This window comes from Sphingomonas sp. (assembly GCF_035910975.1).
GTDB lineage: Bacteria > Pseudomonadota > Alphaproteobacteria > Sphingomonadales > Sphingomonadaceae > Sphingomonas.
Genome location: NZ_JAMHWM010000022.1, coordinates 1 through 55,486, shown reverse-complemented (window position 1 = coordinate 55,486; position 55,486 = coordinate 1). Strand labels below are relative to the sequence as shown.

Here is a 55,486-nt window from a genome sequence, read left to right as displayed (position 1 = left end):
CCAGCCGAGCGCCGCCGCGCCGTCGCCGCCGGAAAAGCCCGTGTCGGCCAGTGCGGCCTGTTCGTCGGCCGTCAGGCTGTCCAGCTTCACGGCGGGGTCGGCGTCACCGCCGAACTGATCGTCAGCCACCACCTGCAGCGGTTGATGATGATCGACCTCGCGCACGGCGATTCCGCCCATCACGTCCGCCGCTTCGCCGAAGCGGCCTGAACCACGAAGGACCGACCCATGAGCCTGATCCGCGTCGAGGTGGAAGATTTCGTCGCCGTCGTCACGATGGACAATCCGCCGGTCAATTCGCAGCCGATGGAGTTCGTCGAACAGCTGACCGCGGCGTTCGATTCGTTCAACGATCGCGACGACGTGCGCGTCGTGGTGCTGACCGGCGCCGGCAAATGCTTCTCGGCCGGTGCGGACCTGAAGAACCGCCCGGACCTGTCACAGCCGGGTGCGCGATGGAAGCGCAACCGCGCGGTGCGCGGCGTCAGCTATTGCATCATGGAATGTGACAAGCCGGTGATCGCAGCGGTCAACGGCCCGGCGCTGGGCGCGGGGTTGGGGCTGGCGGCGAGCTGCGACATCATCGTTGCATCGGAAAACGCGATGTTCGGCCTGCCCGAGGTCGATGTCGGGCTGATGGGCGGCGGCAAGCACGCCGCACGCATCCTTCCCCATTCGCTGGTGCGCCGGATGATGCTGACCGGATATCGTGCGCCCGCGGCCGAACTCTATCGCCGCGGCGTGATCGAGGCCTGTCTGCCCGCCGACGAGCTTATGCCGTGGACGCTGGCGATGGCGCGCGAGATCGCGGCCAAGAGCCCGCTGGCGACGCGACTGGCGAAGGACAGCATGCGCACCATCGAGACGATGACGCTGCGCGACGGTTACCGGTACGAACAGAACAATACCGCCCGCCTCGCCCAGTCGCACGACGCCGCCGAGGCCGTCGCCGCGTTCGTCGAGAAGCGCGCGCCGCAGTTCAAGGGCTGCTGACCCGTGACCGACTGGAATTTCGGCGACCTGATCGACGCCACCGCGCGCGTCGTGCCGGCCGCTCGCCCCGCGCTGATCCACGGGGATCGCGTGATCGACTGGGGGACGCTGGACGCGCGGACCAACCGGCTGGCCCGCGCCATGTTCGACCGCGGCCTGCCGGTCGATGCGCGGGTCGCGATCATGGCGCGCAACGTGCCCGAATATATCGAGATCGCCGTCGCCTGCGTGAAGGCGCGGCTGACCTATGTGAACATCAACTATCGCTATACCGAGAGCGAGGTCGAATATGTCCTGGCCGATTGCCAGGCGGCCGCACTGTTCCACCAGGCCGAATTCACGCCGGTTATAGGCATGCTGCCCGATAGGCTGGGCGGCCTGGCGGTGATGGTCGATATCGACGGCGACGCCTATGCCGCGATGACGTCGGAAGGCGATGGCAGCCCGCTGGGCATCGAGCGTTCGGGCGACGATGGCTATTTCCTCTATACCGGCGGCACCACCGGACGACCGAAGGGCGTGCGATGGCGCGGGCGCGATGCGCGACGGGTGCAGATGGAATCACCGACGATCCCGCGCCGGGCGAAAACCATGGACGATCATGTCGATATCGTCCGCAACGCGCGCGCCGGCCGCGTGATCCCGGCCTGCCCCTTGATGCACGGCGCCGGCCTGAACAGTTCGATGGCCGAACTGGTCGCCGGCGGCACCGTGATACTGCTGCCATCCGACCGCTTCGATCCGGTCGAGCTTTGGGAGCAGGCCGCGCGCCATAAAGCGACGCGCGTGCTGATCGTCGGCGACGTTTTCGCACGACCCATGGCGCGCGCGCTGGAGGACAACAGGGGCCGCTGGGACCTGATGTCGATGCGCGTCATATCGTCGGCCGGACTGATGTGGAGCGAGGAGGTCAAGGCGGCGCTTGTGCGCGAGCTGCCCCAGGTCACGCTGGTCGATGTGCTGGGCGCGTCGGAGGCGTCGGGCTTCGGTTACGCGATCACCACCGCGACCAGCACCACGCCGACCGGCCTGTTCGACCCCGGCAGCGAGACAGTGTTGATCGAGGTCGATACCGATCGGGTGCTGGGCGCCGACGAGGTCGGTCAGGGCTGGCTCGCCCGCCGCGGGCCGTTCGCCGCCGGCTATCACGGCGATCCGGTCAAGACCGCGTCGGTCTATCGCGAGATCGGCGGCGTCGCCTATGCGATCCCCGGAGACCTCGCCGCGCGCGAGCCCGATGGCCGGCTGCGGCTGCTGGGGCGCGACAACATGTGCGTCAACACCGGCGGCGAGAAAGTGTTCGTCGAGGAAGTCGAAGAGGCGCTGAAGCTGGCGCCCGGGATCGACGACGTGCTGGTCGTCGGCGTGCCCGATGCGACCTGGGGCAAGAGCGTCGCCGCGCTTGTCACGACCACCGGCGGCTTCGACGAGTCCGCCATCCGCGCCGCGCTGGGGCGGACGCTGGCTGCCTACAAGATCCCGAAACGCCTGATCCTGCTCGATGCCCTGCCCCGCCATGCAAGCGGCAAGGGGGACTATCGCGCGGCGACCGAGATTGCCGTCGCGCATGCTGCGGCCCCGGACCGGCTTTCGCATATGTGATTTGAAGCGCGCCACTGCCCGCGCGACGCGACCCGGCGTGATTGCGGGGTACGATTTCAGTCGTAGAGCGGGCACTCGCGATCATGGCGGTCGCGCCAGATGCCGCCAATCTGGGAGGAAAATCATGGCCGATGCCGCGCGTCTGAAGTCCATCTTTGCCGCAGGCGCCGCCGCCTGCGCACTGACCACGGCGATCGCCGCGCAGGCGCAGGTCGCCCCAGCCGGAACTCCACCCGCCGCCCCGTCAGCTGGCCATTCGGATGACATCATCGTTACCGCCCAGCGCCGGTCGGAATCGCTTCAGGATGTGCCGATCGCGGTATCGGCCTTCAGCGGCGATCTGCTCCAGGCGCAGAAGATCGATACCGGCGCCGACCTGCAGACCGGCGTCCCCAACCTGACCTTCTCAAAGGGGTCGCGCGGCGACAACATCACCATCCGCGGCATCGGCAACAAGCAATTTACGTCCAGCGGCGACACCACCGTCGGCGTGCATTTCAACGGCGCGCCGATGACCGACAACCGCCTGTTCGAGGCGGACTTCTTCGACGTCGAACGGGTCGAGGTGCTGCGCGGTCCGCAGGGCACGCTCTATGGCCGCAACGCGACCGGCGGCGTCATCAACCTGATCTCCGCCAAGCCGACCGGCAAGTTCGAAGGCTTCCTGGGCGCCGAGTTGCAGAACTACGACGGCCGCAAGTTCCGCGGGATGCTGAATGTGCCGATCCTCGACGACAGGATCGCGCTGCGCGTCGCGGGCTTCAGCTACAATCGCGACGGATTCGTCACCAACGTGCTGAACGGCGGCAAGTTGGACAGCCGCAACATCCATGCGTTGCGCGCCACGCTCCAGGTCAAGCCGACCGACACGCTGACCGCCTATGCGCTGTTTCAGCGGTTCCGCGAGGACGACGACCGCATCATGACCGGCAAGTCCGCCTGCGTGCGCGACAACGGCCCCGGTAGCGTGGGCGGGGTTGCAGTTACCAGCGCGGTTCTGCGCGGCTTCCTGAGCCAGGGTTGCGCCAACGTCCGCATCGATCCGAACACGACTACGGACGTACCAAATTTCCTGACGACACTGTTCGGCGTCCAGGGCTATCGCGCCGGCGTGACGCCGGGCGACGTGTTTGCCGGCAAGCAGCAGGTCGCCGGGGTCGACAACGTCGAATCGCAATATGATCCGATCTACATCGCCCAGCAGGATCATTACGAAGCCGGGATCACATGGTCGCCGGTATCGACGATCGACGTCAACTATCTGACCACCTACACGCGCGGCTATACCGACATCGGTCAGGACGGCTATCTCGCCAAGCCGACCCTCACTTTCACGCCGACCGCACTGGTGCCGAATGGCATCGTCAACGATCCGCAAATGGGTCCTGGCAACAGCTTCTATTACTATAACGAGCTACGTCGCACGACGAAGCAATGGTTTCACGAACTGCGATTTTCATCCGCATTCGATGGGCTTTTCAATTTCAGCCTCGGCGGAAACTATCTGCATTACAAGCTTAATCCAGACAATTACATCTTTTCACATGTGTTCACCGCGTTCGCGAACTCGCTGAACGGTGGAAATGCCTGCGCGCTTGGTGCAACAAATTGCGTATACATCGAGCCGAACGAGCGCGCGCTGACTAACGCCACTGGACACAATTATTATCGTAGCCTTACGCCGTATGAGCTGAAATCCAAGGCCGCATTCGGCGAAATCTATCTGAAGTTCAGCCCGGCGTTCAAGGTGACTGGCGGCCTGCGCTACACCGAGGACAAGAAGCGGCTGTTCAGCTTCCCTGTCCGGCTCGGCGCAGCGGGCAGCGGCTATGCAGCCGGAAACCCGCCCTATTTCGACGCCAAATTCGAGGCGGTCACCGGCCGTGTCGGCTTCGACTGGCAGGCCGACCTCGGCTTCTCGAATTCGCTGATCTACGGCTTCGCGTCGCGTGGCTACAAGGGCGGCGGAATCAACGGCGTCGTCCCGGGCGTCAGCCTGACGTACAAGCCGGAATATGTGAACGCGCTCGAATTCGGCATGAAGAATACGATGATGGGCGGGGACCTGGTCCTGAACCTGTCGGCGTTCTATTATGACTATCGCGACTATCAAATCTCCAAATACGTCAATCGCACAGCGATCACCGAGAATGTCGACGCGACAATCAAGGGGCTGGAGATCGAAGCGATCGCCCGTCCGGTCGAGGGGCTGCGGCTGAACCTGACCGGCGGCCTGCTCGACACGACGATCAAGAACGGCACGTCACTGGACTTCTTCGACCGAACGCAAGGCGACGCGTCGCTGACGCTGGTCAAGAACACCTCGGCCAGCACCTGCGTCGTACCGACCGCCGCGCTCGGCAACCTGATCGCGATCATCCAGCAGAACCCGGGCGCCCCCGTCATGGCAGGCGTTTCAGGCAATCCGCTTGCCCTGCTCAACGCCTGCGCGGGCACCTATGCGACGTCGCTTGGCATCACCCCGACGCAGGGCGTCGACGTCAACCTGAGCGGCAAAGACCTGCCCAACGCGCCACGCTGGACCGTTTCGTTCGGCGCGCAGTATACCGTGCCGGTGTCGGACAGCTGGAACGTCACGATGCGCGGCGACGTCTATCGCCAGGGCCGCAGCTATGCCCGCGTGTTCAACGGGCCGGTGGATTACATGCCCGGCTGGGGCAATATGAACCTCAGCCTGCGGGTCGAGAAACCCGGCGACGACGTCGCGATCGAGCTGTTCGTCAAGAACCTGGCGAACAACCGTCCGGTGACCGACTACCTCTACAACGACGATTCGATCGGTCTGCTGCCGCGCGCCTATGTGAAGGAACCGCGCGTCATCAGCCTGGGCGTCTCCAAGAAGTTCTGACGCCGGAAAGGGTTTGACATGATCGACGTCGCAGGAAAGGTCGCCTTCGTGACCGGAGGCGCCAGCGGGATCGGGCTGGGTATCGCGGAGGCGCTGCTCGAGGCGGGAATGAGGGTTGTCGTCGCCGATATCGACGCATCCGCGGCCGGCGCGGCCGCGGACCGGCTGGCCGGCGAGGGCCCGGAGGCGATGGCGGTGACGCTCGACGTGACCGACCGCGCGTCATGGGAGGCCGCGGCAGCAGCGGTGGAGGCGCGGTTCGGCCCCGTCGACGTGCTGTGCAACAACGCCGGGGTCGCGCAAAGCCGTCTGCCCGGCGGCCAGCCGCTGCTGATGACGGACATGAGCGAAAGCCTGTTCCGCATGGTCATCGACGTGAACGTGGTCGGTGTGTTCCTGGGCGTCAGGACATTCGGCCCCCGCATGATCGCGAGGGGACAGGGTGGATCGATCGTCAACACCGCGTCGATGGCCGGCTTCCTCAGCCCCATGGGGTCGAGCGCCTATGTCACCTCGAAGTTCGCGTGCGTCGGCCTGTCCGAGACGTTGCGCGCCGAACTGGCGCCGCACGGCATCGGCGTGTCGGTGTTCTGTCCGGGAGCGGTCAAGAGCAACCTGACCGTCAACTCGGCCGTGCGCCGCGCGGCGGTGGTGCACGACAGCGAAGGCAAGCAGACCCGGCTTGACGACACGCCCTCGACCAAGATCGTGATGCCGGCGATCGCCGCGGGTCGAAAGGTGCTGGACGGCATCCGCGCCAACGATCTCTACATCTTCAGCCACCCGGAATTCCGCGAACTGGTCGAGGAACGCTTCGCCGCGGTGCTGGCGTCGTTCGGCGCAGGCGCGCTCGACGGCTACCGCGATCCCGACGTCGTGCTGACGATGTCGCGCAATCCCGCACACGCGGAAATCCTGGCGCGCCGCGCCGGCTGAAGGGGAAACGGACCATGGACGCGATCGAACGGCTGCTGATCGAGAACGCCTGCAAGGACCTGATGACACGCTATTGCATCACGCTCGACACGCGCGACGTCGATGGGTTTCTTGGTCTGTTCGCAGAGGACGGCGTGTGGGAACTGGTCAACGACACGCCGCGCGCGCTGTCGGGCCGGGACGCGATCCGTGGCTATTTCGAGAAGCGCCAGACGTCACTTTACAATGTGCATCTGCTGCAGAACGCCCATGTCGAGGTGAAGAGCCCGACCGAGGCCGAGGGCTATTGCATCGCGCTCATCATCGACGGGCCGGCCGGCGACCTGCCGGTGCCGCTGCGCGGGACGGAGATGATCACCCAATATACCGACCAGTATCGCCTGTTGCCGGAAGGGTGGCGGATCGTGCGCCGGTCGATGACCAAGCTGATCGACAAGAAGTCGCCCAAGCCCGAGTGACAAGGGTATAGGCGGTGCGCGGCCCGGCGGCGTGCCGGACCGCGCACCGTCGTCAGCCCTCCCGCGCGACCGCCCGCGCCACCGCCGGACGGGCAAGCATGCGATCGTAGTGCGCCTGGCAGTTCGCCGGCAGCGCCTCGCCCAGCCGGTACGCCTTCCACCGTTCGCAATAGAACAGAGCGGCGTCGGCGATCGAGATGTCGCCGCAGAGATAGTCACGCCCGTCGAGCGCCGTGTCCATCGCGGCGAGCCCGCCGTCAAATATCTCACGCCCGCGGGCCTTCACCGCGTCATGATCCGCCTCGTTCGGCGTGAAGTTGCCGGGACGGACCATCCGGGTGAAGCCCATCATGTGGACGGTCGCAACCAGATAGTCGGTCGCTTCATACACACGTGCACGCGCGAACGGATCGGCGGGGATCAGCCGGGGGGCGGCAGCGATGCCGTCCAGATAGGTCGCGATCGCCGGCCATTCGGTCAGGATCGCGCCGTCGTCGAGTAGCAGAGCGGGCACCTTGCCCTTGGGGTTGATCGCCAGAAACTCGGCGGAGCGCTGTTCGCCGCCGGCGAGATCGACGGTCTGCACCGTGCAGTCGATCCCCAGTTCCTCGATCAGTACGACGATGCCCGTCGAACAGCTGTTGTTGCCGTGGAATAGCTTCATCTGCGCTTCAGCCTTGTGCCAGTGGTGGAAGAACCTTGCCGGGATTGAGAATCCCCCTGGGATCGAGCGCCCGCTTGACAAGGCGCATCGCAGCGACTCCGCTATCGCCATGTTCCAGCGCCATATAGTCGAGCTTGCCGCTGCCGATGCCGTGTTCGCCAGTACAGGTGCCACCGAGCGAGATGGCGAGCCGGGACAGCGCGCCCGTCAGTTCATGCATCTCCCCGCGCTCCGTCGCGGATGCGGGATCGATCGGGCAGATGACGTGAAAATTGCCGTCGCCGACATGGCCGACGATGGTTGCGGGGACACTGGTCGCATCGACTAGGCTGCGGGCCAACGCGACGCACTGGGCCAGCTGGGATACCGGCACGCAGACGTCGGTGATGAAGCCCTTCGATCCCGGGCGCTGCGCGGTTGTCGCGTAAAGCGCGTCGTGGCGCGCCTGCCACAGCCGGTTGCGATCCTCCGCGGTCTGCGCGGTCGCCCAGTCCGATCCGCCGTTGTCGAGCGCCAGCGCCTGAACCAGCGCCATCTGGTCGGGCACTGCGGACGCCGCGCCGTGGCATTCGAAGAATAGCGTATCATGTTCTGGATAGTCGGTCTTCGAATAGAGGTTGATCGCGCGCATCTGGGCGGCGTCGGCCAGTTCGACGCGGGCGATCGGGATGCCCATCTGGACGATCTGCGACACGGTGGCGACCGCGTCGTCGAGCGAGGTGAAGGTGCAACGGCCGACCTGGGTGCTCTCCGGAATGCCGTGCAGGCGCAGGGTCACCTCGGTGATGATCCCCAACGTCCCCTCGGACCCGACGAACAGGCGGGTCATGTCGTAGCCGGCCGAGGATTTGCGCGCCCGCCCCCCGGTCGTCACGATCGCGCCGTCGGCCAGCACCACCGTCAGTGACAGCACCGCATCGCGCATCGTGCCGTAACGCACCGCGTTGGTGCCCGATGCGCGCGTCGCCGCCATGCCGCCGATCGTCGCGTCGGCGCCCGGATCGATCGGAAAGAACAGGCCCGTATCGCGCAGGTCGCGGTTGAGCTGGAGGCGCGTGACCCCCGCCTCCACCGTACAGTCGAGGTCTTCGGCCGAGATGCGCAGTACGGCGTTCATCTCGCTCAGGTCGATGCAGACACCGCCGTGCAGGGCCAGCACATTGCCTTCGAGCGAGGTGCCCGCACCGAACGCAATGATCGGCACGCCTGCGCCATGGCACAGTCGGACGATCGCGCTTACTTCCGCGGTAGTGCGGGGGAAGGCAACCAGATCGGGCGGCATGTCCGCATGATAGGATTCGCCGCGACCGTGCTGGCGGCGCACCTCTTCGGCGACGGCGGTCCGGCCACCGCACGCCGAAGCGATCGCCGCCTTCATGTCGTCGCCCAGCCGCTCGTAACCCATCGCCCCGCCTTTCGTATCGGTCCAATACGGTGCCGCCTCGCCGCGGCGCCGGTTCGTGCCGGGTGCATCCGCTGATATCAAGCATGCGATATCCCGCGGTAGGAAGTGGCAGGCTTGGCAGATCACATCACAGCGAGAGATTGAGGCGGCATGGTGGAAGGATCGGCCGGTGTGGCGCGCTGGCGCCGGTTTCGCAACGAAATGGACGCGTTGCTCGACGCGACGCCCGCCGACGCGCGGCCGATGGATGGCGCCACCGCGGTTCTCGCCCGACTTGTCTCGAAAGACGACTGGTTGCCCGAAGCCTTCTCCGCGCCCCATCCGGGCCGATACCAGCAATATCTGCTCCACCGCGACGCGCGCGACCGGTACAGCGTGGTCAGCTTCGTGTGGGGGCCGGGTCAGGCGACGCCGGTCCACGATCACACCGTATGGGGCCTCGTCGGGATGCTGCGCGGCTGCGAGGCGTCGCAGCGCTTTGCTCCCGATGCGAACGGGCATCTGCAACCCGCCGGGGCTCCCCGCGTGCTGCAGCCGGGCGACATCGAACGCCTGGACCCCGCCGAGGGCGACGTTCACCAGGTCCGCAACGCCCGCGACGAGGTGTCGATCAGCGTCCATGTCTATGGCGCCGATATCGGCCGCGTTGCCCGCCACGCCTTCCGCCCCGATGGCAGCGTGGCGACCTTCATATCGGGATATAGCGCAAGCACGCCGCCGCCGGACTGGGAAGGCAATCTTACATGAAGCTTCGTACTGCCCGCGATGTGCGCGACGCTCTGATGACGCGTCGGGAGATCGCGATCCTCGATCTGCGCGGTGAAGCGCCTTATGCGCTCGATCACCCGCTGTTCGCCGCATCGCTGCCGCTCGGTCAGATCGAGGCGCGAGCACGGACCATGATCCCGCGGGCCGACGCCCCGATCGTGGTCTACGACGATGGCGAAGGGCTGGTGGGCCAGGCCATTACGCGACTGGTGGCAATGGGATTCACCGATGTCGCCGCGCTCGAAGGCGGGCTCGGCGGGTGGCGCGCCGCCGGGTACGAGCTGTTCCAGGACGTCAATTCGGCGAGCAAGGCGTTCGGCGAACTCGTCGAGAGCCGGCGCCACACGCCCTCCATCCCCGCCCCCGAGGCGAAGGCGCTGATCGAGAGCGAACCCAATCTGGTCGTGCTCGACGCGCGGCGCTTCGACGAATATCGCAACATGAGCATCCCGCGCGGCATGAGCGTGCCGGGCGCCGAGTTGGTGCTGCGCGCGCGCGCGATCGCCCCCGATCCGACCACGACGATCATCGTCAACTGTGCCGGGCGGACGCGCAGCATCATCGGCACGCAATCGCTGGTCAATGCCGGCCTGCCCAACCCGATTATGGCACTGCGCAACGGAACGATCGGCTGGACGCTGGCCGGCCAGGAGCTTGAGCATGGCCGGGAGGCGCGCTTCCCCGTGGTCGACGAGGCCCAGCGCGCGGCCGCGCGGGACGCGGCGCGGGCGGTATCCTATCGCGCTGGCGTGCGTCGACTGGACTTGGCCGGGCTTTGCACACTGGCGGCCGACACGACACGGACGCTCTATCGCTTCGACGTGCGCCAACCCGAAGAGTTCGTCGCAGGCCATCTGCCCCGCTTCGTCAACGCGCCGGGCGGGCAGCTTGTGCAGGAAACCGATGCCTTCGCCCCCGTACGCGGCGCCCGGCTCGTTCTGGCCGACGATCTCGGCCCGCGAGCCGACATGTCGGCCTCATGGCTCGCGCAGATGGGATGGGAGGTATATGTCCTCGACGGCGGTTTCGACGGGGCGCTGGAAACCGGCGAGGCGCAGCCCGACCGGCCGGCGCCACCGGCTGTCACTCTGATCGATGCCGATACGCTTGCGGCTACCCAAGGCCTACGGGTCATCGACGTCGCCACCAGCCCGACATATCGTCGCGGCCATATTCCGGGCGCGGCCTTTGCGATCCGCAGTCGGCTGGGCGAGATCGTCACGGCCATCGGGATGGCGGATGTCGTAGTCACCTCCGATGATGGCTATCTCGCACGGTTCGCGGCGAACGAGCTTGCCGAACTGCTCGGCCGCCGTGTCCGCGGCCTCGACGGCGGCACTGCGGCCTGGACAGCGGCCGGCCGCGCACTGGAAGCCGGTTCGGGGGAACAACTACTCGTCCCCGACGACGTCTATCGCCGACCCTATGAGGGCACGGACAATCCGGCGAGTGCGATGCAGGCCTATCTCGACTGGGAATATGGCCTGGTCGCCCAGCTCGAGAGTGACGGGACGCACGGCTTCTTCGTGATCTGACAGGCGCCTCAGCCGATCGCATGGGCGATCCCGCCATCGACGTAGAGTGTCTGGCCCGTGATGAAGCTCGCGGCGTCGGAAGCAAGGAACAGCACCGCCTCCGCGATATCGAGCGGGGTTCCCAACCGCCCCAGCGGGGTTTGCTCGGCGCGGGCGGCGACCCGCGCTGCACCCAGCATCGCGGTGAGCCCCTCGGTGGCAATCGTCGACGGCGCGACCGCGTTGACCCGAATCCCGACTGGTCCGAGCTCGACAGAAGCGGCGCGCGTCATCCCTTCGACCCCGGCCTTCACCCCGCAGTAAAGGAGTGCGTTCGCCATGCCGACGCGCGCTGCGACCGAAGCGATGTTGATGATCGCCCCGCCCCGCGCGGCCATGTGCGGCGTAACCGCCTGGATGCCCCAGGCGACCGCACCCAGCCCGGTTCCCAGCATGCGGTCGGCGGTGTCCTCGGTGATCGCGTCGAGCGGGTCGTAACGGTTCCACATCGCATTGTTGACCAGCACGTCTGGCGGCCCCAATTCCCGCGCCGTCCGCTCTACCGCGTCGTGCACGGCATCGCGCGACGACACATCGGCGCCGACCGCGATCGCGCGCCCGCCCGCATCGGTGATGGCCTGCGCCGTGGATGCCGCCCACCCCTCCTTCAGGTCAACCACCGCGACCGCAGCGCCGGCCTCCGCCAAATGCCGGGCGATCGCTGCGCCCAGCCCGCGCGAAGCGCCTGTCACTATGGCGACGCGGCCCGACAATGCGCTCATCGCCTGCCAACATGGCGGGAGACCAGGTGCTCGCCGCGATCGAGGATCAGCGCCTGGCCGTTGATCGAGGGTGCGGCGATCAGCGCCCTCACGACGGCAGCGGCCTCCGCTGCAAGCGAGGATGTCCGCCGCGCGCCATGGAGCGGTATCGCGACCAGGTTCGCCCGCGGCAAATCGGCGCGCGTCGCGATCGATCGCATCAGCGTCATCACCGCACCACAGGCCGCCGACTGCGGCGCCGCATCGGGCTCACCCAGCCATGCGTCGCCGGTCACGAGCAGCACCATGCCGTCCCGCCGCAGGCGGGACAGTGCATCGGCGATCGATCGCTCCAGTTCGAGCAGGGGATCGAGGCACAGACGGGTGAAATCGGCGTCGGTCAGCGCGTCGAAGGCGTGGTCTTCCTGCCGGGGAATGGCCGATATGATCGCGACGTCGAGCGGGGCTCCGCGCTCATGCTGTCCGGCCGCGGGGACGATCGCCTCGACCACCGGATCGACGGGGCCGAAGCTGGCGACACGGATCACCACGGCGTCATCCCTATCGATTTGCCGTCGTCGACAAGCAGGTTCTGTCCGCGAACGTGCCTTCCCTCAGGCGACGCAAGCCACGCGACTGCTCCAGCCATCACCGCGGGATCGAGCGGCGCCCCGCCGGGTTCGAGGGACGCCATGCGGGCGACATGATCGTCACCCAGCGACCGCAGGATATCGGTGTCTGTCAGGCCCGGCGACACCGCGTTGACGCTGATCCCCCGCCACCGCCACGCGCTCGCCATCGCGCGCGTGAGCGCAACCACGGCTCCCTTGCTCATCCCGTAGTGCACCGCGTTGGCGCTCGAGAGGTGGGAACGCGACGCGACGGTGACGATAGCGCTCCCCGCCATCATCCGCCGCGCCGCTTCCTGTGCCGTGATGAACACGCCGAGCAGGTTGACCCGCAGCACCTCGGCGAACGCCCCCGGCGGCAACGTGCCCGGCGGGCCGATCCGCCCGCTGATTCCGGCGTTGCAGACCGCGAGGTCGATTGTATCCATGCCGTCGAGCAGCGCGGCCACCGCCGGCCGGTCAGTGACGTCGAGCGGAGCAGGCGTGATGCCGGCGCGCACCACGCCGGCCAGCGGCGTTACGTCCCGGTCGGTGGCGACGACCTGCCAGCCTTCTTCCGCGAGCCGCTCGGCGATCGCAAGTCCGATGCCGCGCGCCGCCCCCGTGACGAGCGCGCGACGCACCTCGGTCATTCGATGCCCAGCACGCGCGCGGCGTTGGCGTAGGTGAACTTGTGCCACGCCTCGTCGCTCCAGTTCCACCGCGCGCGTACCTTGTTCATCGAATCGAGCGTCGCGAAGGGGAAAGCGCTTGCGTAGAGGATCTGGTCGGACAGCGATCCGTTCGCCGCGATCCACATCGGGTCGCAGCCCGGATTGATCCAGTAGATCGACGGTTCGAGGTAGACGTTGGGCCGGCGATAGGCGAGCGCCAGCCAGTCGAGCACCTGGGGCCAGACGGCGTGCGAATAGACGAACTTGACCGTCGGGAAATCCTGAGTCGGCTCGTCGAAATGATAGGGGTCGCCGAACTTGCCGACCAGCGGGCCGACGGTGGTGACGACGGGGATGCCGAGTTCCGCCGCCTTCTCGTAGACCGGATAGACGGCACGGTCGTTGGGATAGAGCTTGGCCGTGAACGGATCGATAGAGATGCCCTTCATCCCCAGCTCGGTCACCGCGCGCTCGATCTCGCGCACCGCCGCCTCGCCGGCACCGATGTCGATCCCCGCGAAGCCGATGAGCGTATCGGAATATTGGGCGACGCAGCCGGCGATCCAGTCGTTGGTGATGCCGAAGGCCAGGCCGTCGTCCTTCACCACCTGGCGTCCGGTAACCACCGCGCGGGTGACGCCGACACCGGTCAGGTTCGCCATGAATTCGTCCAGCTCGACCTTGGGCGGCGGCGGACAGTCCCACCGCTTCCAGTGAAACTCGCGACCGGGCTGGTCGTACAGCGACATGATCTCCTTGGTGTTGGGACGGGCGCGGAAATCGATCAGGGGCATGTCTGGCTCTCCGGTTGAGGATCAGGCGAGGACGGCTTCCGCCGCCTTGGAATAGGGAAGCACTGCGTCGAACCGCCCTTGCCGCGCCTTGCGGCCCCAGGCGGGGTCGGCGATCAGCGCGCGGCCGACGGCGACCAGGTCGATCTCGTCACGCGCAAGCATCGCGTCGAGCAGGTCGAACCGGCTGCGGTCGTTGGTGGTGCCGACCCCGGTGCGGCTGACCAGGAATTCCTGATCGAGGCCGACCGAGCCCACAACGATCACCGGTCGCCTGGTCAGCCGCTTTGTCCAGCCGGCCAGGTTCATCGGCGACCCGTCGAACTCCGGCGTCCAGAAGCGGCGGCTGGAGCAATGGAACATGTCCACCCCGGCGTCGGCGAGCGGCTTCAGGAACGCCTCCAGATCGGCCGGCGTCGCGAAGGGCCGCGCGTCGTAGTTCTGGAGCTTCCACTGCGAGAAGCGCAGGCAGATCGGAAAATCACGGCGAGTCCGGCGACGGCATTCCCGCACGATCTCCGCGGCGAAGCGGGTACGGTCGCGGCCCCATATGTCGTCGCGCAGGTTGGTTTCGCGCCAGAAGAACTGGTCGGCCAGATAGCCGTGGGCGAAATGCAGTTCGATCCCGTCGAAGCCGATCGACAGCGCGTCCGCGGCGGCCTGACCATAGGCGTCGATCAAGCCGGCGATCTCCGCCTCATCGAGCGCGCGCCCGGCCGGCTGCCCTGGCCCGCGCAGACCCGACGGCGACACCGCGACCCGCCCGGGATCGGCAAACTGCGCCGGATCGAACGCGCCCCCCACGTGCCACAGCTGCGGGAATATCCGCCCGCCCGCCGCATGGACTTCGCGCACGACCGCGGCCCATCCCGAAAGCGCCTTTTCGCCGTGAAAGCGCGGAATCGCCGGATTGCTGACCGCCGAGGGGTGATCGACGGCGGTGCCTTCGGTGACGATCAGCCCCACCTCGTTTTCGGCGCGGCGGCGGTAATAGGCCGCGACGTCGTCGCCCGGGACGCCGCCGGGCGAGAAGCCGCGCGTCATCGGCGCCATCACCAGCCGCGTGCGCAGATCGAGCGCCCCCGTCGAGAAGGGACGGAACAGGGTCGCGAGCGTCACGAGACCTGTGCCGGCTGCTCGATCTGCAGCTCGGCGACGAGCGTGCGGCGCCCGATCCAGAAAAACAGCCCTGCCACCAGATTGGCCGGCGCGGTCATCAGCATCGCCCAGCGCAGCCCCTCGCCCGACCCCATCGATCGGCCGAACAGATCCGACAGGCCGCCGATCAGCAACGGTCCGAAACCCAGGCCTGTCAGCGTCAGAATGAACAGCAGGATCGCCGCCGCCGTCGCCCGCGTCTGGGGCTGCACCAGCGTCTGCACCGCCGCGAAGGACGGGCCGAAGATCAGCGTGCTGAAGAACACCGGCAGGATCAGCAGCGCGACGCCGGATACGAACCCCGGCGCGAACATCACCAGCACGAACGTCGGTGACGCCAGCATCAGCGCGATGGCGGGAACCGTGCAGTATCCGCGCAGGTCGCGTCGGACGAGGCGGTCGGTAATCATTCCGCCGGCAACCGCGCCGACGATGCCGGCCAGCCCCTTGACCAGCCCCAGCGAGATGCCGACGACCGCAAGCGGCCCCATCGCCCAGCCCATCGCCTCGATATCCGCACCATAGTTGCGCAGGAAGAACGAGCCCCAGAACGCGCCCTGGCCATAGGTCGCGACCGAGGTGGCCGCACCTGCGGCGCAAATCCACCAGAAGGTCCGCTTGCCACGCAGTTCCTCCCACGCCTCTCGCACCGTCGCGCGGGGGCGAGTCGCGGCCGGCTGGGCGTTGCGTGGCTCCTTGACAGTGACCAGCATCAAGAGACCCAGCAGGATGCCGGGTATGCCCGCGATGTAGAAGGCCACACGCCAGCCGAACTGATCGGCCAGCACCGCGCCCATGCCTAGCCCCAGCAGCGCCCCGATCGGGCTGCCCAGCGAATAGAAGGCCAGCGCCGATGCGCGGTTCTGGGGTGTCGTATAGTCGGAAATGAGCGACTGGCCCGGCGGGCCCCCGCCCGCCTCGCCGCAGCCCACGCCGATACGCGCGAGCAGCAGTTGGACGAACGATTGCGCCATCCCGCAAACGACCGTGAAGCCGCTCCAGACGAGCAGGGCGACACCGATAATGACGGGGCGGTTCGACCGATCGGCAAGCCGGGCAATCGGCAGGCCGAGCACCGAGTAGAACAAGGCAAAGCTGAGCCCGGTAAGCAGCCCCAGCTGCCAGTCGGCGAGTTGCAGCTCGTGCCGGATCGGCTCGACCAGGATGTTGATGATCTGGCGATCGAGATAGTTGAGCGTCGACACGCACAACAGAAGGGTGAACAGATAGCGGCGATAGCCGGGCGATATCGTGTGCGCCGGCAACGGCGGGGTCTGGGGCTCCGCGATGGGCGGGCTTGCCGAAGTCGCCATGCGTACTCTCCTGGAACGCGGGTATCTCGCCTTCCCGCTGCCGGGGAAGTTGCAACAGGACAATGACGAAGCCACAGGCCCGCGTCGCAATGCGACGTATTGCACCCCGGCATTTTACGGATGTGATATTTCCGCCTGCCGGATCGAGGGGCCGCAGGGGGCGGCCGGCGGACGATAGCAGGGCTGTGGTGAACGCGCATGTGCCGCGTCCGCAACCAGTGGGAGAGACGAATGTCGGGAGTTGATGTGCTGGCCTGGGAGCCGCTCTTCGTGATGAAGCTCAACGTCGCCTATGCGCATGCCCAGCCGATCGGCGGGCAGGATCGCCTGGGCATTTATCCGGTGCATGGCGGGACGTTCGAGGGCGCGCGGCTGCGCGGAACGGTGCAGCCCGACGGGGCCGACTGGGTGACGTGGCGTGCGGACGGCACGATGATCATCGACGTCCGCACCTCGCTGCTGACCGACGACGGCGCCCGGATCGCGATGCACTATCAGGGCCTCGCGGCGCCGACATCGGAAGAGGCGGCCGAACGGTTCCGGCGGCGCGAGCCCGGAACCTATGACGACATGTACATCCACACCACGCCGCGCTTCGTCACCGACCATCCGGATTACGAATGGCTCAACCGGGTGATCGCGGTGACCAACGGCATGCGCACGCCCGAAGGGCCGATGTATCACGTTTTCGCGATCAAGTAGCGCCCGCGGCTCGATACAAGGGAAGCGGGGCGGACATTGATCATGTCCGCCCCGCCCGTACTTGTTTCAGCAGTCAGCCTGCGGCGAAGCGGACGACCTGTTCCGCCACATCCTGCGGCGCGTCGATCTCCACATTGTGGCCGGCCCCCGCCACTTCGACGATCGTCGCTTCACTGCCGATCGCATTGCGGAACCGCCCGGCATAGCTGGGCGGAATGATCGCGTCGGCGCTGCCCCATATCAGCAGCGTCGGCGCGGTCGCGCGCGGCAGGCGGCGGGCGACGCGGGTGTTGCCGAGCGGCCAGAGGTAGCGCGCCGCCGCCTCGTTCGCGCGGGCCGTCACGATCGCCCATTCGACCGGCTCAATGCCCTCGGGCTGGGCGATCTGCGCCTTGTAGGTGTCGGGCCTCGCGGACAGCAGCGACGCGGCATCGCGTGGGTGCAGCGCGAAGATGTCTCGCGTCGGTTCTGCGGCGTCGAAGATGCCGTGCGGCGCCACCAGGATCAACCGACCGACCAAATCAGGCCACACCGCCGCTACATCCGCCGCCAGCGCGCCTGCGGTCGATGATCCCATCAACGTGCCGCCGGGCTCGAATCCCGCAGCGGCCAGCAGATCGCGCGCCGCGATACACCAGTCGAGCTGGCTGTCGAGGCCGACATGGTTGCGCCCGTTGCCCGGGAAGCCCGGCAGCGAACAGACCACCAGCCGGAAGCGCGCGGCCAGCCCCTCGTGCACCTCGGTCCAGCGATACAGCAGCGGCGGCGGGGCCAGCCAGTAGAGGCTGGGGCCGGTCCCCTTCTCCCAGATGCGGCAATCGAGACCGCCCGCATCGACGCGGCGTTCGACAGGGGCGCTCATTCCGCCGCCTCCTGCACCGGAGCGGCCTGAAGAGCGGCGGTCTGGTAACGCTCCTCGCGCGCCATCGGCTTGGGCCACCATTGATGCTCCCATTCGTCCTCGAACAGGTCGCGAAGTTGCGGAATCACCCTCTCGGCGAACAGCTTGGTGTTGTAGCGTGCGGTCTCGGTCGACATGTTGCCGAACTGGAGCAGCAGCATCAGGTTGCCGACGTTGAACTTGATCGCCACCTCGCGCAGCTTCGCGGCGACCTCATCGGGCGACCCGATCAGAACGTAACCGTTGGCGAGGATACCGGCGATATCGTTGGAGACGCCGGCCAGGATCTGCGAGCGATCGGCTGCGGCCTGCACCTGGCTACCCACCTTCATCCGGTTCGTGCCTTCGGTCACGTAGCCGGGTGGCATCACGAACGACGGATCGACGTGCAGGCAATTCTTGTAGAAGAACTCGGCCGGTTCCTTGTACAGCTCGATCGCCTGTTCGGTCGTCTCGGCCACGCCGACGAACTGGAGGAAAGCGGCGCGGAACGGGTTGCGGTCCTTGCCCTGCCGCTTCATCTCGTCCCAATAGCCGAACATGGTGTTCTCGGCCGCGACATGGCCGTAGTAGGACACGTATGAGTAGACATAGTCCTGCTCCCCGCACCATTGCCAGGTCTCGACCGATCCGCCGCCCGGTATCCACACCGGTGGATGCGGCTTCTGGACAGGCTTGGTCCAGCAGTTGACGTAGCGCTGCTGGTTGAACTGGCCGTCGAACACGAAGGGTTCGTCGCGCGACCACGCCTCCTTCACCAAGTCGTGCGCCTCGACATAGCGTTCCCGCAGCGACGAGGGATTGGTGCCGTAGACATAGCAGGTGTCCATCGGCGTGCCGACCGGGAACCCGGCGATCAACCGTCCACCGGATATGCAGTCGATCATCGCGAACTCCTCCGCGATGCGGGTCGGCGGATTGTACAGCGCCAGGCTGCTGCCCATCACGCACACCGCCGCGTCGGACGTGTTGCGCGCCAGCGTCGCCGCTAGCAGATTCGGCGACGGCATCAGGCCGTACGCATTGCCGTGATGCTCGTTCACGCACACCGCGTCGAAGCCGCATTCGGCGGCATATTCCAGCTCGTCGAGATAAGTGTTGTAATATTCGTGCATCTTGAACGGGTCGCCGAGCTTGCCGTCGACCGTCACCCACACACTGTCATTGGTCGATTTGAAGTCTTCGGGCAGCGCCTTGTACGGCATCAAGTGAAACCAGAGAAAACGCATCGCCCGCTCCATCCCGTTATATCGTTGGGATGCAGCGTTAAGCCATTCGCGCGCCGGCACGGCGGCGGAGCGGGTTCGCCGCGGGTACAATCAAGGATGTGATGATCCGCTCGCGGGCACCGACGGTCGTGGAACTGCACCTGTTTATCCGGCCACCAAATCACATCGTGGATAGTCGCTCACGGCGCCCCGCGCGCCCTTTTCCGACGCGGGGGACACTCTCATGCCCGCCGGCGTGAACGACAGCTAGGAGAGTGAGATGCTGGCGAGACGATTCCGCGATGATAGGGATCCATGGCCAACCGCGACCGTGCTGGTCGAGACGTTGCGGCGCGGCGAGCTGGTACTGCTGACGGGCATCGACCGAGCGGGGACCGAATGCGCGGTGCTGGCCGCCAACGCCCGCACCGTCACACCGGCTGCCGTAAACCAGATGGTGACGATCGGACGGGGCGTCGTCGCCTGCGTGGTCGATTCTGGACGGGCGATGCGGCTGGGACTGGAGATGATTCGAAGCGCTCGCGCCGACGGCATCGCCTATTGTCGCTCGGTCGAGGCCGCGACCGGCGTATCGACGGGCATTTCCGCCGCGGACCGCGCCTGCACGCTCAACGCCATCGGCGCGCACTTTCCGTCGCAGGCGACGCTGGTCCAGCCGGGTCATGTGATGCCGAATCTGGCCGATCCCGACGCGGCGGCGGCGGGTATGCTGCCCGACGCGATACTCGACCGCCTCAGCACCGTGCTCCCCGTAGCCGCGGCGGCGTGGTGTCATGTGCTCGACGATGCCGGCAACGTCGCCTCGCATCGTCAGGCGATGGCGATCGCCGATACGGCGGGCGTCCCGCTGTTCGGCGGCGAAAGCGCCTTCGCATGCTGATGGGCCTGATGCAGCATCGCGCGCTGACCACCGCAATGCTGATCGACCATACCGCTGGCGCGCACGGCGCGACCGGGATCGTCACGCGCGACGCCGACGGCTCGATCCGCCGCTCCGACTGGGCGACCGTCGCCCGCAATGCGCGCTGCTTTGCAGCAGCACTGACCGCGATGGGCGCGCAACCGGGCGACCGGATCGCCACGCTGGCGTGGAACCGCGTCGAACATCTCGAACTCTATTACGCGATCAGCGCCAGCGGGCGGGTACTGCACACGGTGAACCCGCGGCTGTTCCCCGAACAGATCGCCTATATCCTGAACCACGGCGGCGCGAGGATCGTCTGCGTCGATCCCGATCTGGTTCCGGTGCTGGCGCCGCTGCTGCCGGAGCTTCCCAACATCGACACCGTCATCGTCTTGGGAGCGGTGCCGGCGGAGCTGCCGGACGCGCATGGCTATGCCGAGATCATCGCAGCGACGCCGCCGCTCGCGGCCTGGCCGGAAATCGACGAGAATGCCGCGGCGGCGCTCTGTTACACGTCCGGCACCACCGGCAATCCCAAGGGCGTGCTCTACAGCCACCGGTCGAGCGTGCTTCACGCTTTCTGTGCGACGTCCGCCGACGGCATGGCGCTGTCGGCGCGCGACACCGTGCTGGTCGTGACGCCGCTGTTCCACGTCAATGCGTGGGGCATCCCGTTCGCGGCGGCAATGTGCGGGGCGAAACTTGTGCTGCCGGGGCCGCGCCTCGACGGTGCGTCGATCCATGCGTTACTGCGGGACGAACGGTGCAGCTTTTCGCTGGGCGTGCCGACCGTGTGGTTCGCGGTGCTCGACCATATCGAAGCGAACGTGCCGAGGGACGAATGGCGCGCGCTGGCGCTGGAACGGGTGCTGGCCGGCGGGGCAGCGGTGCCCCGCGCGCTCGTCGCCCGGTTCGAGGCCATGCTGGGCGTCGACCTGATCCAGGCTTGGGGCATGACCGAGACGAGCCCGCTCGCTACCGTCTGCCGTCCGCTCGGTCGACAGCGCGACCTTGATATCGAGGCGCGGCACGATCTCGCGGCACGTCAGGGTCGCCCGGCCTTCGGCATCGAACTGCGCATCGAGGACGAGGCTGGCGATCCGGTCGCGCCCGACAATTCGATCGGCGGAGCGCTGAAGGTACGCGGGCCGTGGGTGATTTCCGGCTATTTCGGCGACGAACCGGGCTCAGCGCTCGACTCCGGCGGCTGGTTCGATACCGGCGATGTCGCCCGGCTGGATGCCGACGGCTTCCTGCAACTCACCGACCGCGCGAAGGACATGATCAAGTCCGGCGGCGAGTGGATAAGTTCGATCGACCTCGAAAATGCCGCGGTTGCCCACCCCGGAGTGGCGGAGGCCGCGGTGATCGGCGTGCCGCATCCGAAATGGCAGGAACGCCCGTTGATGCTCGTCCGCCGCGCGCCAGGTGCCGGCATCGACGCGGACGAGCTGAACGCGTTCCTGGCCGAGCGCGTCGCCCGCTGGTGGTTGCCCGATCGGATCGAGTTCGTCGAAGACCTGCCGCACACCGCCACCGGCAAGCTGCTCAAGACCGAACTCCGCCGGCGCTATGCCGACGCGCTCGGCGGCTAGGACCGGGCGACAGGAAGGACGATCGCGGGCGGTCGCGCCAGGAAATGCGCGACCTGATCGCCGACCATCTCCAGCTGCCGGACGGCGTCCGGATCGGTGCAGCCACCCTCATCGTCGAACCGCGCCAGCTTGCAGTTGATGCCGGCGGCCAGCGGGGTCGGCCAGGCGCGCAGGGCGTGGACGATCGAGCGCAGCGCCGCGATCGTACTGCCCGTCGCCTGCCATCCATAGGCGGTCGCGATCAGGCCGACGGGCAGGTGATCCAGGTACACCCGTGCGTCGCGGACGGTTTCTTCCACCAGGTCGAGCGCATTCTTGACCAGACCGGAAATGCTGCCGTGATAGCCAGGGCTGGCGACAATCAGCGCGGACGCGCCGCGCACCGCCGCGACCAGCCGCGCCTCGTCCGCGGTCAGCGCATCGCGCTTCGGGTTATAGTGCGGCAACCGCGCGAGCACATCGCCGCCGAAGGTGGCCGTCGCCAGCCCATGTCGCTCCGCCGCCGCCATCGCGATGCGCAGCGCCCGCTCGGTTGAGGACATGCCGCCGGTCGTGCCGCCAATTCCGACGACCAGCGGTGTGGACGTGTTCGCCATGGCTTCCTCTCATCCTACGCCTGTCGATCGGCCCTAGAAGTGCGACGCCCGACCGCCACCGATGCCGATCGGACGCGGCCCGATATCGCGTGGACGATATTGCAATTCCTTGTCGGCGCCCGCGCGGCCGCTCCCAACCGCAATGCTAGCGAGGTGCCCAGAAACGAAGCGGGAGCGGATGTTGGGCGAGATGCGGCGCGAAATGCCGATGGCGGCCGACCTGTTCGGGGACCTGGTCGATACGCCGCCCGCACGATGGCGCGACGTGCTACCCGGCCTTTCGGTAGTGGCGGCCGGCACGCTGGCGGCGGGCTTCATCGCCGACCGTTATGGCCCGCCGCTGACGCTGATGGCGTTGCTGATGGGGCTCGCGCTCAATTTCCTGGCGCGGCAGCCGCAACTGGCGTCGGGGCTTACGCTGGCTTCACGATCGCTGTTGCGCTGGGGAATCGTGCTGCTCGGCCTGCGCGTCACCTTCGGTCAGATCGCCGACCTCGGCCTGGCGACGCTTGCAGCAATCGCCGGAACGGTCGCCGTGACGATCATCTTCGCCGTGATGGCGGCAAAGCGGCTCGGCTTCGATCGCTGGTTCGGCATGCTGGCGGGCGGCGCGGTGGCGATCTGCGGCGCGTCGGCGGCGCTGGCGATTGCGACCACGCTTGGCCCCCGGCGTGCGACGCAGGCGCAGCTGACAGTCGTGCTCGTCGGGATCGCTGCGGTCAGCGCCGCGGCGATGATCCTGTATCCGGTCGCGGCGCAGATGATCGGCCTATCGGACGTCCAGGCGGGAATCCTGCTCGGCGGTGCGATCCACGACGTCGCCCAGGCGCTGGGCGCGGGCTATTCCTTTTCGGACGCCGCCGGCCATACGGCAGCGATCGTCAAGCTGACCCGCGTCGCTCTGCTCGGGCCGGTACTGCTGGTCATGACGCTGTTCCTTCCGCGCGGCGAGCGAGGGCGGCCCAGCGAGGGCGTGCCGTGGTTCGTCGTCGGCTTCTTCGCCGTCGCGGCGCTCAACAGCGTGGTGAATATCCCGGCGCAAATCGTCCATGCCGGCGACGCCGCCGCATCCGCCCTGCTGGCAATGGCGGTGACCGCCGTCGCACTGCGCTCACCACTCGCCCAGATCCAGAGCCTGGGCTGGCGACCGCTCGCGGTGATCTTGGTATCGAGCGCCGGTTTGCTAGGCTGCGCTCTGCTGGTCGCCCTGCTCTTTTCGCGCTGAAGGGCGCTGTCAGACCAACGTGTCGGGCGGGCCGGCTGATAGCGGACCCGAATGAGCCGCCAGTCCCGCGCCCTTCCACCTAGCCCATTCCGTCGCTTCAACTCGTCACCCGAGGTGATCCGGCCGGTGTGGTGGTGATGTACGTCCGGTTCCCGCTGTCGCTGAGGAACGTCGAGGACCTGCTGTCCGAGCGCGGGATCGACATTTGCCACCAGATGGTGCGCTTCTGGTGGAACAGGTTCAGCCCGATATTCGCCGGCGATATCCGGCGTCAGCGGGTGAGCCCTAGATTCGGGCGCAGACGAGCTTCGAGGTCCGGTCTACGGCGACGGACAGGAAGCCTTTGCCACCCTCGTAGCGCAACCCGGCGATGTCGATGTGGAAGTAGCCGATCTCTCTCGTAAGCTTTGAATTTCTTGGGCTTGTCGCGGTCGGCCTTGGGCAGGCGGCATGATGCCATGCCGTTGCAGGCAGCGGTGCAAGGACGAGCGCGTCAGCTGCGGGATCACGTCCTTCCGTGCGACGAAGACGTCATCCAGGGGGGCCGAGCTTGCACGCGCAGCGCGACAATGGCTGCCTCCTCCATCGGCGAGAGCACTGCGCTGCGGCGCTCCTTCGGGCCCATCGGCATGCCCTCTACCGACTGCCGATGCCGCCACTTCAGGACGGTCTTCTCGTTGATCCCGTACCGCTTCGCGAGGTTCGCGGCCGAAGTTTGCGATCGCTGTAGCTCGCCTCAAATGGCGTGTGTGGTCGTGGCGCTCGCGTGACGTATCTGGCCCATATGGCTTCCTTCCATTCCAACGAATGGATCACACCATCAAACCGTGGGACCAAACATATCTTCCAGTCACATGGGGAGGAAATGGTGCCTAGGGACGGGATCGAACCGCCGACACTGCGATTTTCAGTCGCATGCTCTACCAACTGAGCTACCTAGGCACGGCCGTCTCGCGAACGGAAGCGCGGCCTTAGTCGCGCTCTTCGCGACTGTCCAGCCCCGGATCGACCATCGGGCCGGCGGGCGGCCCCGGAATCCGGTAGCCGTCGCCCAGCCATTGCAGCAGGTCGCGATCGCGGCAGCCGCGCCCGCAGAACGGGGCGTGCTCCGGCGCGGGCGGCGCGCCGCAGATCGGGCAGAGGTTACGCGTGGCGGGCCTGGACATGGCCGCCGGATATGGCGAGGCTCGGCTCCGCCCGCAAGACGACCGGAGTGCCGATGCGCCGCGCGAGCTCGGCGAGCCATTCGGGACGCGATTCGATCGCGGCGATGACGGACGGATGGGCCGAGATCGCGCGCTCTCCGGCGCCGGGGGTGCGTTCGGCACGGCGCAGCAGCGCGCGGGCGTGGGCGAGCGCGCCGTCCATCGCGTAGATTTCGGGCAGGGAGCGGCGGCGGCGCGGGCGGACGATCTGGACGAAGCCGAAGCCGTTGACGGCGGTACGCTCGAACGGCTGGGGCAGCGCGGCGTCGATCGCCTCGGCGGCGGCGGCGCGCGCGGCCTTGTCCCCGCCGGGCAGGTCGATGCCGATCGACCCGCCGATATCGAGACGGCGGATCGCCTGCGCCGCAGCGCGGGTTCCGGCGACGGCCAGCGCGGAGGGCGCGGCCGTGCCGTCGATATCGATCAGGGTCATCGCGGGCGTCAGATGGAGCGACAGCGCGCCGTCGGGAAAGCTGACCGCGCCGGTCGCGGCCTCGTCGAGCAGTTCGGACCAGCCGGCCGCCTCGAGTCGATCGGGGTCGGCAGGGCGCAGGATATGCGCCGCCCGCACATCGATGCCGCTCGCGGCGAGCGACTCTTCGGGGTCGGCCGGGGCGAGCGGAGCGGACGGGGCCGCCGGTCTGGCGCGCGCGCGCTTGGGCTTGCCCGGTTCGGGGATTGCGGGCCGGGTGATCTCGATCCGGCAGGTCGCGCCCTGGGTGACCCCGGCGGGCAGCGGCGACACGATCGCTTCGCCCCCGTCCCAGGCGACGATCCCCTGCCCCCGCTCCGGCATCCGCGCGACGAGGCGGGCGGTGACGACCTGTCCGGCGACCAGTTCGCCATCGGGCAGGATGCGCGCTTCGAGGATGCGGTCGCCATCGATCAGGGCAGCCCGAAGCTCGCCGATACCGCGCTCGAAGATCCAGTCAGGCATCTGGCCAGTCAGGCAAGCGTCAAACCGCTCGCGATCAGCAGCGCGCGCGTTTCGAACAGCGGCAGGCCGACGACCGCCGAATGGCTACCCGACAGGAAGCGGACGAACGCCTCCGCGCGGCCCTGGATGGCATAGCCGCCGGCCTTGCCCATTCCCTCGCCGCTTGCGACATACCAGTCGACCTCGGCCGCGCTCAGCCGCTTGAAGGCAACGACGGTCGCGGCGTGGCGCACCCTCGCGCGGCCGGCGGCGTCGATCGCGCAGACGCCCGACACGCAGCGGTGCCGCCGGCCCGAGAGCAAGCCGAGCATGCGGCGCAGGTCGGCCTCGTCGGCGGGCTTTTCCAGGATGCGTGCGCCGACGGCCACCGTGGTGTCGCCGGCCAGAACGACCTCGCCAGGCGCACGATCGACCGCGCGCGCCTTCGCCTCCGCCAGCCGCGTGACATAGGCGGTCGGCGATTCGCCCTTCAGCGGCGTCTCGTCGATGTCGGGGGCGGCGAGTCGCGCCGGGACCACGCCGATGCGCGCGAGCAGTTCGAGCCGGCGCGGCGAGGTGGAGGCGAGGACGAGGCTCGGCGTGGCGATCGGGAGGATGCCTGTCGCGGGCGCGGTTATTGCGGGCCGGGGCCGCCGCGGCCCGGCATGAAGCGATAGGTGATGCGCCCCTTCGTCAGGTCATAGGGCGTCAGCTCGACCAGCACTTCGTCGCCGACCAGCACGCGGATGCGGTTCTTGCGCATCTTGCCGGCGGTGTGGCCCAGAATCTCGTGATCGTTCTCCAGCCGGACGCGGAACATCGCGTTCGGCAGCAGCTCGACCACCTGGCCGCGCATCTCGAGCAGTTCTTCCTTGGCCAAACAAAACCTCTTTGGGACAAAATCGGGTGGCGCCCCTTACTCCCGTGAGGGGGAAAAGGGAAGTGTGTCGCTAGGCGGGGTTGCCGCTGCGTGCCCATGCGCCGCGCAGCAATCGTCCGGCGAGCGCGGGCAGGCCGGGCCGCAGCAGCAGCCAGTCGCGCAATGCCGGGCCGGGCGTCGCGCCCAGAGTCTGTTTGTAGCCGCTGTCGCCCGCGCCCCAATCGACCCGCTCGATCCCGTGCCCGGCCGCCTCCGGCAGGGTGCGATAGGCGAGCAGCCGGCCGGGCGACTGCTGGGCGAAGCGCGGATCGTAGCTGTTGGCGACGGCATAGCGCGTCGGCCCGGCATCGATATCGAAGGCGAAGGCAGCGGGTGTATCGCCGACCGTCAGCAGGCTGGCGCGCATCATCCCGGCCACCACCGGATCCTCCGCCGCCGCACGCCAGAACCGGCCGTGGCCGTCATCGGTGAACTTTGCGTCGCGCCCGTCGGTGCGCGACGCGATCCAGCTCGCCCGCTCGATCCCGGCGAGCGTCGCGATCAGCGCGTCGTCCCAGCCGGCGCCCGTCACGCTGCGCCAGACGAGCGCGCCTTCCTGCGCGAGCTGCTTTTCGAAATAGCGGTTCTTCTTGAGCGTCGATGGACGTGGCCATTGCCCCCCGGCCCGTATCGCGGCGAAATCAAGTATCCAGCTGTCGGCGATATGGCGGTCGAGCACCGCCCAACCGGCGGCGCGCGCCGCCGCCAGCAGCGACTCGGCCGCCGGATCGCCATCGGGGACAGGGCCGATGCGCAGGCCGCGCGCGATGCGGGCGAGTTCGTCGAGCGCGGTCGCGAACAGCCGCCCCGGCGCCGCCTCGCGCACGGGAAAGCCTCGGAACGGCCAGTAGCAGCCGGGCACCTGCACCAGGCCCAGCGCGCCGGGCCCGATGCCCGTGAACGGCAGCGCCAGCCACGGATCGCCCCCGCTCGACACGATGATCGTCCGCGCGTCGCCGCCATAAGCTCGGATCGCGGCGGCATACCAGCCATGCCGCAGGAAGCGGTGCGAGGGTGCCGCGCGTTCCGCCACCGCATCGATCGCCGTCGCCAGCCCCTCGACCGTCTGCGCGGCGCAGGCGGGGGGCAGGCGCGCGAAATCGGCGAGCGGCATCGGCTTGGTCATTTCGCCCTGCCTCTACGCCTCCAGATGTTACCAACAGGTGTGGGCCGTTGCCGCCACGCGCGACCGACCATAGGATGGCGCCGATGATAAGCTTTGCCCCCGGCCTCAACACCGTCGCCGTGACGATCCAGACCGCGATCGCGCCCGTGTTCCTGCTCGCGGGGATCGGCGCGATCCTGAACGTGCTGGCGGGCCGGCTGTCGCGGATCATCGACCGCACCCGAGCGCTGGAGGCGCTGCACCCGCGATCGACCGGCCCGGAACATGATCGCCACGTGTGGGAACTGCGCATCCTCGACCGGCGGATCAGCCTGACCAACGCCGCGATCAGCCTGTGCGTGGCCAGTGCCGTCGCGGTATGCGTGGTCGTCGCGCTGTTGTTCGTCGCGCGGATCGTCGACCTGCGCATCGGCTATGCGGTGGCGATCCTGTTCATCGTCGCGATGGCGATGCTGACGACCGGGCTGCTGCTGTTCCTTCTCGAGGTGCGGGTGTCGCTGAAGGCGATCCACGTCCGCGCCGACCTGCTCGAACACCAGCGCAAGTGACCCCCGCCGCCGAATGCTGCCGGCGGGGGTCGCGGGCGTGTCGGGGCCGCTATTCGAACCGATAGGGATCGAACGCCGCCGCCAGCGGATCTGGCGTGCCGGCGAATTCCGCGGCGAACAGTTCGGCCGCCAGCGCCGCGAAGCTGACGCCGTTGCCGCCGAAGCCGCTGGCGAGCCACAGCCCCTCGTGATTGCGCGCGCGGCCGATCGCGGGCAGGCCGTCGGGCGACGCGCCGAAGGTCGCCGCCCAGCGGCGGTCGATGCGCAGGTCATCAACACCGATCATCCGCGCCAGCTTCGCCGCGATCGTCCCCGCCTTCTCGCCGATCCGGCGGTCGCGGGCGGTTTCGGGCGTCGCGAGATCCTCGTCCTCGCCGCCGGCGATGATCCGCCCGTCGGCATCGGTGCGGCAATAGAGATAGGGATCGGACGCCTCCCACAGCATCGCATCCTCGCGCCAGCACGGCGCCGCGCCCGGCGCGGTGGCGATGGCGTAGCTCGACAGCAGCGAGAAGGCCTGCGGCAGGAAGGCGCGGGCACGCTCGTACCCGCCGGCCAGGATGATGCGATCCGCCGCCAGACGCCCCTGGTCCGTCACGATCGCCCGTCCGTCGAGCCGCAGCGCATCGACCGGCCAGCACAGCCGCGCGCCGTTGCTCCGCGCCCGCGCGAGCAATCCGCAGGTGAGCGTGACCGGATCGACCGCATAGCCGCCGTCCGACACCAGCGCCGCGCGCGGGGCGATGCCGAATCGGTCGGCGACCACGCGGGCATCGAGGAACTCGCTGGGCAGGCCGGCACGCCGTCGCGCCTGCCCTTCCGCGCGCAGGCCTTCCGCGTCGAGCAGGTCGCCGGCGAGATAGACGGTCGGCGCGCGCGGCACAGCGCGATCAACCGACGCCACCTTCGGATGCAGCCGCTGCACCGCGTCGTACACCCGCCGCCAGCTCGCGCCTGCCTGATCCACCCCGACCGTCCGGGCGAGGTGGGTGAGCGGCACGTCCATCTCCCACATCACCAGCGCGGTGGAGGCGGCGGTGCTGCCAGCGGCGGGCGGACGGCGATCGACCAGCACGACATCATGGCCCGTGCGCGACAGCCTGTCCGCCAGCATCGCGCCCATGATCCCGGCGCCGACGATCGCGATTTCGGCGCGGTCGGGCAAAGGATCGGCGGGCGGCGGCGCGGCGTGGCCGGCCCATACCGGCGTGCCGGTGCGGAGATCATGGCGTTCGGTCAGGTCCATCGCCCGCGCCAACGCATGATTGCGCAGTTCGGGCGCAGCCAGCTAAGGCGCCGATCATGGTTCGGCTGAGCGGCGAGACCCGGATTCCCGATGCCCTGCGCGGCGCGATCGTCGCGCTGGGCAATTTCGACGGCTTTCACCTGGGCCATCAGGCGGTGGTCGGCGCGGCCGTGGCGCGCGCGCGCGCCGAAGGACGGCCGGCGCTGGTCGCCACCTTCGATCCGCATCCGGTGCGCCATTTCAAGCCGGACGCAGCCCCGTTCCGCCTGACCACGCTCGACCAGCGCGAGCGACTGTTCGCCGATGCCGGGGCGGACGCGATGCTGGTGTTTGCGTTCGACGCCGTGCTGGCGCGCCTCGACGCGCGCGCCTTCGTTCAGGAACGGCTCCTCGATCTGACCGGCGCGGCGGGGGTGGTGACCGGTGAGGATTTCACCTTCGGCCACAAGCGCAGCGGCGACATCGGCGTGCTGCGCGCGCTGGGCGACGAACTGGGCTTCGCAGTCGAGACCGTCGGGCCGGTCGCCGCAGGGGGCGAGGCGGTGTCGTCGAGCCGCATCCGCGAGGCGCTGCAAGCCGGGCGCCCGCGCGACGCCGCGCGGCTGCTGACCCGGCCGTTCGCGATCGAGGGCGTGGTGCAGGGCGGCGCGAAGCTGGGCCGGACGATCGGCTATCCCACCGCGAACATCGCCATGGGCAATTACCTCCGCCCCGCCTACGGCATCTACGCGGTACGCGCGCGCCTGCCCGACGGGCGGATGGTGAACGGCGCGGCCAACCTGGGCATCCGCCCCAGCTTCACCCCGCCGGTGGAGTTGCTGGAGGCCTATCTGTTCGATTTTTCGGACGACCTGTACGGCCAGACGATCGAGGTGGAACTGATCGAATACCTCCGTCCCGAGGCGAAGTTCGACGATCTGGACGCGCTCAAGGCGCAGATGGCGCGCGATTGCGACGCGGCGCGGGCGGTGCTCCGACCACCGTTATTCTGAACTTGTTTCAGCATGACGGCGTAGGATTGGCGCGCTAAGGGCGCGGAACCTATGACCGACGCCCCCGAAACCCCGCGCGACTGGCGCGACACCGTCTTCCTGCCGAAGACCGATTTCCCCATGAAGGCCGGGCTCGCCGCCAAGGAACCGGCGATCCTCGACCGCTGGGCGCGGATCGGGCTTTACGACCGGCTGCGCGAGCAGCGGCAGGGCCGCGAGCGCTTCATCCTCCACGACGGCCCGCCCTACGCCAACGGCGACATCCACATGGGCCATGCGATGAACAAGATCCTGAAGGATCTGGTGGTCCGCTCGCAGAGCTTGCTGGGCAAGGACGCGCCTTACGTTCCGGGCTGGGATTGCCACGGCCTGCCGATCGAATGGAAGATCGAGGAAGCGTATCGCGCGAAGAAGCGGAACAAGGACGAGGTGCCGGCGCAGGAGTTCCGCGCCGAATGCCGCGCCTATGCCGCCAAATGGGTCGATGTGCAGCGCGAGCAGTTCAAGCGGCTGGGCGTGCAGGGCGACTGGGACGACCCGTATCTGACGATGAAGTTCGAGGCCGAGGCGACGATCGTCGGCGAGCTGCTGAAGTTCGCCGAGAGCGGCCAGCTCTATCGCGGCGCCAAGCCGGTGATGTGGTCCCCGGTCGAAAAGACCGCGCTGGCCGAGGCCGAGGTCGAATATGAGGACGTCGTCTCGACCCAGATCGACGTCGCGTTCGAGATCGTCGAGGCGCCGAACGCGCCCGAACTGGTCGGCGCGCATGCGGTGATCTGGACGACGACGCCGTGGACGATCCCGGTGAACCAGGCGCTCGCGTATGGGGAGGAGATTGAGTACGTTGCAGTCGATTACATCAACACCGGCTTAGCGGCCGCAAATTCAGCACTTGGCGAGGTCAGGTACTTTGGTCCGGACAACGAATACCGCCTGATAATCGCCGAGCAGTTGATCGGTGAGTTCGAAAAGCGGCTGGGCCCGGGATGGCAGCGATCCAACATTGCATGGCGTGGTAAAGGGTCGCAACTCGAAGGAGCCAAGGCTCTACATCCGATGCATGGGCTAGGTGGATTTTTTGGCCGCGAGAGGCCCCGCCCGTTCCTGCCCGGCGATTTCGTGACTACCGACGCCGGTACCGGCCTCGTCCACATGGCGCCCGATCACGGCGAGGACGATTTCGCGCTGTGCAAGGCGCATGGCATCGACCCCGTCTTTGCGGTCGAAGACGATGGTTACTATCGCGCTGATTGGGCGTGGCTTCCCCGTACAGAGGAGCGTTCAAAGAGCGTCATCAACGACAAGTTCACGGCACCAGACGGTCCGATTTGTTCGGATTTGAAGGATGCGGGGGCGTTGTTGGCGGCCTCCGACTTCCCGCACAGCTATCCCAAGAGCTGGCGGTCGAAGGCCAAGATCATCTTCCGCTGCACGCCGCAGTGGTTCATCCCGATGGACAAGCCAAAGCCCTCTCCCCTTCAGGGGAGAGGGTTGGGAGAGGGGTACATCGCCCCGATCGACGCGCTCGGCGGTGTCGGGCTCCCCCTCTCCCCGGCCCTCTCCCCTGAAGGGGAGAGGGAGTTCGGCAATGGCCCGACGCTGCGCGAACTCGCGCTCGACGCGATCGAGCGGACGCGCTGGGTGCCGGGCCGCAGCCAGAACCGTATCCGATCGATGGTCGAGGGGCGGCCCGACTGGGTCATCAGCCGCCAGCGCGCCTGGGGCGTGCCGATCGCGCTCTATGTACACCGCCAGACCGGCGAATATCTGAACGACGCGGGCGTCAACGCGCGCATCGTCGAGGCCTTCCGGCACGGCGGCGCCGACGCCTGGTTCGGGGCGGACCATCAGGCGCTGCTCGGGCCGGACCATGCGCTTGCCGATTACGAGCCGCAGAACGACATCCTCGACGTGTGGTTCGACAGCGGATCGACGCACAGCTTCGTGATCGAGGCGCGCTATGGCGAGGGCGTCCGCGCCGACCTGTACGTCGAAGGCTCCGACCAGCATCGCGGCTGGTTCCAGTCGTCGCTGCTCGAATCGTGCGGCACGCGCGGGCGGGCGCCGTACGACGCGGTGCTGACCCACGGCTTCGCGCTCGACGGCAACGGGCGCAAGATGTCGAAATCGCTGGGCAACGTCGTCGATCCGCTGAAGGTGATTGGCGAATCGGGTGCTGACATCCTGCGCCTGTGGGTCGCGCAGACCGACTATTTCGACGACGTGCGCGTCGGCAAGGAGGTGCTGGCCGGCACCGGCGACACGTATCGCAAGCTGCGCAACACCTTCCGCTACATGCTCGGCGCGCTCGACGGCTTCGACGAGGCGGAGAAGCTGCCGGTCGCCCAGATGCCCGAGCTGGAGCAATATATCCTGCACCGGCTGGGCACGCTCGACGTCGAGCTGAAGGCGGCGGTCGAAGGCTTCGAATTCAACCGCTACACCCGCGCGCTGACCGATTTCGCGCAGGACGATCTGTCGGCGTTCTTCTTCGATATCCGCAAGGATTCGCTCTACTGCGACGCGCCCGACAGCACGAAGCGCCGCGCGTACCGCACCGTGCTCGACGTGCTGTTCCACGCGCTGGTCCGCTACGCCGCCCCGATCCTCGCCTTCACCGCCGAGGAAGTGTGGCAGGCACGCTTCCCCAGCGAGGACGGATCGGTCCATTTCCTCGAATGGCCCGAACTGCCCGCCATGCCCGGCGACGATGCGGTGTCGACCAACTGGGCCGATGTGCGCGAGCTGCGCCGGCAGGTCACCGAGGCTATCGAGCCCTATCGCCGCGAGAAGACGATCCGTTCGTCTAACGAAGCGGCGGTGACGGTGCCCGCATTGCCGCTCGATGCCGCGACGCTGGCCGAGGTGTTCATCGTCGCGAAGGTCGATCAGGCCGACGATATCGCCGTCACCCGCACCGATTACGACAAGTGCGGCCGCTGCTGGCGTCACCTGCCGGAGGTTGCGGAAGGCGGCGGCTTGTGCGACCGCTGCGCCTCCGTCGTCGCCTGAGATCGCAATGCGTAACCCCCGCCTGACCGGCTTCATCCTCGCCGTCGCCATCTTCCTCGTCGACCAGCTCGTGAAGGCCTGGGTGACGGGGCCGATGGAAATCCGCGCAATCGGCGACGTGCGCGAGGTGCTGCCCTTCTTCGACCTGCGCTTCGTGCCCAACATCGGCATCTCGCTCGGACTGCTGCCCGCCGAAGGGCCGGCAATGCGCTGGGCGCTCGTCGCGCTGACCGCCGCGATCGCCGCCGGGGTGGGCGTGTGGATGTGGCGCGAAACGGTGAAGGGCGACCTGATCGCGCTGGCGATGGTGCTGGGCGGCGCGCTCGGCAACATCGTCGATCGGGTGCGGTTCGGCTATGTCGTGGACTATGCCGATCTGCATTTCGGCGAATGGCGCCCCTTTTTGGTCTTCAATGTCGCCGACGCCGCGATTACCATCGGCGTCGTGATCCTGCTCGTCCGCTCGCTGTTCGCCAGCCGCGCCGACAAGCCGGCCCCTCGGGAGAAAGTCGATGCGTAAGGTTGTTCTGGTCGCCACGGTGGCGGCATTCGCGCTGGCGGGTTGCGGCCGTTCCGGTTTCGATCGCGCCCGCCCGGATGAATTCGCGACCGCGCGCCAGGCGCCGCTGGTCATCCCGCCCGATTATTCGCTGAACCCGCCGCAGCCGGGCGCCGCGCGTCCGCAAGATACGGGTCCTTCGCAGCAGGCGCTGGAGGCGTTGTTCGGCGGCCCGGCCCCGCGCAGCCAGACCGAGACGAGCGCGCTCTCCGCCGCCGGCCGGGACCTCGCCAATGCCGGGGTGCGCTCCGCCGCCGGCGATCCCGCGACCGTGGTGGTGGACAAGGGCTCGGTCACCCGCGACATCGTCGCCGCGCCGCAAGGCGACGGCCAGGCCGCGCGGGTGAGCGTGGGCTCGGGCGGCGGCAACTAGCGCCGATCGACGCTCAGGTCATTTCGCGGCCCCAGGCTTCGCGGGCGAGAGCCAGTCCGGGCGGCACTGGGGAGCGGCTGACGAGGCCGATTTATGCCGGTCGCACAATGGTGCCGGCATCGGGATCGGCCCATACCGCTGGCTATCGGCTATGCAACGGTCGCGACCGAGTCGCCGTGACGGGGATTTGTCCCGGTCGTGGGCTTCGTGCTGTTGTCGCTCGTCAGGCAGGAGCGTCGCTGAACGGCTTCATCCCAGCCGGTTGAGAGCGCTTTCCTCGGCCGCCAGATATTCCGCCCAGGTCCAGTCCGCGAAGCGCTCGACCGGCGATGCCGCGCCGGCATTTTGATCGTCGAGCAGCCAGGCGGCGGTTTCACGAAGCGGGCGGAACGTCATTCCCGCATGCAGCGCGCGGCCGCTGTCGACTCTCATCACTCCGGCAAATCCACCCGGGAGTTCCGACCAGAATAGCTGGGGCCGCCAGATCGGATGGGCGACTGCCTCCGCAAGGCTGGCGGGATCGGCCCACACCAGGTCCGGCCCAGCCGGCGGGGCATCGGCCATCCCCGTGATGAAATGCGCCAGTTCCAGCGGCGCTTCCGGGCCGACGACGTTGAAACGCCCGGTCAGGTCCGCTTCGATGCACCGGATGGTCCATTCCGCGAGATCGCGGACATCGACGAACTGGACCGGCGAGGCCGGATCACCCAGAGCAAGCGTCCTGCCCCCGCGCCGGACCCGTTCCGCCCAGAAGGCGAAGGCCGGCTGATGGTCGCCGCGACCGACGATGTAGCCCGGGCGCAATATCAGCGCGCGGCCGGGAAACGACTGCTCCGCCTCCACTTCGGCGACATGCTTGAGTGGCCCGTACAGCCCAGCGTTGGAATCGAGCGCGAAGGCATCTGACCCATTGTAGCGATGCAGCGCGGAGCCTTCGGTGACGACCCCGTCGATCGCGTCGAAATCATACACGGAGATCGTCGATATGAAACTATAGTGCCCCACCCTGGGGCCCAGCGCCTTGGCCAGCCGCTTCACCCACCGGGGCAGGCGCACGCCCAGGTCGATCGTCGCATCCCAGGCATCACCGTCGAGCGACGCGAAGTCACCCTCCCGGTCCCCGACGCGCACGTCTATGTCCGCGGGCACCCTGTGCCCGGAATTCCCCCGGTTGAAGAGTGTCACCTCGTGGCCGCGCGCCCGCGCGGCGCTCACGAAATACGGCCCGATATAACCGGTCCCGCCCAGGATGAGGATTCGCGCCCCTGTCATGCAAGCCTCCTGTCGCCTTCATTCCCATCCGGCGCGCCGGGAGGTCTGCCCGATTCCGGGGTTGAACATGTTGCGGGGGTCGAGCCGGCGGTAGAAAGCGGCCAGCGCCGGCTTGGCCGGATAGAGATGGCCGACATTGTGCTCCGCCGGATATTCGGCGCCCCGCGCATCGAGCGCATCGAGCAGGGCGTGCTCGATCGCGGCCGGATCGCCCCCGCTACGGATCACATAGTCCTGATGGAACACGTGGCAGAAAAAATGCCCGTAATAGAGCGCGTGCGAAACCTGGCCCGCGACCGCGTCGGGCAGGCGCTCCACCCAGTCGCGCTCGCTGGGGCGCAGCGCCACGTCGAGCGACACGATATCCTGCACCTCACGACGATGGACCAGTCGATACCGCACGGCCGCGCCCGCCACGGCGAAACGGTGGAGAAAAGCGGCCTCCGCCTCCTCGCTCGAACATTCGAAGACGTTGCCGCTTTGCGACGGGAAGGTCGCGGCGAGCAGCGCGCGCGCCTCGGCGATGCCGCCGCCGGACATCTTTAGAATGAGGTGATGCTCATAGGCGTCCCTGTACTGTCGCAACCGGGCCGGCAGATGTTCGGGCAGGCGTGACGCGAGCCATTGCAGCATCAGGTCGCTGCCGCCGGCTCCGCGACCGCCGCATGCCGTGATCGCACGGTCGATCCAGCCCTTGACCCGGTAGAGCTGTGGAAGGCGCGCGGTGCCCAGGTGGCGGATCGCAAGATAGCTGTCCTTGCCGTAGCGCGCGGCGATGTCGAACGCGGTGCGGTGGATATATTCGCCAGACACGGGGAGTTCGACGAAGTCCGACAGTATCCGGCGCCGCAGACCCTCCAGTTCCCCGGGATCGTTGCTGCCGATGTAGAAGGTGCAGGCCGCATCCTCCAGCGGGAAGGTGTCGAGCCGCACCGCGAATACCACGACCTTGCCGGCGCTGCCCGACGCATCGAAATGGCATTCGGGATCGGCGTTGAACCGCGCGGGGCGGTCAGCGTCCACGTCGCGGACCCGGGCCGGGTAATGGCTGGCTGACGCGCGCCCGGCGTCGGCTCGTATCTGCCGCGGATCGAACGCGCCGCGCTCCACCGCGCGCAGCATGTCCTCCGCATCGCCGGGCAGATCGATGCCCAGGTTGTTGACGAGCGCCAGATCGCCGCTCGCATCGAGCCGGGCGAACAGCGCCAGCTCGGTATAGGCAGGCCCGCGCCGCACCAGCGCGCCGCCGCTGTTGTTGCACACCCCGCCCACCACCGACGCCCCGATGCACGACGATCCGATCACCGAATGCGGTTCGCGCTCCAGGGGGCGCAATCGGGCTTCGAGCTGGTGAAGCGTCGATCCCGGCAGGCAGACGACCTGCCGGCCCTCGTCGATCGGGTGGACGGCGTCGATCGCCATCGGGCTGATGATGACGACCTCGCGGTCGTAGTCCTCGCCCCAGGGCGTCGATCCGCCGGTCAGCCCGGTATTCGCAGCCTGCAGGATGACGATGCGGTCCGCCTTCACGCACAATTGCAGCACGCGCCACATCTCGACGAGGCCCGCGGGGCGGACGACCGCCGCGACCCGACCCGCGCCGAAGCGAAAACCGGATGTGTACGGGCGCGTCGCGCGGTCGCCCGTCAATACCTGTCGACGACCGGCAACGCGCGTCAGTTCACTGAGGAATTCGGCGCTCTTCATCCTGCCTTCCGCTTGGCGGGTTCCTCGATCCTCAACGATCGGCGCCCATCACCACGATATCAGCATCACCGCCTGCGCGCCCAGCCGCACCGCCCCCCCTGAAAACGCCGCCTCGCGCGGGGGCGCGGACTTGCTGTCGCGATCGACCCATTGCGCCTTGCCGCCGCCGGGCAGGTCGGTCGGCAACTCGATCGGCGCCGGCGTCTTGTTGATGAGGAGCAGCTTGCGCCCCTCAGGCGTCGCGAATGCCTGCGCCTCGACATCGGGATGCCCCGATGCCGTATCGACCAGGTCGCTGCCGGGCAGCAGGTTGTCGCGGAGCAGCTTTATCACGCGATACATCGCATTGGGTTCGCCGGTGCGCCAGTGGATCAGGTTGGTTCCGGCATATTGGCCCGGATAGTCGACCAGTTCCGACGCGGCCACCGCGTCCACCCCCCGTCGCATCGCGCCCAGGTAGCAATAGGCATGGATCGACGCCCCCAAGGTCCAATAGGCGTCGTCGATGTCCGGATCCGAATAGTCGGTCACGCGCCCTTCGCGGTCGGCTTTCGTGTTGGCGATCTGCTCGCCGTCCATCACGCCCAACTCGCTGATGAACACCTTGGTGTCGGGCGCCAGCCGCTGCCGCATGCGTTCGATCTTCCCGACCATCACCAGGAATTCGTCGGCCTTGTCGAACATCGGCTTGTGCCAGTCCTCGACAGCGCCACCGCGGGGAGAGGCGATGTACTTATGATAGGATACCATGTCGATCGGGGTTCCCGGGGCATGGTTGGACGGGTTCAGGAAATGCTCGAAATAATGCAGGTTCTCCGGCGACCATAGTCCGAGTCCGCTGAACTTCATGTCGGGGTCGAGCGGACGCAGCTTCGCCACCAGCTTGTCGTAGAAGCGGGTATAGACGTCGACGGGAATCTGGTGGCCGTGGCGCCCTTCGTCCTGCTCGTTCAGCACTTCCCAATAGTCGATCTTCAGCCGGTGCCCCGATTCATGGACCTTGCCATATTCGTCGGTGAAACCGCCCTTGATGTACCATTCGGCGACCCGCAGGAAATAGTCCGTCGCTTCCTCGAGGCTGGAATCGCGGAAATTGTGGCCGCAATCGGCGGACAGACCATAGAGCCAGTCGATCGCGTCCGGATCATCGAGCAACCGATGCGGGCCACCATCCAGCAGCCAGCGTGGAAGCTCCATGTTGAGCATGATCGGGCGCCCCTCGGCCGCCTCGTGGAAATCCAGCACGAAGGGATCGATCAGGGAGAAATCCCACGAGGTGCGGCCGTCCGCCGGCGGATCGAGCGCAGGGATCGACAGTTGCGGATAGGGAAACCAGAATTGCAGGCGCGCCAGATTGGCGCCGAGATCGCGGATCGTGTCGTGCGACGCCTGCCAGATCGGACCGCCGCGCCGCATCGGCGGCATGGGGCAGACGTGGATGGTGATCTCCATCTTCGACCGGGCGGTCACCTTGCCCCAGTCGATCGAGAAATGGCGCTGCGCCGAAAGCCGGCCGGGGTGACCAGGTACGGAGGTCAGCGAGGAATCGACGACACGGCCACCCCCCAGCTTCCCCTGCTCTGGGCGCACTTTCCCATCGATAGTCTCTTCCGCCGTTCCGGTCAGGCATTCCGCCATGATGTCGAGTTCCTCTGTCTTTGCCCGGAGGGTGGTTCCAGAGGGTCTGGGCGTCAACGAAGTCGCATTTTACGTGACGAAATGCGCGGTCGCCGTCGCCCCATGGCGGCGCGGCGGCGGCGTGGCCGAAAGCTCGCGGGAGATGGCGGCGGCGCTCTCGAGCAACTGCCCGGTCAGGTCCTCGCTCCACCCTTCGCTACGGCGCCTCACCGCCGCGGAGATGCTGATCGCACCGACAACGTCACCGGCGTTGCCCCGCAACGGCGCCCCTATGCAGATCGCGTCCTCGACATTTTCGCTGCGATCGAGCGCGAAGCCGCACCGCATCGCCTCGTCGAGATCGTGCAGCAGCTTCGTCCGCTCGTTGATGGAGCGCTCGGTGCGCCGCCGCAGGACGCGGGGAAGCTCGGCTTCGCACATCGCGGCGGGCATATGGGCCAGCATCGCCTTGCCCAGCGCCGTCGTGTGCGCCGGATGCCGGCCGGCCACGCGCGCATGATGCGGCGGGATATGGGCGCCTTCGATGATCTCCAGATAGACGATGTCGCCGTCTTCCATCACGGCGAGATTCACGGTCTCTCCGGTGACGTGGTTCAGATGGCGCATGTGCGGCAGCGATATCTCGCGCAGGCGGGCGAGGCTGGCGGCATGGTCGAACATGCCGATCAGCCGCGTATCGAGCCGATAGACCCCGCGCTCCATGTCGTGCGCCACCATGCCCGCTTCCTGGAAGGTGCGCAGATAGCGCAGCACCGACGTCTTGGGCATGGCCGTGCAGATCGTGATGTCCTTCAGCGACATCGGTTCCTGATGGCTGCCGATGCATTTCAGGACGTCCAGCGCCTTCTGGACCGGCTTGACGATATAATCCGACATCACGGCTCCCGCTGTGCCGGACTGATGATAACGTCATGCCGGATGGGATGTCACCACCCGCTGGCGCTGGATTCCCAGTCCGGCGATCCCGAGTTCCATCCGCTCGCCGCCGCGCAGGTATCTCGGCGGCTTCATTCCCAGCCCCACGCCGGGCGGCGTGCCGGTGGTGATCACGTCGCCGGGCTCGAGGATCATGAACTGCGAGATGTAGGATACCAGGAACCGCACCGGAAAGATCATCGTGCGCGTATTGCCGGTCTGCATCCGGGTGCCGTCGATATCCAGCCACATGTCGAGCGACTGGACGTCCGCGATCTCGTCGCGCGTCACCAGCCACGGGCCAAGCGGGCCGAAGGTGGGGCATCCCTTGCCCTTCATCCACTGGCCGCCGCGTTCCATTTGATAGGCGCGCTCCGACACGTCGTTGCACACGCAATAGCCGGCGACATATCCGTCCGCCTCGGCCTCTGGCACATGCGACGCCCGCCGGCCGATGACGACCGCCAGCTCGACTTCCCAGTCGGTCTTCGCCGATCCGGGCGGTATCAGCACATCGTCGTCCGGGCCGACGATGCAGGACGGCGCCTTGGAAAACAGGATGGGCTCGTCGGGCACCGCCGCGCCGGATTCGGCGGCATGATCGGCGTAGTTGAGGCCGACCGCGATGAAATGACGGACATGGCCTATACAGGGGCCAAGCCTCGTCCCCGCCGGCACGACGGGAAGCGCAGCGAGATCGATCGCGCGCAGCCGATCCAGCGCCTCCGGCGACAGGGCCGGGCCGGCGATGTCCGCGACGACGGTCGACAGATCGCGGACCGTGCCGTCGCCAGCCACCGCGCCCGGCCGTTCCTCGCCCGCCGCGCCAAATCTCACCAGCTTCATATCCGCTCCCAACCGACCCGCGATACAAGGCGCGTTATCACGACCATGTTGCGCCAGGGCAGGGCTCTTGTTCCATGTGGCGAAACATCCGATGCAGGTCGCCAGCCTCGGCTTGGGGTATTTCGATCGCACGCATCGCGTGTTGCATGTCCGGGAAGAAACTGAATGGATCGTCGCGCTCCCCTTCGTCCCTTCCGTTCCCGAGAATGGTTCGCCGCGCCAGAGCGGTCGGACATGGCGGCGCTCTACCTCGAACGCTTCATGAACTACGGGGTCACGCCGGGCGAGCTGCGTTCCGGCAAGCCGATCATCGGCATCGCACAATCGGGGTCCGACATCGCGCCCTGCAACCGCGTCCATCTCGACCTGGCGAAGCGGGTGCGGGACGGCATCCGCGACGCCGGCGGCATTCCGATGGAGTTCCCGCTCCATCCCATTTTCGAGAACTGCCGGCGGCCGACCGCCGCGCTCGACCGCAATCTCGCCTATCTCGGCCTGATAGAGATCCTCAACGGCCATCCGATCGACGCGGTCGTGCTGACTACCGGGTGCGACAAGACGACTCCGGCGTCGATCATGGCGGCATCGACCGTCGACATCCCGGCGATCACGCTCAACGGCGGGCCGATGCTCGACGGCTGGCACGACGGCGAGCTCGCCGGGTCCGGCACGGTCATCTGGCGCAGCCGGCGCAAGATGGCGGCCGGGACGATGTCCGAGGATCAGTTCCTGGACGCCGCGATGGCGTCCGCGCCGTCGGCCGGACACTGCAACACCATGGGCACCGCGCTGACCATGAACTCCATCGCCGAGGCGCTCGGCATGTGCCTGCCCGGCAACGCCGCCATCCCCGCCCCGTACCGCGAGCGGGGGCAGATGGCCTATGCGACGGGCTGGCGCGCGGTAGAGATGGCGTATGAGGACCTGCGCCCGTCGCGCATCCTGACGCGGCCAGCCTTCCTGAACGCGATCGCGCTCGTCGCGGCGGTCGGCGGGTCGACCAACGCCTATCCCCATCTGGTCGCCATGGCCCGCCACGCCGGCATCGAGCTGACCCCGTCGGACTGGATGCACGCGCATGACCTGCCGCTGATCGTCGACGTCCAGCCGGCCGGCAGGTTCCTCGCCGAACGCTTCCATCGCGCCGGCGGCGTGCCCGCCGTCCTGGCCGAGTTGCTCGCCGCAGGCCATCTCGACGGCGGCGCGCTCACCGCGACCGGCCTTGCGCTCGCCGAAAATCTGGCCGGCTGCGAGACGAGCGACCGCGAGGTCATCCGGCCGTGCGACGCGCCGCTGGTCGAGCGCGCGGGTTTCCTGGTGCTGAGCGGAAACCTGTTCGACTGCGCGATCATGAAGACCAGCGTGATCTCCGGCGATTTCCGCCGGCGCTACCTCTCCACGCCCGGCCGCGAAGACATGTTCGAGGCGCGCGTGGTGATCTTCGAGGGCAGTGACGATTATCACCACCGCATCAACGATCCCGCGCTCGGCATCGACGAAGGGTGCATGCTGGTGATGCGGTCGGCGGGGCCGATCGGCTGGCCGGGATCGGCCGAGGTGGTCAACATGCAGCCGCCGGACGCACTCGTCCGCCGGGGAGTAGAAAGCCTGCCGACGATGGGCGACGGGCGCCAGTCGGGCACCGCCGACAGCCCGTCGATCCTGAACGTGTCGCCGGAAAGCGCGGCGGGCGGCGGCCTGTCCTGGCTGCGCGACGGCGATATCGTCCGTGTCGACCTGGTTCGCGGACGGTGCGACGCACTGGTCTCCGACGAGGAGATCGCCCGCCGCAAGACCGAAGCGCCGCCGCCCATCCCGCCGAGCAACACGCCGTGGGAGGAGCTGTACCGCGAGAAGGTGGGCCAGCTCTCCGGCGGCGCGGTCCTGGAATTCGCGGTGAAATATCGCGGCACGTCGGACACCACGCCCAGGCACAATCACTGATGCCGAAGCGCCACGGACGAGGAGCCGTTCGATGAGCGCATCCCCAGGCTCCGTTTCCGGTTCGTACGAGCGGCTGCGCGGCAACGTCGGCTACGCCCAGTATTTCGCGCTGGGCTTCGGCTGCATCATCGGTTCGGGCTGGGTGGTGATCGCCGGCGACTGGCTGGCTGCCGCCGGACCGGGCGGCGCCATTCTCGGCTTCCTGCTTGGCGGCGCGGTGATGGCGATCGTCGGCGCCTGCTATGCGGAGCTGACCAGCCGCGTGCCCGAGGCGGGCAGCGAGTTCGCCTATGCGAACCGCGTGTTCGGGATCGTTCCGGCGTTCGCCGTGGGCTGGTTCCTGCTCCTCTATTTCCTGGGCGTGACGATATTCGAAGGGCTGGCGATCGCGTGGATCCTAGAAATCGCGTTCCCGGTCCTGCGCACCGCGACCCTGTACGAGTTGTTCGGGCACCCGATCAGCGGGGGCGCGCTGGTGATCGGCGTGGTCGGCGCGGTGCTGCTCGCCGTCACCAATCTTGCCGGCGTCCAGGCCGCCGCGCGACTGCAGGGCACGCTTACCTATGGTTTCCTGGCCGTCGCGATCGTCCTGCTGGCGATGCTGCTGTTTCACGGCACGCCGGAAAACGCGCGTCCGGCGTTCGCCTCGGCGTCCGGGCAGCCCTGGCTTCACGGGACTTTGTGGATCTTCGCCACCTCCGCTTTCCTGCTGAACGGGTTCCAGGCGATTCCCCAGGTGGTCGAGGAACGCTCCAGCCGCGTGTCGCTGCGCGCCGTCGCCTTCCTCATCGTCCTCTCGATCATCGCGGGCGTGGCGTTCTACTGCGTCGTGATCTGGGCGAATGCCGTCTCGCTCCCCTGGCGGCAGCTCGCAGGGACCGAGATGGCGACCGCGACGTCTGTCGGGACGCTGCCCCACGGCGATCGTCTCACCACCATCCTCCTGCTCGCCGCCGCCGTTTCGCTGTTCAAGACCTGGAACGGCATGGTCATCATGGCGGCGCGGGTCATGGTGGCGATGGCGCGGGCCGGCGCGCTGCCCGCCCGTTTCGCCGCTGTGGACCGCCGCTTCGGCTCGCCAGCGAACGCCATCCTGCTGATCGCCATCATCAACGTCGCCGGACTTTTCCTGGGACGCGGCGCGATCATCCCGATCATCAACATGTGCTCGATGACGCTGACCCTCACCTTCGTGATGTGCTGCGTCGCGGTGCTGGTGCTGCGGCGTCGCGAGGGCGCAACCGCCGGATTTCAGGTTCCCGGCGGCGTCGTCACGATCGTGATCGGGGGCGTGGCGGCGGCGACCATGTCGGTCGTCGCCTTTCTGTCACCGCTGTTCGGCGCAGAGGCGTTCCCGCTCGAATATACCCTGCTGATCCTGTGGTCGCTGGCCGGCGCGGCCTTCTGGGCGGGGCATCGCAGGATCGCGCGCGGCGGCTATCCGACCGCGGCCTGAGGCTGTGGCAGACCCCGCACGCCCGGCTCGAACGCGAACAGACCACCCGCCAGCGGCCCGCGCCGGAGCGACGCCGCGTCGAGTCCGCCGGCCGCGGAGGTGACGTAGAGGGTTTCGAGAGTCGCGCCGCCGAACGCGCAGCTGGTCGGGCGCTGGACCGGCATGGCGACCGTCCGATCGATCGTCCCGTCCGGAGCGTAGCGAACGATGCGCCAGCCGTCCCAGATGGCGACCCAGACATGGCCTTCCGCATCGACGGTCAGGCCGTCCGGCACGCCGTCGTCGTCGGCGAAGCGCGCAAACGGCCTTCGTCCCGCGACCGTCCCGCTCACCAGATCGAAATCATAGACCCAGATCACCCGCGCCATCGAATCGACGAAGTACATCAGGCGATCGTCGGGGCTCCAGCCGATACCGTTGGCGCACAGGAAGCCAGTGTCGATGCGCGTTATCGTGCGGTCGGCGTCCAGGCGGTAGAGGCTTCCGCTCGGCCGGTCGCAACGATCGTCGATCGTCCCGGCCCAGAACCTTCCGGCGCGGTCCACCTTGCCGTCGTTGAAGCGGTTCGTCGGTATGTCGGCCTCCGGATCGCCGAGGCACACGAGCGCGCCGGTCGTGCGGTCGAGAAGCGCGAAGCCCTTCGTGTCGGCCAGCACGATCCGCCCGTCGCGCGCAGGCGCGACGCAGCCCACGTCACGCGGCAGCGGCACCGCCGCCACCTGCCCCTCGCCCGGGCGATATGTAAACAGTGCCGGGCGCCTGATATCGATCCAGTGCAGGCACTGTTCGGCCACGTTCCAGCAAGAGCCTTCGCCCAGGATTGCATTGGCCGCCTGAATGCATCTTACGCCCGCCATGCCCATGCCCCTCCTGATGCCCGCCGCAACCGGGAGCGCCACTATGCAAATCCGACCGATCGCGAGAAATCCGCGACCGTGCCGACGAGGTCGCGCATCTCGTCGATCAGGGGCCGGGTGTCGCTGACCTGCTGCCCCAGATCTTCTCCACTCACAAGCAGAGCGCGGGGTTGCCAGGGTGGCCTGGCAGGTGGATTTGTGCAACGCGCCCGCGACACGCGTCCGCCGTCTTCGACCCGGTCCCTGCTGCCGCAGGATCGCGATGATCTGCTCCTCGGTAAGCCTGCTGCGCTTCATCGTGGTCCTCCTTCATGAAGGATCCGGGCTCAGACTGGCGGAGTTTCAGGGGAGCCGGTCACGAGCCGCCGCTGTTCCGAGAGGTCGGCGATGTATGTGCTGACGCGACGCATGATGTGTCCGGTGCCGTTAGCGAGATCCATGGCTTCGTCCTTTCCTGGCTTTTGAGCAGAAAAGAATGCGAAATCAGCGATCTCGATTCCGGTGCATTTGCGCCATGAAACCGGAAAATTGGTCGGGGCGACAGGATTCGAACCTGCGACCCCCACACCCCCAGTGTGATGCGCTACCAGGCTGCGCTACGCCCCGACCGTGAGCGCGCCCCCTGGCCGGGGGTGCCCTCGAAGGCGCGGCATCTAGGCCGCGCGGGCGCGCGATGCAAGCTTGGGGTTGGGCCCTCGCCGGCAAAAGTTGCGCGCGGGCCTACACTTTGTTAGCGGGACGCCCCATGTGCCGGCCGGGACTCCTCCCGGTGCGCCCGTCCTCTTATCAGCACGAGAGCCATGTTCATTTCCCCAGCTTATGCCCAGGCGGCCGGCGATGCTTCCGCCAGCGGCGGTTTCGCGTCGATCGTGTCGATCCTGCCGCTCGTCCTGATCTTCGTCGTCTTCTACTTCCTGATGATCCGCCCGCAATCGAAGCGGATGAAGGCGCTTCAGGCGTCGGTCGCGGCGGTGAAGAAGGGTGACACGATCGTCACCGCCGGCGGCATGATCGGCAAGGTGACCAAGGTCGAGGATCGCTTCGTCGAGGCAGAGATCGCGACAGGCGTGAAGGTGAAGATCGTCAAGGCGACGATCGCCGAGGTCACGCCGCTTGGCGGCGCCAAGCCGGCGAACGATTAAGGGTCTGTCCTGATGCTCGATTTTCCGCGCTGGAAGGTGGGGCTGGTATGGACGGCCATCGCCTTCTGCCTGCTGCTGTCGATCCCCAGCATGGTGCCGGAAGGCATGCGGGCGAAATGGCCCGGCTGGATTCCGCAGCCGACCGTCAACCTGGGCCTCGACCTGGCCGGCGGCAGCTACATCCTGCTGGAAGCCGACACCGCCGACGTCGCCAACACCCGGCTGGAGGCGATGCGCGAGATCGTCTCGGTCGAGATGCGGCGCGGCAACCCGCGGGTCGAGATCGGCGACATCTCCACCCGTGACGGCCGGCTGACCTTCATGGTGCGCGATTCGTCGCGCGTCGATGCCGCGCGCGAACGCCTGCTGCCGATGACCGCGGGCGCGGGGCTGACGGGCCAGCGCGACTGGGACATCCAGGTCGTCGATACCAACCGCTTCGTGCTGACCCCGACGCGCGCCGGCATCCAGCAGGCGATCGACACCGCGATGAACGACGCGCGTGAGATCGTCGGCAAGCGCATCGACGCGATGGGCACGCGCGAGCCGTCGATCATTCGACAGGGCAGCAACCGCATCGTCGTCGAGGTGCCGGGCCTGCAGAACCCGGAGGCGCTGAAGGCGCTGCTGGGTAGGACCGCGCGGCTCGAGTTCAAGCTGGTCGATATCGCCGCCAATCCCGAGGACGTGGCCCAGGGCCGCGCCCCGATCGGCAGCCAGGTACTGCCCTATGCCAGCGGCGGCGGCAACATCGCGGTCAAGCGTTCGACGATCATCTCGGGCGACCAGATCGCCGACGCGCGCCAGACATATGACCAGAACGGCCAGCCCGACGTGACGCTGACCTTCAATGGCGAGGGCGGGCGCCGCTTCGCCCGCGTGACGCAGGAGAATGCCGGCAAGCCCTTCGCGATCATCGTCGACAATCAGGTGATCTCCGCACCCAATATCAACGAACCGATCCTGGGGGGCAGCGCGACCATCTCCGGCGGCGGCTTCACCGCCCAGTCGGCCAACGAACTGGCGATCGCGCTGCGTTCCGGCCGCCTGCCGGTGCGGCTGGGCGTGATCGAGGAATCGACGATCAGCCCGGAACTGGGCGCGGATTCGATCCAGTCCGGCATCGTCGCCGGCATCGTCGGCACCGCGTTGATCGTCCTGCTGATGCTGATCGCCTACATGCGCTTCGGCGTCTACGCCAACATCGCGCTGGTCGTGAACGTGCTGATGATCATCGGCATCATGGCGCTGCTCAATTCGACGCTGACATTGCCCGGCATCGCCGGCTTCGTGCTGACGATCGGCGCCGCGGTGGACGCCAACGTGCTCATCAACGAACGCATCCGCGAGGAATTGCGACGCGGGCGATCGAACACCGCGGCGATCGAGTTCGGCTACAAGGAAGCCAGCCGCGCGATCTTCGACGCCAACGTGACGAATGTCATCGCCGCCGCGATCATGTTCGTGTTCGGCGCGGGGCCGGTGAAGGGCTTCGCGGTCGTGCTGACGATCGGCATCGTCACCTCGGTGTTCACCGCCGTCACCTTCACGCGCCTGATGGTCGCCAACTGGCTCAAGACCCGCCCCAAGGCGCTGGTGATCTGAGGAACAAGTCATGCGTCCCCTGAAACTCGTCCCCGACAACACCAACATCGACTGGCTGCGCTGGCGCCACTGGGCGACCGTGTTGTCGATCCTGATGGTGATCGGGTCGATCGCGCTGCTGGCGACGCGCGGCCTGAACCTGGGCATCGATTTCGTCGGCGGCCAGAATATTCGCGTGACCTTTGCCCAGCCGGTCGAGGTCAACGATCTGCGCCACAAGATCGGCGCGCTGGGTCACGGCGAGCCGACCATCCAGCAGTTCGGATCGACCCGCGACGTCGCCATCCGCATGCCGGTGCCCGATGACGGAGGCGACGACACCACCGCGCGCGTGACCGCGCAGGTGCGCGGCGTGATCGACAAAAATTATCCCGGCGCGACGATCGGCGCGGTCGAGGCGGTGTCGGGCAAGGTATCGGGCGAATTGTTCAAGAAGGGCGCGCTGGCGCTCGGCCTCGCGATGATCGCGATCGCCATCTACATCTGGTTCCGGTTCGAATGGCAGTTCGGGCTGGGCGCGCTGCTCGCGCTCGCGCAGGATTTGCTGGTGACGATCGGCTTCTTCGCGCTGACCCAGCTCGAATTCAACCTCAACACGATCGCCGCACTGCTGACGATCATCGGCTATTCGCTGAACGACAAGATCGTCATCTTCGACCGGGTGCGCGAGAATCTGCGCAAATACCGCAAGATGGAAATCGTCACGCTGCTGAACCTGTCGATCAACGAGACGTTGGCGCGTACCGTTATGACCTCGCTGACGCTGATCCTGGCGCTGGGCGCGCTGGTGGCGCTGGGGCCGAACGTGATCTTCGGCTTCTCGCTGGCGATGCTGCTGGGCATCGTCATCGGCACCTATTCGTCGATGTTCGTCGGCAACGGCATCCTGATCCAGTTCAAGGTCGGGCCCGAATCGTTCAAGGCGGCGACGACGGCGATCGAAGCGCCGCGCGGGGCCGATTACAAGGCGATGCCGTGAAGCTCGACCGGAACGCCGTCGCTCCGGGGCCGGTCGTCGCCGGCTTCTCGGGCGGCGGCTTCCGGGTCGATGACAATGTCTATCACGGGCTGCTGATCTCGGCCGAGCGTGCCGACGGCTGGCGCCCACCCGCGCTTCCCGGGCTGACCGATGCCGATGTCGCGCCGCTGCTGTCACGCGATCCGCCGCCCGAATTCCTGCTGCTCGGCACCGGCGCCACGCTGTCGCACCCGCCGCGCGCCTTCACCGACGCGATGGAAACGCTTGGGATCGGCGTCGAGGTGATGGACAGCCGCGCCGCCGCGCGCGCCTGGGGCATATTGCGCGCCGAGGGGCGCGAGATCGTCGGCGCCTTCTACCCGCTCGACTGACGGCCTTCGACCAGCCGCGCCAGATGGGCGTGGAGCTGGTCCGTGTTCGCCTGCCAGCTGAACCGCGTCGCCGCCGCCCGCACCGCCTCCGCAGGCGGCGGCGCGAGCAGCAGGTCAGCGATCGCCTGCGCAAAGGCTTCGGGCGTGCGCGGGACGATGCGCCCCGCAGCAGGCCGGTCCACCGTCTCCGCCGCGCCGCCGGCCGCGGTCACCACGATCGGCGTGCCGCTCGACAGCGCCTCGACCCAGGCATTGGCGAGCCCTTCGGACTCGCTGGCGAGCGCCATCACATCGGCGGCGGCGAACAGGCGGGGCAGATCGGCATGGGCAACGCTGCCGAGGAGGAGGACGCTGTCCTGCAGTCCGGCGGCGGCGATGCGCGCTTCCAGCGCCGTCCGCTCGGGCCCCTCCCCCGCGATCAGCAACGTCGTGCCCGGCAGGCGGGCGATCGCATCGATCACCACGCCATGACCCTTGCGCGGGATCAGCGCGCCGACCGAGAGCACCAGTGGCCCGGCGATGCCGAGCATGGCCTTCAGCGCCGCGCGGTCGCCCGGTGCGAAGCGCTCTGCATCGACGCCGGTCCTGTGCACCGCGATGCGCTCGCCCGGCATGCCCAGCGCGATCATGTCCCGGCGCAGCGCGTCGGACACCGCGAGCAGGCCATCCGCCGTGCGACCCGCCTCCAGCACCTGTCCGCCGGTCGCGGGGCTCCGCCCCCAATGGTGGATGTCGGCGCCGCGTGCCTTGATCGACACCGGCACGCCGAAGCGACGCCCCAGCGCGACCGCGGCGGGCCCGTCGGGAAAGAAGAATTCCGCGTCGATCACGTCGAACGGAAAGTCGCGGCGCATGTCGGCAAGCAGCGGCGCGACCGCCCGGACGATTCCCCGAGCATGGAATCGACCGCCCGTGCCCGGCAGGTTCAGGAACCGCGGACGCCACAGCGGCAACCCCTTCCAGTCTTCATGACGGGGAAGGTCGGCCAGCGCCGAATAGCGGGCGATCCGGCTCAACGGCCAGAACGGCATCCCGAGCGGCGCGACGACGCGCAGATCGATGTCCGCGCGCGCCGCGAGGCCCAGCGTCTGGCGCTCGACGAACACGCCCAGATTTGGACGCGCCGCGTCCGGAAACAGGCTGGCAAGGGTGAGCACACGGAGCATCGCCCCGTGTGCCTAAACGCTTGCTCGTTAAGACTGTCCTAGGACAGAGGCGGCTTTATCGGCAGCTCTTGCGCTTGCCGCTGCGCTCGATCTCGCGGCCGGCGACGGCGCCCGCGGCGGCACCCAGCAACGTGCCGACCGTGCGGTCTCCGCGGCTGTCGATCGTCCGGCCCACGAGCGCGCCCGCGACCCCGCCGACGACCAGGCCGGTCGTGCCGTCGGGCTTGCGGCAGTAATAACGTCCGTCCCGCCCCTTCCACTCGCGATAGCGTTGGTTGCGCTGGGCTTCGGCCTTCGAATAACCGGTTTCCACCGCCACCGGTACGGTGAGCGACGCGGGGACGAGAAGGGCGACGGCACTCGCCGCCATGATGATACTACGCATGGTACAGCTCCTTTGCTTTCCCTGAATGATCTGGGGGTGGAACGACCCAGGGCTAGCGCCGGTTGCATGAACCCGGAACAACGATCCGTTCAGGCGGCGGGGTCGGGACTTTTCGCGGCCGCAGCGAGTTCCCGCTATCCACGTTATCCACAGCCACGCGACGTATCAAACCGGCTTTTCGCGACTCGGCAAAGGTGCCAGTCTTTGTTCAGCAAGAGAGCGGCGAGATCGAGGGAAACCGAAATCGGATCAATCACTTGCTTGCCGAAATCGCGGATGTAGGTGCCTTCGGGAAACCGCCGTCGCGATGATCGCGAAGGATCGCCGGGCAACCGGCCAGGACGAGACCGCGCCACGCAGGTGGCGATGGATTTGTCGAGGCGGGACGAACGGAAACGATGATCGCGGGGCAGGCCGCCTTTCGGGGTGGCGTGTCGGCAGGATCGAAGGACGGACGCGGACGCCGCCTTTCTCACGAGAGGCGGATGACGCGGACGGCCGGAGGGAACCGCCAGGGACGATGGCTTCGGCCGGAGCGCTCGGGCAGGTTCGCGAAGGACGACGGGCCGGGCGCGCCGCTTGCGGCGAGCCGGGCAAGGAGGCCGGAGATCGAACGATGACGGGGCTTGCCCCTTCATCGAGGTCGAAGAGGCGACAGGCGGCGTTCCGCTTGCGGGATGCGCGCGTCGCCTCGGAGATCGACGGATCGAGGACGGGTTCGCCCGTCGATGATCCGCAAAGGCCGTCAGGGTCGGACGCCCCGAAGCATCTCCCCGGAGATGCGACGACAGCCCGACCCGGCGACCGACCATGGCAAAGCCCGCCGCCCTTGCCGGCGCGGGACGAGCCGGCCGCCGAGATCGTTCGTCGCGACACCCCGCGCCGGATGATGCAGGCGACACGGGGGCTGGCAGCGATGCCGGCCCCCTTTATCATTTGCGCCGTGCCGACCGTGCGCCGGCACAGTGCCTTTCTCCCGTTAGCCGGTCGGTGAAACCTCGACCTTCAGCGCTATACCTCCCCCCCTGCTTGCCGGGAGGGGCTTGGGGTGGTTGGGCGCCCTGGATTCCAGACGCACAATCATGTCCAGCACATCGGACGGGGCGCCGGAGCCTCACCCTACGCGGGAAGCAGCTGCTGGAGCTTGCCGACCCGCTACCGACGGAATTGCACGTCGCGCCGCGTCATGCCTCGGGCGGGCGCAGATAGGCGAACATGTGCGCCACGTAATCGGCCTTGCCCAGTTCCACGCCCTGTGCGCGCAGAATCGCGTAGGCGGCCATCACATGGAAATAGAGCTGCGGAATCGCCCAATCGCGGACATATTGCCCAGCCGTCAGGTCGAACACCATGCCCTGCGGCAGCGCGTGGGCGATCGGCGTCGCCGGATCGACGTCCCCGATGTCCGCGGCGGCCTCCGCGACCTGTGCCAGCGTCTCGGCGATGCGCGCACGAGCGTCGGCCAGCGAGCCCGGATGCTCGCGAGCAGCCCGCCCTTCGTCGAGCAGGACGGCGACCGACGGCGGGAAAGCCTCGTCGCGCAACCGGAACACGCCTTCCAGCGCCTGCACGCACGCGAAGCGCACTTGGGTCGACAGCGGAAACATGTCGGGCGCAAGGCGTGCAGCAATCAGCGCATCACCGGCGGCACCGGGCATCTGGTCTTCCGCCTTGCCCAGCCACGCGGACAGCGCACCCAGCATCTGGGTGTAGGTGGGCACCAGCACGTCTCGCAGGGTCATTCCGCTCTCCCGATCCCGCCGCAAATCAGCCGCGTCCAGTCGGCCTTGCGCCGGGCCGGAACCTGATTTCCCGCGGATTTCCATAAGGATCGAGAGTGGTGGAGCTGAGGGGAATCGAACCCCTGACCTCTGCAGTGCGATTGCAGCGCTCTCCCATCTGAGCTACAGCCCCGCACTCTCGAACACCCCGCGCAGGCACGCCGCGCCGGGGCCGCTCCCTTAGCCAGATGATCGGACCGATGCAACGGCCCGCCGTCCGCTTTTTTCGGGCGTGCCGCGCGCTCGCTTCATCGCCTCCTGGGGCGACGCGCGAGGAACAAAGCCTTGAGTTATCGCTTGAATCGCCCACGACGCGCAGGCGGTCCGGCCGCCTCGCGCGCGCTTCTGGTACAGGAGTTTTTTCCGATGGCGAACGACCGCAATTACGAATTCCCGAACAGCTACGATCGCGATCCCCAGGATTTCGGCCGCGATTATGGCTCGGGTCGGGACTATACATACTCCAGCGCCCGCGAATATCGCGCGGCCGGCGAACTTGGCGGACGCGACGAGCGCAACTTTCGCGGTGGCGGCACCGGCTATGGCGATCGCAACCAGCACGCCAATGCCTGGGGCGGGCGCGAGAGCTGGGGATCGGGCAATCGCGACTATTACGGCGGCCGTGGCGATTTCGAGCGCGGCCGAAGCCAGCGCGGCTATGACGGCCGCGACGACTATCACGGCAGCTATGCGCATGACGGCCACCGTTTCGCCGAGACCGGCGATCCGGCCCGCGATTTCGCCCGCAATCGCGGCTATGGCGCGCTTGAGCGGAGCCATGGCCGCCCGCCGCAGGGCTATGACTATCAGGACCGCGGCTTCATGGCGCGCGCCGGGGACGAGGTTCGCTCCTGGTTCGGCGACGAGGATGCCGAGCGCCGCCGGGAGTTCGACCAGCGTTACGACGAACGCTACGGCGCGACCAGCTACGGCCGCGATGCCGATTATCACAGCTGGCGGCGCGGCCAGATCGATGCGCTCGACCGCGACTATGGCGAGTACCGCCGCGAGAACGCGAAGAAGTTCGAGAATGAGTTCGGTTCATGGCGCAGCAACCGCCAGGGCCAGCGCGATTCGCTGGGCAAGGTTGCCGAGCATATGGAGGTCGTCGGCAGCGACGGCGAGCATGTCGGGACGGTGGACAAGGTGCGCGGCGATCGTATCGTCCTGACGAAGAACGATGCCGACGCCGGCGGACGCCACCACTCCATCCCGTCGAGCTGGATCCAGGCGGTCGACGACAAGGTGACGATCAACCGCAATGCGGACGGCGCGCACCGCCTGTGGCGCGACGAGGAACGATCGGGCGCGATGTTCGGCGATCGGGCGAGCGGCTATGATCGTGACGGCAGCGTCAATCTGAACCGGAGTTTTTCCGGCACCTACTGATCCCGCGCGATCGGTACTGCGGCGGCCCGGGCAGCGATGCCCGGGCCGGTCGTTTTCAGAGCATTTCCTTGAGCGGCACGCCCGTGTCGGCAAGTTTCGCCGGCCCCGGCGCGGCGCCTGCCTCCACCAGTGCGCGGCCCTGGACATAGTCCTTGACCATGTTGACGCAATCGAGCGCGACGACCCGGCCGGCCTTGAGATAGACGACCGAGAAGCTGCGGTTGGCGGGATCGCCGCGCACCACTTCCGAATCGTGCCCCGTCGACAGGCCGACCGTCTGGAGTTTCAGGTCATATTGGTTCGACCAGAACCACGGCGTCGCGGCGTAGGGCACGTCCTCGCCCAGGATCGCGCGCGCGGCGGTTGTCGCCATGTCGTTCGCGTTCTGCACCGATTCCAGCCGGATCTCGCTTCCTTCGGCGAAGCGGCTGTCGTGCGCGGCGCAGTCGCCGATCGCGAAGACATGCGGCAGGCTGGTGCGGCACTGGGCATCGACCCTCACGCCGTTCACCCCGTCAGCACCGGCGGCGATCAGCGGTTCCACGGCGGGGACGATGCCGATCCCGACGATCGCCATGTCGCAGGGGATCACCTCGCCATCCGCCAGCTGCACGCCGGAGACCTTGCCGTCGCCCTCGATGCAGTCGACCGCGACGCCAGTACGCAGATCGACGCCCTTCGCGCGGTGCTCGGCCTCGTAGAAGGTCGACAGCGCCGGGCCGGCGACGCGCGCGAGCACGCGCGGAAGCGCTTCCAGCAGCGTTACCTGCTTGCCCAGCTTGGTCAGCGCCGCCGCCGCCTCCAGCCCGATATAGCCGCCGCCGATCACCACGACGCGCGACACGTTCGGCAGTTCGCCCAGCATGCGGTCGATATCGGCGCGCGTGCGCACCGCATGGACGCCGGCCAGATCGTGCCCTGCACAGGACAGGCGTCGCGGGCTGCCGCCGGTCGCCCAGATCAGCTGGCCATATTCGAACGTCTCGCTGCCCGTGGAGACCGTCCGTGCTGCCGGGTCAACCGCGGTCACCCGCCGCCCGAGCAGGATCGCGACATTGCGCTCTTCCCAGAACGCCGCCGGGCGCAGCAGCATCCGTTCGAACGGCTTGTCGCCGAGCAGATATTCCTTGCTGAGCGGCGGGCGATCGTATGGCAGTTCATGCTCGTCGCCGAGGATCGCGATGCTGCCGGCGAACCCGCGCTGCCGCAGCGCCACGGCCGCCTGCGCGCCGCCGTGACCGCCGCCGACGATCATTACGTCATACCGGTCGGCCATCAGAACACCACCACGCTGCGGATGCTTTCACCGTTGTGCATCAGGTCGAACCCCTTGTTGATATCGTCGAGCGTCAGGACGTGGGTTATCATCGGATCGATCGCGATCTTGCCGTCCATGTACCAGTCGACGATCTTTGGCACGTCGGTGCGTCCCCTGGCGCCACCGAACGCGGTGCCGCGCCAGTTGCGGCCC

General features: G+C 67.7%; 52 protein-coding genes, 3 tRNA genes and 4 pseudogenes (1 of these 59 cut by a window edge). 26 read left to right on the top strand and 33 right to left on the bottom strand.

Features of this window, described 5'->3' with window-relative positions:
• The 6 genes from VYI76_RS04465 to VYI76_RS04440 all read left to right on the top strand — a co-directional run.
• A protein-coding gene (locus VYI76_RS04465; RefSeq protein ID WP_326523571.1) for an acyl-CoA dehydrogenase family protein crosses the window boundary here: on the top strand, positions 1–210 show its 3' end. 891 nt of this gene lie to the left of the window's left edge; the window shows 210 of its 1,101 coding nt (coding positions 892–1,101); its start codon lies beyond the left edge, outside the window; the stop codon is at positions 208–210.
• Between the two features lie 18 nt (positions 211–228).
• The gene (locus tag VYI76_RS04460) at positions 229–993 is read left to right on the top strand and encodes an enoyl-CoA hydratase/isomerase family protein (protein WP_326523570.1); all 765 of its coding nucleotides are present in this window, start codon (positions 229–231) and stop codon (positions 991–993) included.
• A 3-nt stretch (positions 994–996) separates the two neighbouring features.
• Positions 997–2,595, top strand: coding sequence for an AMP-binding protein (locus VYI76_RS04455; RefSeq protein ID WP_326523569.1), 1,599 nt, complete (start codon positions 997–999; stop codon positions 2,593–2,595).
• A 124-nt stretch (positions 2,596–2,719) separates the two neighbouring features.
• Positions 2,720–5,464 (top strand): TonB-dependent receptor, encoded by a 2,745-nt coding sequence (locus VYI76_RS04450; RefSeq protein WP_326523568.1) that lies wholly within the window; start codon positions 2,720–2,722, stop codon positions 5,462–5,464.
• A gap of 18 nt (positions 5,465–5,482) precedes the next feature.
• Complete coding sequence (locus tag VYI76_RS04445) at positions 5,483–6,400, top strand: SDR family NAD(P)-dependent oxidoreductase (RefSeq protein WP_326523567.1); 918 nt, start codon at positions 5,483–5,485, stop codon at positions 6,398–6,400.
• A gap of 14 nt (positions 6,401–6,414) precedes the next feature.
• Positions 6,415–6,858, top strand: a complete 444-nt coding sequence (locus VYI76_RS04440; protein ID WP_326523566.1) for a nuclear transport factor 2 family protein — start codon at positions 6,415–6,417, stop codon at positions 6,856–6,858.
• Positions 6,859–6,910: 52 nt separating this feature from the next.
• On the opposite strand, the gene VYI76_RS04435 is transcribed toward VYI76_RS04440, so the two are convergent.
• Complete coding sequence (locus VYI76_RS04435; RefSeq protein WP_326523565.1) at positions 6,911–7,522, bottom strand: glutathione S-transferase family protein; 612 nt, start codon at positions 7,520–7,522, stop codon at positions 6,911–6,913.
• A gap of 7 nt (positions 7,523–7,529) precedes the next feature.
• Positions 7,530–8,927, bottom strand: a complete 1,398-nt coding sequence (locus tag VYI76_RS04430) for an FAD-binding oxidoreductase (RefSeq protein ID WP_326523564.1) — start codon at positions 8,925–8,927, stop codon at positions 7,530–7,532.
• A gap of 150 nt (positions 8,928–9,077) precedes the next feature.
• Between VYI76_RS04430 and VYI76_RS04425 the strand changes: the two genes are divergently transcribed.
• The 3 genes and pseudogenes from VYI76_RS04425 (at position 9,078) to VYI76_RS04415 (ending at position 11,230) form a co-directional block, all read left to right on the top strand.
• A complete protein-coding gene (locus tag VYI76_RS04425) occupies positions 9,078–9,674 on the top strand; it encodes a cysteine dioxygenase (protein WP_326523563.1) in 597 nt (198 codons plus the stop codon).
• Positions 9,671–10,774 (top strand): annotated as a pseudogene (locus VYI76_RS04420) (rhodanese-like domain-containing protein); the annotation flags it as partial. The gene VYI76_RS04425 and the pseudogene VYI76_RS04420, both read left to right, overlap by 4 nt.
• A 9-nt stretch (positions 10,775–10,783) precedes the next feature.
• Entirely contained in the window at positions 10,784–11,230 is a 447-nt protein-coding gene (locus VYI76_RS04415; RefSeq protein ID WP_443018897.1) for a rhodanese-like domain-containing protein, read from the top strand.
• 8 nt (positions 11,231–11,238) lie between these two features.
• Here the strand turns inward: VYI76_RS04415 and VYI76_RS04410 are convergent, their stop codons facing one another.
• Genes VYI76_RS04410 through VYI76_RS04385 form a run of 6 tightly spaced genes read right to left on the bottom strand, consistent with a single transcriptional unit; the run spans position 11,239 to position 16,514 of the window.
• Positions 11,239–11,991 carry an SDR family NAD(P)-dependent oxidoreductase gene (locus VYI76_RS04410; protein ID WP_326523562.1) on the bottom strand — a complete coding sequence of 251 codons (753 nt, stop codon included), beginning with the start codon at positions 11,989–11,991 and terminating at the stop codon, positions 11,239–11,241.
• Positions 11,988–12,521: a hypothetical protein gene (locus VYI76_RS04405; RefSeq protein WP_326523561.1), complete on the bottom strand. Its 534-nt coding sequence runs from the start codon at positions 12,519–12,521 to the stop codon at positions 11,988–11,990. The genes VYI76_RS04410 and VYI76_RS04405 overlap by 4 nt, the downstream gene beginning before the upstream one ends.
• Positions 12,515–13,231: an SDR family NAD(P)-dependent oxidoreductase gene (locus VYI76_RS04400; RefSeq protein ID WP_326523560.1), complete on the bottom strand. Its 717-nt coding sequence runs from the start codon at positions 13,229–13,231 to the stop codon at positions 12,515–12,517. Before VYI76_RS04400 ends, VYI76_RS04405 begins: the two co-directional genes overlap by 7 nt.
• Entirely contained in the window at positions 13,228–14,046 is an 819-nt protein-coding gene (locus VYI76_RS04395; protein WP_326523559.1) for an amidohydrolase family protein, read from the bottom strand. The genes VYI76_RS04400 and VYI76_RS04395 overlap by 4 nt, the downstream gene beginning before the upstream one ends.
• Before the next feature lie 21 nt (positions 14,047–14,067).
• A complete protein-coding gene (locus VYI76_RS04390) occupies positions 14,068–15,162 on the bottom strand; it encodes an NADH:flavin oxidoreductase (RefSeq protein ID WP_326523558.1) in 1,095 nt (364 codons plus the stop codon).
• Complete coding sequence (locus VYI76_RS04385) at positions 15,159–16,514, bottom strand: spinster family MFS transporter (RefSeq protein ID WP_326523557.1); 1,356 nt, start codon at positions 16,512–16,514, stop codon at positions 15,159–15,161. The genes VYI76_RS04390 and VYI76_RS04385 overlap by 4 nt, the downstream gene beginning before the upstream one ends.
• A 231-nt stretch (positions 16,515–16,745) precedes the next feature.
• Between VYI76_RS04385 and VYI76_RS04380 the strand changes: the two genes are divergently transcribed.
• Positions 16,746–17,216: a DUF3237 domain-containing protein gene (locus tag VYI76_RS04380; RefSeq protein WP_326523556.1), complete on the top strand. Its 471-nt coding sequence runs from the start codon at positions 16,746–16,748 to the stop codon at positions 17,214–17,216.
• Positions 17,217–17,289: 73 nt separating this feature from the next.
• Here the strand turns inward: VYI76_RS04380 and VYI76_RS04375 are convergent, their stop codons facing one another.
• Together VYI76_RS04375 and VYI76_RS04370 are read right to left on the bottom strand one after the other, a co-directional pair.
• Complete coding sequence (locus VYI76_RS04375) at positions 17,290–18,078, bottom strand: alpha/beta fold hydrolase (RefSeq protein WP_326523555.1); 789 nt, start codon at positions 18,076–18,078, stop codon at positions 17,290–17,292.
• Positions 18,075–19,346 carry an LLM class flavin-dependent oxidoreductase gene (locus VYI76_RS04370; RefSeq protein ID WP_326523554.1) on the bottom strand — a complete coding sequence of 424 codons (1,272 nt, stop codon included), beginning with the start codon at positions 19,344–19,346 and terminating at the stop codon, positions 18,075–18,077. The genes VYI76_RS04375 and VYI76_RS04370 overlap by 4 nt, the downstream gene beginning before the upstream one ends.
• 259 nt (positions 19,347–19,605) lie before the next feature.
• On the opposite strand from VYI76_RS04370, the gene VYI76_RS04365 reads away from it, so the two are divergent.
• Complete coding sequence (locus tag VYI76_RS04365; protein ID WP_326523553.1) at positions 19,606–20,226, top strand: 3,4-dihydroxy-2-butanone-4-phosphate synthase; 621 nt, start codon at positions 19,606–19,608, stop codon at positions 20,224–20,226.
• Positions 20,220–21,845 carry a long-chain fatty acid--CoA ligase gene (locus VYI76_RS04360; protein WP_326523552.1) on the top strand — a complete coding sequence of 542 codons (1,626 nt, stop codon included), beginning with the start codon at positions 20,220–20,222 and terminating at the stop codon, positions 21,843–21,845. Before VYI76_RS04365 ends, VYI76_RS04360 begins: the two co-directional genes overlap by 7 nt.
• Here the strand turns inward: VYI76_RS04360 and VYI76_RS04355 are convergent.
• Entirely contained in the window at positions 21,842–22,441 is a 600-nt protein-coding gene (locus VYI76_RS04355) for an NADPH-dependent FMN reductase (protein WP_326523551.1), read from the bottom strand. The two genes, VYI76_RS04360 and VYI76_RS04355, sit on opposite strands and share 4 nt — an antisense overlap.
• 178 nt (positions 22,442–22,619) lie before the next feature.
• On the opposite strand from VYI76_RS04355, the gene VYI76_RS04350 reads away from it, so the two are divergent.
• Both VYI76_RS04350 and VYI76_RS16805 read left to right on the top strand, forming a co-directional pair.
• The gene (locus tag VYI76_RS04350) at positions 22,620–23,666 is read left to right on the top strand and encodes a YeiH family protein (protein ID WP_326523550.1); all 1,047 of its coding nucleotides are present in this window, start codon (positions 22,620–22,622) and stop codon (positions 23,664–23,666) included.
• A gap of 51 nt (positions 23,667–23,717) precedes the next feature.
• A pseudogene (locus VYI76_RS16805) lies at positions 23,718–23,971 on the top strand (IS6 family transposase); the annotation flags it as partial.
• Here VYI76_RS16805 and VYI76_RS04345 read toward each other — a convergent pair.
• The 7 genes and pseudogenes from VYI76_RS04345 to VYI76_RS04315 form a co-directional block, all read right to left on the bottom strand.
• Positions 23,955–24,450 (bottom strand): annotated as a pseudogene (locus VYI76_RS04345) (IS481 family transposase); the annotation flags it as partial. The pseudogenes VYI76_RS16805 and VYI76_RS04345 sit on opposite strands and share 17 nt — an antisense overlap.
• Positions 24,451–24,532: 82 nt before the next feature.
• A tRNA-Phe gene (locus tag VYI76_RS04340) sits at positions 24,533–24,608 on the bottom strand.
• Between the two features lie 29 nt (positions 24,609–24,637).
• Entirely contained in the window at positions 24,638–24,832 is a 195-nt protein-coding gene (locus VYI76_RS04335) for a DNA gyrase inhibitor YacG (protein WP_326523549.1), read from the bottom strand.
• The gene (locus VYI76_RS04330) at positions 24,810–25,808 is read right to left on the bottom strand and encodes a ribonuclease (protein ID WP_326523548.1); all 999 of its coding nucleotides are present in this window, start codon (positions 25,806–25,808) and stop codon (positions 24,810–24,812) included. Before VYI76_RS04330 ends, VYI76_RS04335 begins: the two co-directional genes overlap by 23 nt.
• Before the next feature lie 8 nt (positions 25,809–25,816).
• Entirely contained in the window at positions 25,817–26,395 is a 579-nt protein-coding gene (locus tag VYI76_RS04325) for a Maf family protein (RefSeq protein WP_326523576.1), read from the bottom strand.
• A gap of 26 nt (positions 26,396–26,421) precedes the next feature.
• Positions 26,422–26,667 (bottom strand): translation initiation factor IF-1, encoded by a 246-nt coding sequence (infA, locus tag VYI76_RS04320; RefSeq protein WP_026325702.1) that lies wholly within the window; start codon positions 26,665–26,667, stop codon positions 26,422–26,424.
• Between the two features lie 70 nt (positions 26,668–26,737).
• Entirely contained in the window at positions 26,738–27,832 is a 1,095-nt protein-coding gene (locus VYI76_RS04315; protein WP_326523547.1) for a GNAT family N-acetyltransferase, read from the bottom strand.
• Between the two features lie 83 nt (positions 27,833–27,915).
• On the opposite strand from VYI76_RS04315, the gene VYI76_RS04310 reads away from it, so the two are divergent.
• The gene (locus VYI76_RS04310; RefSeq protein WP_326523546.1) at positions 27,916–28,380 is read left to right on the top strand and encodes a DUF2721 domain-containing protein; all 465 of its coding nucleotides are present in this window, start codon (positions 27,916–27,918) and stop codon (positions 28,378–28,380) included.
• 49 nt (positions 28,381–28,429) lie between these two features.
• Here VYI76_RS04310 and VYI76_RS04305 read toward each other — a convergent pair whose 3' ends face one another.
• Positions 28,430–29,626 carry an NAD(P)/FAD-dependent oxidoreductase gene (locus tag VYI76_RS04305; RefSeq protein ID WP_326523545.1) on the bottom strand — a complete coding sequence of 399 codons (1,197 nt, stop codon included), beginning with the start codon at positions 29,624–29,626 and terminating at the stop codon, positions 28,430–28,432.
• A 56-nt stretch (positions 29,627–29,682) separates the two neighbouring features.
• Here VYI76_RS04305 and VYI76_RS04300 point away from each other — a divergent pair, with 56 nt between their 5' ends.
• Genes VYI76_RS04300 through VYI76_RS04285 form a run of 4 tightly spaced genes read left to right on the top strand, consistent with a single transcriptional unit; the run spans position 29,683 to position 34,562 of the window.
• Positions 29,683–30,618: a bifunctional riboflavin kinase/FAD synthetase gene (locus tag VYI76_RS04300; protein ID WP_326523544.1), complete on the top strand. Its 936-nt coding sequence runs from the start codon at positions 29,683–29,685 to the stop codon at positions 30,616–30,618.
• A 51-nt stretch (positions 30,619–30,669) separates the two neighbouring features.
• On the top strand, positions 30,670–33,630 hold the full coding sequence (gene ileS / locus VYI76_RS04295) for an isoleucine--tRNA ligase (RefSeq protein WP_326523543.1): 2,961 nt from the start codon (positions 30,670–30,672) through the stop codon (positions 33,628–33,630).
• A gap of 7 nt (positions 33,631–33,637) precedes the next feature.
• On the top strand, positions 33,638–34,150 hold the full coding sequence (lspA, locus tag VYI76_RS04290) for a signal peptidase II (RefSeq protein WP_326523542.1): 513 nt from the start codon (positions 33,638–33,640) through the stop codon (positions 34,148–34,150).
• Positions 34,143–34,562 (top strand): DUF3035 domain-containing protein, encoded by a 420-nt coding sequence (locus VYI76_RS04285; RefSeq protein WP_326523541.1) that lies wholly within the window; start codon positions 34,143–34,145, stop codon positions 34,560–34,562. The genes lspA and VYI76_RS04285 overlap by 8 nt, the downstream gene beginning before the upstream one ends.
• Before the next feature lie 249 nt (positions 34,563–34,811).
• Here the strand turns inward: VYI76_RS04285 and VYI76_RS04280 are convergent, their stop codons facing one another.
• The 5 genes from VYI76_RS04280 to VYI76_RS04260 form a co-directional block, all read right to left on the bottom strand.
• Complete coding sequence (locus VYI76_RS04280) at positions 34,812–35,834, bottom strand: NAD-dependent epimerase/dehydratase family protein (protein ID WP_326523540.1); 1,023 nt, start codon at positions 35,832–35,834, stop codon at positions 34,812–34,814.
• A gap of 18 nt (positions 35,835–35,852) precedes the next feature.
• On the bottom strand, positions 35,853–37,541 hold the full coding sequence (gene dld / locus VYI76_RS04275) for a D-lactate dehydrogenase (RefSeq protein WP_326523539.1): 1,689 nt from the start codon (positions 37,539–37,541) through the stop codon (positions 35,853–35,855).
• A gap of 48 nt (positions 37,542–37,589) precedes the next feature.
• The gene (locus VYI76_RS04270) at positions 37,590–39,131 is read right to left on the bottom strand and encodes a hypothetical protein (RefSeq protein ID WP_326523538.1); all 1,542 of its coding nucleotides are present in this window, start codon (positions 39,129–39,131) and stop codon (positions 37,590–37,592) included.
• Positions 39,132–39,248: 117 nt separating this feature from the next.
• Positions 39,249–40,055: an IclR family transcriptional regulator gene (locus tag VYI76_RS04265; RefSeq protein WP_326523537.1), complete on the bottom strand. Its 807-nt coding sequence runs from the start codon at positions 40,053–40,055 to the stop codon at positions 39,249–39,251.
• A 33-nt stretch (positions 40,056–40,088) separates the two neighbouring features.
• A complete protein-coding gene (locus VYI76_RS04260; protein ID WP_326523536.1) occupies positions 40,089–40,940 on the bottom strand; it encodes a fumarylacetoacetate hydrolase family protein in 852 nt (283 codons plus the stop codon).
• 165 nt (positions 40,941–41,105) lie between these two features.
• On the opposite strand from VYI76_RS04260, the gene VYI76_RS04255 reads away from it, so the two are divergent.
• Together VYI76_RS04255 and VYI76_RS04250 are read left to right on the top strand one after the other, a co-directional pair.
• Positions 41,106–42,884, top strand: coding sequence for an IlvD/Edd family dehydratase (locus tag VYI76_RS04255; RefSeq protein WP_326523535.1), 1,779 nt, complete (start codon positions 41,106–41,108; stop codon positions 42,882–42,884).
• Between the two features lie 31 nt (positions 42,885–42,915).
• On the top strand, positions 42,916–44,340 hold the full coding sequence (locus VYI76_RS04250) for an APC family permease (protein WP_326523534.1): 1,425 nt from the start codon (positions 42,916–42,918) through the stop codon (positions 44,338–44,340).
• Here VYI76_RS04250 and VYI76_RS04245 read toward each other — a convergent pair.
• The 3 genes from VYI76_RS04245 to VYI76_RS04235 form a co-directional block, all read right to left on the bottom strand.
• Entirely contained in the window at positions 44,322–45,239 is a 918-nt protein-coding gene (locus VYI76_RS04245) for an SMP-30/gluconolactonase/LRE family protein (RefSeq protein WP_326523533.1), read from the bottom strand. The genes VYI76_RS04250 and VYI76_RS04245 overlap by 19 nt on opposite strands.
• A gap of 284 nt (positions 45,240–45,523) precedes the next feature.
• Positions 45,524–45,763, bottom strand: coding sequence for a hypothetical protein (locus tag VYI76_RS04240; protein ID WP_326523532.1), 240 nt, complete (start codon positions 45,761–45,763; stop codon positions 45,524–45,526).
• A tRNA-Pro gene (locus tag VYI76_RS04235) sits at positions 45,727–45,803 on the bottom strand. The genes VYI76_RS04240 and VYI76_RS04235 overlap by 37 nt, the downstream gene beginning before the upstream one ends.
• Before the next feature lie 194 nt (positions 45,804–45,997).
• Here VYI76_RS04235 and yajC point away from each other — a divergent pair.
• The 4 genes from yajC to VYI76_RS04215 are packed head-to-tail and all read left to right on the top strand — an operon-like array spanning position 45,998 to position 49,294.
• A complete protein-coding gene (gene yajC, locus VYI76_RS04230) occupies positions 45,998–46,339 on the top strand; it encodes a preprotein translocase subunit YajC (RefSeq protein ID WP_326523531.1) in 342 nt (113 codons plus the stop codon).
• Positions 46,340–46,351: 12 nt separating this feature from the next.
• A complete protein-coding gene (gene secD, locus VYI76_RS04225) occupies positions 46,352–47,944 on the top strand; it encodes a protein translocase subunit SecD (RefSeq protein WP_326523530.1) in 1,593 nt (530 codons plus the stop codon).
• Positions 47,945–47,954: 10 nt separating this feature from the next.
• Positions 47,955–48,923 carry a protein translocase subunit SecF gene (gene secF, locus VYI76_RS04220; protein WP_326523529.1) on the top strand — a complete coding sequence of 323 codons (969 nt, stop codon included), beginning with the start codon at positions 47,955–47,957 and terminating at the stop codon, positions 48,921–48,923.
• Positions 48,920–49,294 carry an Mth938-like domain-containing protein gene (locus VYI76_RS04215; RefSeq protein WP_326523528.1) on the top strand — a complete coding sequence of 125 codons (375 nt, stop codon included), beginning with the start codon at positions 48,920–48,922 and terminating at the stop codon, positions 49,292–49,294. The genes secF and VYI76_RS04215 overlap by 4 nt, the downstream gene beginning before the upstream one ends.
• Here the strand turns inward: VYI76_RS04215 and VYI76_RS04210 are convergent.
• The 4 genes from VYI76_RS04210 to VYI76_RS04195 form a co-directional block, all read right to left on the bottom strand.
• Complete coding sequence (locus VYI76_RS04210; protein WP_326523527.1) at positions 49,279–50,460, bottom strand: glycosyltransferase; 1,182 nt, start codon at positions 50,458–50,460, stop codon at positions 49,279–49,281. The genes VYI76_RS04215 and VYI76_RS04210 overlap by 16 nt on opposite strands.
• Before the next feature lie 55 nt (positions 50,461–50,515).
• Entirely contained in the window at positions 50,516–50,845 is a 330-nt protein-coding gene (locus VYI76_RS04205) for a glycine zipper 2TM domain-containing protein (RefSeq protein WP_326523526.1), read from the bottom strand.
• A gap of 1,184 nt (positions 50,846–52,029) precedes the next feature.
• Positions 52,030–52,587, bottom strand: coding sequence for a DUF1993 domain-containing protein (locus VYI76_RS04200; protein ID WP_326523525.1), 558 nt, complete (start codon positions 52,585–52,587; stop codon positions 52,030–52,032).
• A 96-nt stretch (positions 52,588–52,683) separates the two neighbouring features.
• Positions 52,684–52,759 (bottom strand) — tRNA-Ala (locus VYI76_RS04195).
• 233 nt (positions 52,760–52,992) lie between these two features.
• Between VYI76_RS04195 and VYI76_RS04190 the strand changes: the two genes are divergently transcribed.
• Complete coding sequence (locus tag VYI76_RS04190; RefSeq protein WP_326523524.1) at positions 52,993–54,015, top strand: DUF2171 domain-containing protein; 1,023 nt, start codon at positions 52,993–52,995, stop codon at positions 54,013–54,015.
• A gap of 55 nt (positions 54,016–54,070) precedes the next feature.
• Here VYI76_RS04190 and VYI76_RS04185 read toward each other — a convergent pair whose 3' ends face one another.
• Positions 54,071–55,291: an NAD(P)/FAD-dependent oxidoreductase gene (locus tag VYI76_RS04185; protein ID WP_326523523.1), complete on the bottom strand. Its 1,221-nt coding sequence runs from the start codon at positions 55,289–55,291 to the stop codon at positions 54,071–54,073.
• Positions 55,291–55,486 (bottom strand): annotated as a pseudogene (locus VYI76_RS04180) (S-(hydroxymethyl)glutathione dehydrogenase); the annotation flags it as partial. The gene VYI76_RS04185 and the pseudogene VYI76_RS04180, both read right to left, overlap by 1 nt.

What these genes read in the sequence shown, in the direction of transcription:
- VYI76_RS04460 (WP_326523570.1), top strand. Translation starts at nt 229, where the DNA reads ATGAGCCTGATCCGCGTCGAGGTGGAAGATTTCGTCGCCGTCGTCACG.
- VYI76_RS04450 (WP_326523568.1), top strand. Translation starts at nt 2,720, where the DNA reads ATGGCCGATGCCGCGCGTCTGAAGTCCATCTTTGCCGCAGGCGCCGCC.
- VYI76_RS04445 (WP_326523567.1), top strand. Translation starts at nt 5,483, where the DNA reads ATGATCGACGTCGCAGGAAAGGTCGCCTTCGTGACCGGAGGCGCCAGC.
- VYI76_RS04440 (WP_326523566.1), top strand. Translation starts at nt 6,415, where the DNA reads ATGGACGCGATCGAACGGCTGCTGATCGAGAACGCCTGCAAGGACCTG.
- VYI76_RS04435 (WP_326523565.1), bottom strand. Translation starts at nt 7,522, where the DNA reads ATGAAGCTATTCCACGGCAACAACAGCTGTTCGACGGGCATCGTCGTA.
- VYI76_RS04430 (WP_326523564.1), bottom strand. Translation starts at nt 8,927, where the DNA reads ATGGGTTACGAGCGGCTGGGCGACGACATGAAGGCGGCGATCGCTTCG.
- VYI76_RS04425 (WP_326523563.1), top strand. Translation starts at nt 9,078, where the DNA reads ATGGTGGAAGGATCGGCCGGTGTGGCGCGCTGGCGCCGGTTTCGCAAC.
- VYI76_RS04410 (WP_326523562.1), bottom strand. Translation starts at nt 11,991, where the DNA reads ATGAGCGCATTGTCGGGCCGCGTCGCCATAGTGACAGGCGCTTCGCGC.
- VYI76_RS04400 (WP_326523560.1), bottom strand. Translation starts at nt 13,231, where the DNA reads ATGACCGAGGTGCGTCGCGCGCTCGTCACGGGGGCGGCGCGCGGCATC.
- VYI76_RS04395 (WP_326523559.1), bottom strand. Translation starts at nt 14,046, where the DNA reads ATGCCCCTGATCGATTTCCGCGCCCGTCCCAACACCAAGGAGATCATG.
- VYI76_RS04385 (WP_326523557.1), bottom strand. Translation starts at nt 16,514, where the DNA reads ATGGCGACTTCGGCAAGCCCGCCCATCGCGGAGCCCCAGACCCCGCCG.
- VYI76_RS04380 (WP_326523556.1), top strand. Translation starts at nt 16,746, where the DNA reads ATGTCGGGAGTTGATGTGCTGGCCTGGGAGCCGCTCTTCGTGATGAAG.
- VYI76_RS04375 (WP_326523555.1), bottom strand. Translation starts at nt 18,078, where the DNA reads ATGAGCGCCCCTGTCGAACGCCGCGTCGATGCGGGCGGTCTCGATTGC.
- VYI76_RS04370 (WP_326523554.1), bottom strand. Translation starts at nt 19,346, where the DNA reads ATGCGTTTTCTCTGGTTTCACTTGATGCCGTACAAGGCGCTGCCCGAA.
- VYI76_RS04365 (WP_326523553.1), top strand. Translation starts at nt 19,606, where the DNA reads ATGCTGGCGAGACGATTCCGCGATGATAGGGATCCATGGCCAACCGCG.
- VYI76_RS04360 (WP_326523552.1), top strand. Translation starts at nt 20,220, where the DNA reads ATGCTGATGGGCCTGATGCAGCATCGCGCGCTGACCACCGCAATGCTG.
- VYI76_RS04355 (WP_326523551.1), bottom strand. Translation starts at nt 22,441, where the DNA reads ATGGCGAACACGTCCACACCGCTGGTCGTCGGAATTGGCGGCACGACC.
- VYI76_RS04350 (WP_326523550.1), top strand. Translation starts at nt 22,620, where the DNA reads ATGTTGGGCGAGATGCGGCGCGAAATGCCGATGGCGGCCGACCTGTTC.
- VYI76_RS04335 (WP_326523549.1), bottom strand. Translation starts at nt 24,832, where the DNA reads ATGTCCAGGCCCGCCACGCGTAACCTCTGCCCGATCTGCGGCGCGCCG.
- VYI76_RS04330 (WP_326523548.1), bottom strand. Translation starts at nt 25,808, where the DNA reads ATGCCTGACTGGATCTTCGAGCGCGGTATCGGCGAGCTTCGGGCTGCC.
- VYI76_RS04315 (WP_326523547.1), bottom strand. Translation starts at nt 27,832, where the DNA reads ATGACCAAGCCGATGCCGCTCGCCGATTTCGCGCGCCTGCCCCCCGCC.
- VYI76_RS04310 (WP_326523546.1), top strand. Translation starts at nt 27,916, where the DNA reads ATGATAAGCTTTGCCCCCGGCCTCAACACCGTCGCCGTGACGATCCAG.
- VYI76_RS04305 (WP_326523545.1), bottom strand. Translation starts at nt 29,626, where the DNA reads ATGGACCTGACCGAACGCCATGATCTCCGCACCGGCACGCCGGTATGG.
- VYI76_RS04300 (WP_326523544.1), top strand. Translation starts at nt 29,683, where the DNA reads ATGGTTCGGCTGAGCGGCGAGACCCGGATTCCCGATGCCCTGCGCGGC.
- ileS (WP_326523543.1), top strand. Translation starts at nt 30,670, where the DNA reads ATGACCGACGCCCCCGAAACCCCGCGCGACTGGCGCGACACCGTCTTC.
- lspA (WP_326523542.1), top strand. Translation starts at nt 33,638, where the DNA reads ATGCGTAACCCCCGCCTGACCGGCTTCATCCTCGCCGTCGCCATCTTC.
- VYI76_RS04285 (WP_326523541.1), top strand. Translation starts at nt 34,143, where the DNA reads ATGCGTAAGGTTGTTCTGGTCGCCACGGTGGCGGCATTCGCGCTGGCG.
- VYI76_RS04280 (WP_326523540.1), bottom strand. Translation starts at nt 35,834, where the DNA reads ATGACAGGGGCGCGAATCCTCATCCTGGGCGGGACCGGTTATATCGGG.
- dld (WP_326523539.1), bottom strand. Translation starts at nt 37,541, where the DNA reads ATGAAGAGCGCCGAATTCCTCAGTGAACTGACGCGCGTTGCCGGTCGT.
- VYI76_RS04265 (WP_326523537.1), bottom strand. Translation starts at nt 40,055, where the DNA reads ATGTCGGATTATATCGTCAAGCCGGTCCAGAAGGCGCTGGACGTCCTG.
- VYI76_RS04260 (WP_326523536.1), bottom strand. Translation starts at nt 40,940, where the DNA reads ATGAAGCTGGTGAGATTTGGCGCGGCGGGCGAGGAACGGCCGGGCGCG.
- VYI76_RS04255 (WP_326523535.1), top strand. Translation starts at nt 41,106, where the DNA reads ATGGATCGTCGCGCTCCCCTTCGTCCCTTCCGTTCCCGAGAATGGTTC.
- VYI76_RS04250 (WP_326523534.1), top strand. Translation starts at nt 42,916, where the DNA reads ATGAGCGCATCCCCAGGCTCCGTTTCCGGTTCGTACGAGCGGCTGCGC.
- yajC (WP_326523531.1), top strand. Translation starts at nt 45,998, where the DNA reads ATGTTCATTTCCCCAGCTTATGCCCAGGCGGCCGGCGATGCTTCCGCC.
- secD (WP_326523530.1), top strand. Translation starts at nt 46,352, where the DNA reads ATGCTCGATTTTCCGCGCTGGAAGGTGGGGCTGGTATGGACGGCCATC.
- secF (WP_326523529.1), top strand. Translation starts at nt 47,955, where the DNA reads ATGCGTCCCCTGAAACTCGTCCCCGACAACACCAACATCGACTGGCTG.
- VYI76_RS04210 (WP_326523527.1), bottom strand. Translation starts at nt 50,460, where the DNA reads ATGCTCCGTGTGCTCACCCTTGCCAGCCTGTTTCCGGACGCGGCGCGT.
- VYI76_RS04205 (WP_326523526.1), bottom strand. Translation starts at nt 50,845, where the DNA reads ATGCGTAGTATCATCATGGCGGCGAGTGCCGTCGCCCTTCTCGTCCCC.
- VYI76_RS04200 (WP_326523525.1), bottom strand. Translation starts at nt 52,587, where the DNA reads ATGACCCTGCGAGACGTGCTGGTGCCCACCTACACCCAGATGCTGGGT.
- VYI76_RS04190 (WP_326523524.1), top strand. Translation starts at nt 52,993, where the DNA reads ATGGCGAACGACCGCAATTACGAATTCCCGAACAGCTACGATCGCGAT.
- VYI76_RS04185 (WP_326523523.1), bottom strand. Translation starts at nt 55,291, where the DNA reads ATGGCCGACCGGTATGACGTAATGATCGTCGGCGGCGGTCACGGCGGC.